The sequence below is a fragment of the Bartonella tribocorum genome, assembly GCF_002778015.1.
In the GTDB taxonomy this organism is placed as follows: domain Bacteria; phylum Pseudomonadota; class Alphaproteobacteria; order Rhizobiales; family Rhizobiaceae; genus Bartonella; species Bartonella tribocorum_B.
The window spans coordinates 1-57,671 of record NZ_NJPP01000001.1 but is presented as its reverse complement, the minus strand read 5'-3'; the positions used below and the strand labels follow the sequence as shown (position 1 = coordinate 57,671).

The following is a 57,671-nucleotide window of genomic DNA, read 5'->3' as shown; positions in this document are numbered from 1 at the left end:
ATATTTATAGACAAGTCATTGAAAAAATTGCACGTTTTTCTCCTCTTAGCGAGATAGAAATTGCACATAAAGTTATAGAAATAGCCAATTCCACTTTTGAAGATACGCCGCATCATTTTTCTGTTGGGTGGTATCTTGTTGATGATGGTCGTGATACCTTTGAAAAGGCTTGTGGATATATTCCGCCTCCTCTCATAAAATGGGCACGCGCTTTTTATTGCTTAAAACTGAGAGTCATCGCTATTCCTGTCTCTTTTCTAACACTTGCTCTTTTGCTTGCAGTTTACACCTTTTTACAAATATCTGGCACAACACCATGGATGTCTCTTGGCTTTACTGTCTTGGCTCTTTTTCCTGCTATGGATGCTACTTATTCATTCTTTAATACTGTTGTTTCGTGGTTTGTTCCATCAAAACAGCTTATTGGTTATGAATACAAAGAAGGTATTCCAAAACATGCACGTACAATGGTTGTTGTGCCTACTTTAATCACTTCACGCGATAATATTGATGAACAAGTACACAATCTTGAAGTGCACTATCTTTCCAATTCTAAAGGTGCCGTTCATTTTGCGCTCATCACAGATTGGGTTGATTCCTCCTTCGAGCAGACACAAGATGATCTTGATCTCTTAACGTATGCACAAAGAAGTATTGATGAACTCAATTCCCGTTATCATCGTGATGAACTTCCTCTTTTTTTCCTTTTACATCGCCGTCGCCTTTATAATAGTGGCGAAAAATGTTGGATGGGATGGGAACGAAAGCGGGGAAAACTTCATGAACTCAATCGGCTATTAAGAGGCGATAAAAATACGAGCTTTTATCCCATCAATCCACATCTTCCTATGGATTGCCGTTTTGTTATGACGCTGGATGCCGATACACGTCTTACCCCTGAGAGCGTCACAAGACTTGTTGGAAAGCTTAACCATCCACTTAATCATCCTATTTTTGATCCGCAAAGTGGAAAAGTGGTAAAAGGCTATAGCATTTTGCAACCACGTATTATTCCTTCTCTGACAACAGGAAAAGAAACATCAATTTTCCAACGGGTTTTTTCTACCAACTGTGGGATTGATCCTTATGTTTTTGCTGTTTCTGATACTTATCAAGATCTTTTAGGAGAAGGTAGCTTTATCGGTAAAGGTCTTTATAATATTGATGCATTTGAACAAGCACTTGATGGCAAAGTTAAAGAAAATACTGTTCTCAGTCATGATCTCTTAGAAGGAGGATATGCTCGTACTGCTCTTGTCAGTAGCATAGCAGTCATTGAAGATTATCCAACATCTTATAATATTGATGTTATGCGTTATCATCGCTGGATTCGCGGTGATTGGCAACTTTTGCCTTATCTTTTTTTGCCTCGTCAAATAAGCTTGGTGACGCGTTGGAAAATGCAGGATAATTTGCGGCGTTCTCTCACGCCACTGACGTGGTTAATTGCAGCATTTGCAGGATGGGCTCTTTTGCCATTAAAGAGTGCAATCGTCTGGCAAATATTCTTGTTGCTTAGCGCTTTCATTGCACCCATTTTATGTGTATTAAAGATGTTTGTTGCATCGAATATAGATTATTCTTTGCGCGGACATTTTCAATTAATTTGGAATAAAACGGCTTCTACAGGCGCTGATATATTTCTTAAAGTGACGTTTCTTGCTCATTCGGCATATTTTATGACTGATGCGATTATTCGTACACTCTATCGTGTGATGGTTTCAAAACAGCATCTTCTTGAATGGAAAACTTTTGTCGCAACAAAATCAATGCCCAATAGTTTGCCTTTCTACGTGCTTACAATGGCACCAGCATCACTTATTGGTGCTCTTGCTCTAACATTCCCTCTTTTTTTTGCTCGTTCTACAAGCTTTATTGCTTTGCCTTTTGGAATAGTATGGTTTCTTTCACCTTTTATTGCTTGGGTTGTGAGTCGCCCTTCAACATTTCAAGATGGCCTTGATCTTTCTTCAAAAGATGAAAAAATCCTCCGCTCTATTGCACGGCGGACGTGGCTTTATTATGCAACCTTTGTTAATGCGCAAAACAACTATTTGCCTCCCGATAATTTTCAAGAAGATCCTAAACCTATTGTTGCTCAACGTACATCTCCTACGAATATTGGGGTCTATCTCCTTTCTGTTATTGCTGCACGTGATTTTGGCTGGATTGGTTTTGAAGAGACCATCACCCGTATTGAATGTACATTACGCTCTCTTGCAAAAATGGAAAAGTTCCGTGGTCATCTCTATAATTGGTATGAAACCGATACACTCAGACCTCTTTTACCCACTTATGTATCAACTGTTGATTCAGGAAATCTTGCCGGTCATTTGGTAACACTCTCTTCTGCCTTAAGGGGATGGGCTGAAAAACCGCATCTTCTTTTTCAAAGTGATCGAGACGGCTTATCAGATGTTCTTACTATTCTCGAAGAAACGGTTAAAGAAATTCCAGATCCACAACCTCGTTTGCGTTCTTTACGCCAAAGAATCGAAAAAAATATTGCTCGTTTTCATCACTTGGTTCGTACTTTTTTAGAACAAGAAAATACGATTCCTTCTCACATTAAGGATCTTTCACGTGCAGCCCACGATATTCTACATTTAGTCGATGAACTCGACCAAAAAATTCAAACGATAGAATCTGCTCGTGCGCTTTCTTGGGTTAAATGCCTTATCGAAACCTGCGACGCTCATTATCATGATGCAACGGTTCATTGTGATACTGAAAAATTATGCAAAAAACTAAATAGGTTGGCTATAGCAGCACGGAAAATAGCCTTTGATATGAAATTTGATTTTTTAGAACAGCCTAAACGGCATCTCTTATCCATTGGATATCGTGTTCAAGAAAACAAACTCGATGAAAATTGTTATGATCTACTCGCTTCAGAGGCACGTCTTGCAAGCTTTTTTGCTATCGCAAAAGGAGATATAAAACTTAAACATTGGTTTCATCTTGGTCGACTCCTCGTCCCCATAGGTTGGAAGGGTGCACTTTTATCATGGTCTGGTTCCATGTTTGAGTATCTTATGCCATCTCTTGTGATGCATGAACCTTTAGGATCTCTTTTGGATCAAACAAATCGATTGATTATTCGTTGTCAAATACAATATGCTCATATACGGGAATTGCCATGGGGTATTTCAGAGGCCGCATTTAACGCTCGTGATCATTTAATGAATTACCAATATGCTCATTTTGGTGTTCCAAGCCTCGGATTCCAACGGGGTCTTTCACGCAATGCTGTCGTTGCTCCTTATGCCAGTTTTCTCGCGGCACAATATGCTCCTGCTTGCGCTGTTGCCAATTTAAAACGACTTCGTGATCTTGGAGCTTTAGGAACATACGGTTATTATGATTCTGTTGATTTTACCCCTTCACGCGTAAAAACAGGAGAAAAATACGCAATTGTACGCAATTATTATGCGCACCATCATGGTATGTCTATCCTTGCTCTTAACAATGTTATTTTTCAAGGGAGAATGCGTGATCGTTTTCATCGTGATCCCATTATTGAAGCAATGCAATTTCTTTTACAAGAGCGTGCTCCCCATCTTATTCCTATTATTCACACCAAAGCTATTAATCGTATGCGCGATAAATCTCAAGCATTGGATGCGGCTCCTTTGCGCATTATTACAAATCCGCTGCTTAAACCAAGGGAAACTTTGCTTTTATCGAATGGCTTTTATTCTATCATGTTAACAGCGAATGGTTCTGGCTATAGCCGTTGGCATGATTATGCGATTACGCGCTTTATTCCTGATGCAACAGAAGATCAACAAGGGACTTTATTCTTCTTACGCGATACATATAGTGGGCGCTGGTGGTCTGTGACCAGTGAACCAACACGCGTTATTGAAGAAGAAGCTGTCAGCATTTTTACGGATGAAAAAGCTGAATATACAAAAATGGTTGATGGGATCAAATCAACACTTGAATGTCTGATTACATCTGAAGGATGTGGCGAAGGTAGACGTATTCAACTGATGAATACAACAAACAAAGACTGTCTTATTGAAGTTACCTCATATGGTGAATTAGCGCTTGCAACAATGGATATGGACCAAGCTCATCCTGTTTTTTCACGGATGTTTATAGAGACGGAAATTGCTGAGGAAGGCAAAACAATTTTTGCCAAAAGGCGCAAACGCTCACCTAACGACCCTGAAATTTATATTGCTCATTTTATTTCCAGTACAACAAATACTCTCCAAGAAACAGAAGCTGAAACGGATCGCTCGTTGTTTATTGGTCGGGGGCGAACCATTCATCGTCCCGCTGCATTTGATCAAAATGCTCGTTTTAGTAACAGTCAAGGTTGTGTTCTTGATCCTATTATGTCATTGCGATGCCGTATAAAAATTCCAGTTCATGGAAAAGCAGAACTTATCTTTTGGACTTTTGCTGCTCATACAAAAGAAGCGCTGCATAATCATATGAAACATTATCGACAACCTGAAATGTTTCAAAAGGAACTTTCAATGGCATGGACACGCTCACAAGTTGCACTATATCAGAGTGGAACCCAGCTTAAAGAAGCTATTGTCTACCAAAAATATGCAATGCCGCTTATCTATCTTGATCGAACATGGCGTCTTCCCTCTAAAATATTGGCAAAAACGCTTGGAAAACAGTCTGATCTTTGGCCCATGTCCATTTCAGGAGACAATCCACTCTGTCTTCTTAGATTAAATAACGAGGGAAATATAACTGTACTGCGTGAACTCCTTAAAGCACATGAATATTGGCGTACGCGCGGACTCATTGTTGATTTGGTCATTCTCAATGAACAAGCATTTTCCTATATACAAAATACACAACGCGCTCTTGAATGGGTATGCGAATCTTATCAACATCACATGCAAAAAACAGATGAACGCCAACATATTTTTACACTTCGGCGTGATCAAATAAATGAACAAAGTTTTAAAACGCTTCTTGCATCAGCACGCATTATTCTTGATGCCCAAAATGGCTCTTTATCTGAACAGCTTAAACGATTTGATAAGAATGATTTTGATTTCTCAATTCATGAAAATTATCAAGGATCTCATTATCAATTAGAATCCCCCAAATATAACGAAGGAAGGCAAGTTACAACACAAACTGAACAAAATCTTTTTGCTTCCATTGGCCTTGCTGGTCAACGAAAACCTTCTTCTTCTCCCACTGATGGAGAAGGTCTAAAATATTGGAATGGTTATGGAGGTTTTAATCAGAATAACCATTATGTAATACGTCTTCATGGGCGCACCACAACACCGCATCCATGGATTAATGTTATTGCTAATCATGGATTTGGTTTTCATGTTTCTGCTGAAGGTGCAATTTTTACTTGGGCTAATAATAGTCGCGATTATCAATTAACCCCTTGGGCGAATGATACAACGTCTAATCGGCCAGGCGAAGCACTTTATTTGGTTGATCGCCAGTCTTTCAAACGTTTTTCACCCGTTTCTGCTGTAGAATGTGATGAAAATGTTGTTTATGAGGCTTGTCATGGTTTTGGATTCTCAACTTTTAAATCGACACATTCAGAAATCGCCTTAGAACTGACCCATACACTCGACCCAGAGAAACCTGTTCGCTTTTCACGTCTTATCCTCACGAATGAAGGAGACAAACCACGCAGTTTACGCCTTTATAATTATGTCGAGTGGGTTTTAGGAAATGTTCGTACAAAATATGCTCCCTTCATTGTTTCCTCTTATGAGGCTAAAAGAGGGGTACATTTCATTGAAAATCCTTATCATATTGAAAAATCTCAACAAATCACATTTTTATCAGCATCGGAAATGCCAACTAGCACTACAACAAATCGCAGCGAATTTATCGGTGCAACGGGAAGCATCTCACATCCAAATGCGATCCGTAAAGCCAGCGCACTTTCGAACACCATTGAAGCAGGGTGTGATCCTTGTTCGGCATTTGCTTATGATATTGACCTTCTTCCAGGACAAAAAAAAGAAATCATTTTCTATCTTGGCAGCGCTGAAAATAGAAAAGAAGCTGAAAAATTACTCAATAAAGTACGTGCAAGCGATTTTGAAACTTTGCTTACACAACAAAAACAATATTGGAGTGATTTTGTTTCTCCATTTCAAGTAAAAACACCGGATCCCTCCTTTGATATTATGGTCAACCATTGGCTTCCCTATCAAATCTATGCATGTCGCATCATGGCGCGCGCTGCCTTTTATCAAGCAAGCGGAGCATTTGGCTTCCGTGACCAGTTACAAGATAGTTTGTCTTTGTTATTGCTGAAACCACAATTGGCCTATGAACAATTGTTAAATGCGGCAGCGCACCAATTTCTTGAAGGGGATGTACAACATTGGTGGTTGCCTGACACAAATGCTGGTGTTCGCACATATATTTCTGATGATATCGTTTGGCTTGCATATGCAACAGCTCTTTATGTCAATACTACTGGTGATGATGCTTTTCTTGATACGCTCATTCCTTTTATTGAAGGCGATGTTCTCAAAAGTGGCCAACAGGATGCTTATTTTCAACCCACAAAATCCTCAAAGGTTGCAACAATTTATGAACATTGTGCTTTAGCTTTAGACCTTGCCATTAAACGCCGTGGACCCCATGGAATTCCTCTTATTTTAGGTGGCGATTGGAATGATGGCATGAATTTGGTAGGTAGCGAAGGAAAAGGCGAAAGCACTTGGTTAGGATGGTTTTTGGGGAGCACCTTAAAAGCATTTATTCTGTTGGCTAAAAAACGTGGTGACAACAGCCATGTGCAAATATGGAGTACATACCTTGAACGCTTAACAAAATCCCTGGAGGAGAGTGGTTGGGATGGTGCTTGGTATCGACGTGGTTATTTTGATGATGGAACGCCTCTTGGCTCTAAAATCAATGATGAATGCCAAATTGATACCATTGCTCAATCTTGGGCTGTTATTTCTCAAATGGCATCGTTTGAGCGTCAAAAGCAAGCAATGGAATCAATGTTGGAGTATCTGTGTGATAAAAAAAGTGGGCTCATTCGCTTGTTTTGGCCGCCTTTTGATAAAAGTACACTCGAGCCTGGTTATATAAAAGGTTATCCTCCAGGCATTCGAGAAAATGGTGGTCAATATACGCATGGTGCCATTTGGAGTATTTTAGCATTGGCTGAAATGGGACAAAACGATGAAGCTTATGCTTTATTTTCTATGATTAATCCAATTATCCATGGACAAAATCCGGAAACTTATCGCGTTGAACCTTATGTGATGGCGGCAGATATTTATGCTGTTGAACCACGATGTGGTCAAGGTGGTTGGACATGGTATACAGGCTCAGCCGGTTGGTTTTATCGTGCCGCAACACAAGCTATTCTTGGAATAAAGCGTCAGGGAGACTTGTTATTTTTACAGCCACATTTACCTTCTATTTGGCCAAAATATGAAGCAAAAATGAAATTTTATGATGCCGTTTATACCATTAAAGTCAAATGGGGATCTGAAAATACACTTCACCTTAATGGCAGAAAATATACCGAAATTCATACAGGGATAAAGTTACAAAAAACAGGCCAGCATGAAATTATACGTATTGTTAAATCTTAAAGGCGAAAAAAGAGAGCAAGTCTTTTATTCTTGTCCAAGATCTTAGAGTTGTTATAATTCTCGCGTCGTCTATATTGACTGTGTTGGTGCATAATAATTTTAGACTTTATAATATTGAAAGAAAAAGATTATGAATAATCCAGATATTGCTAAACGTGTTTACGATCATACTTGGAAACTTGATCCCATTATTCGTTCACTTCTTGATACGGATTTTTATAAGCTTCTTATGGTACAGATGATTTGGGGGCTTTATCCCACTGTCAATGTTACTTTTTCCCTCATAAATCGCTTTAAAACAATACGTCTTGCCGATGATATTGATGAGGGTGAATTGCGTGCCCAACTTGATCACGCTCTTAGTTTGCGCTTTACAAAAAAAGAAATGATCTGGCTTGCTGGTAATACATTTTATGGACGCAAACAAATTTTTGAACGGGATTTTCTTCAGTGGCTTGAGAATTTTCAACTCCCAGAATATGAATTAATCCGCAAAGATGGCCAATATATTCTTCATTTTTATGGCTCATGGGCTCATAGTTCCATGTGGGAAATTCCAGCTCTTGCTATTGTTAGTGAATTACGTTCACGTGCAGCTATGAAAAAACTGGATCGTTTTGCTCTTGATGTACTTTATGCGCGTGCTAAAGCAAAAATGTGGCGTAAAGTTGAACGCCTTAAAAAATTGCCTGATATTAAAATATCCGACTTTGGTACAAGGCGCCGCCATTCTTTTTTATGGCAGCGCTGGTGTGTTGAAGCATTAAAAGAAGGCATTGGGAGCTCTTTTACGGGAACTTCTAATGTCCTTCTCGCCATGGATACAGATTTAGAAGCTCTTGGAACCAATGCACACGAGTTACCTATGGTCATTGCTGCTCTCAGCAACAACGATGATGAATTACGCAGGGCTCCATATCAAGTTTTGCAAGATTGGAATCGTTATTATGGTGGAAATCTTCTCATTGTTTTACCTGATACTTTTGGTACAGAAGCATTTTTACGTGATGCCCCAGATTGGGTAGCAGATTGGACTGGTTTTAGGCCGGACAGTGCGCCTCCTATTGAAGGTGGCGAACGGATTATTCAGTGGTGGAAAGAAAAAGGAAAAGATCCACGCGAAAAGCTTTTAATTTTTTCTGATGCTCTTGATGTTAATACAATTGAAAAAACCTATCATCACTTTCATGGGAAAGTACGCATGATTTTTGGATGGGGCACTGATCTTACCAATGACTTTACAGATTGTGCACCTCAAGAAATTGCAAATCTTGATGCTCTTTCCCTTGTTTGTAAGGTGACCCATGCCAATGAGCGACCAGCCGTAAAACTTTCAGATAATCCCGAGAAGACGATTGGTGATTCAAAAGAAGTACAACGTTATCTCAATTTTTTTGGTAATAAAAAGCGCGTTGCTAGACCTATAAGGACGTAATTTTCGGCCCTCTAAACGGACTATTGACGCATCATATTGTTGATAGGGTTAATTTTTTCCTACTCTCAGGATGAGGATTCTTGGCTCGTGCAGATCTGTAAATAGTTCGGGTTTTGTTAAGCGGATTCTACTTAGCTTCCCACACATGCGGTTTACTTACATAAGGCTCGATAAAAAACTTAAAAAATATACAAATGCACTTCAAAAACTTAACGTGCCAAGGAAGTTTAGCTAAGGAGGTTTACATGCTTTCTCTCATTTATAGATAAAGATGTTTTACGGCATAACAGGATACTATCATTTTGCATGTTGAGTGAGAGCTCGCGGACATTGTAAGCTTTTTTCATTTCAAACATGTTTTCGAATTAAGCACAATCATTTCCTTGCATGCTACAACTGATGGTTCGTATGGATAAAAACTATAATAAAATAGCTCTTATAAATGCTCTAAAAGGCTATTGTAACCTTTGGAATTGGTGAGACAACATTGGAGGATGATAAAGAGTATAATGACCAATCGGTTCACATCTTACAAAGGAAGGATAGTGATGTCAAAATAGATTTCATTTTACAGGATATTTACCATTATACGTTGTATAAGTCCCTCATGACATGAGTATAAAGCCCATGACATGAGTATAAAGATTGAGAAATATTTCATTAAAATAAACGTGGAAATAACACGATAAGCATGGGGGATTTTTTTATTTTACGTGATTATGTGAAAGACAGGATCTCATAAAAAACAGAGAATACAATAATATTTTTATTTCGAATAAGTTGATGTAAAGTCAGAAAATTTATTTACGTGCATATCATCACAAGAATACGTAGATGGATAAAGTCATTTAAAAAAACTGTTGTTCCTTATGGCTTATCCTGAAGCTAAAAATAGAGGACTGGCTTCTTAACGGTATAAGTATAAAATGATAGGGTTTAATAAGCTTTGTATGATATTTTCATCAAGAGATATGAAAAAAACAAAATGACTTATTAGAAAAAAGACATAATACTAAGGGTTTTTTTAAGAGCGATGTATATAAAAATTTGTACGAGTATGCTTTACAAAAATAAAGCCTCTTTACGAATGTAATTTATTATTATTTACAAAGCAATTTTTTATGATTCTCAAGGGGTTTTTATATAGTTTTCTTTGCTCATAAAAATTATTTCACAAACATATCATTAATCAATTGTTTTTAAGAAGTTCTTTATTTCATATGTATTTTGAACACGGAGAGGTTGTCTTTAAAACATGAAGCAAAAGTCTCTCTCATCGCTCTAACAAATAAGTCAAAGTTAAAAAGAGCATCTCATAAAGTCTTTTTTGTCATTATGAAGATGGACGCGTTACAATATAAATAGCAATCAACAATAATATAACAGCCACAAGTAAAGAAATCCATAAAGGAGGGTGTACCATTACGAAAAAGGATAATCCTCCCCCTGTCATACTCATCACTGCAAAAATTTTAACAAATGGAGAGATAGCTCTTCTTTCTTCCCATCGTTTAAGAGGGGGACCAAAAATACGATGATTATTCAACCACTGATGAAAACGTGGAGAAGAACGCGTAAAACACCATGAGGCACCCAACAAAAAAGGCATAGTCGGCATAATAGGTAATATCACACCGATAATACCTAATATAACCATTGCCCAACCTGCTATATAATAGCAGAGGCGCAAAGGGTGTGATATCTTGAAATATTTTTTCATTCTCTCGTATTATTTTCCTCTACGTAAAGCTTTACGCAAAAAATTAGATCTGTTTCACTGTTCATATATTTGAGTGAACAATTCTTCTCCATCATTTCTTCTCTCTACCATTTCTATGCGCCATACATTTCTATGCGTAAGCGTCTTTGACTTTCATAAGTTCCTTCAAGAGACTCAATAGCTTTGCAATATGATAATGATTTTAAACGGTTTCAAGAAATAAGAAGAAATTTTAGAAAAATGAAAAAATAAGAAGGCTGCAGAATAAATCAATGCAGCCTCTTAATTAAGAATGCAGCGCTAAGGGGGGGAGAATACACACTGCACTCACCTGCTAGACATTAGGAGGAAAAATAACCTAGCAATCCAATCTGTAATTAAAATAAGCATGAGAGACAATATATAAAAATGCATGGCTGGTATGCATGAATTTTATCTTCATTAAGTTTCTTGAACTGTGTTTTGACGAAAGAAAATCATCATGAAAATGGCAATAAAAATCAATGTCAAGATCAATACAATTGTGGAAGCAGAATCTGAGCCGATAAATAAGCTGAGATAAACCCCTACAAAACCAGAAAAAGCTGCGACACAGATAGCAATTATTAACATAACAGAAAACCGTTTTGTAACAAAATAGGCAATTGCTCCTGGCGCTATCAGTAAAGAAATAACAAGAACAATTCCAACAGCTTTCAAAGCCGCAACAATTGTAAGAGAAATCATCGTGAGAAGGGTATAGTGGAGCAGTGATATTCGTAGTCCCATTGCACGACCTTGCACTGAATCAAAAATATACAGCATAAAATCGCGCCATTTTGCTCCTAAAGTAAAAGTAACAATGGCAGAAATGATCGCTGTCTGCGTAATATCAAGCCAATTCACACCTAAAAGATTACCAAATAGAATATGATTTAAATCTAAGCTACTATAGATAGATGTTGCCAAAACAAGCCCTAAACCAAACATCGATGAAAAAACAACACCCATCACTGTATCTTGTTTGATACGACTGTTACTTTCCAAAAAACCTGTTGTCAGTGCACAAACCATACCCGCAACAAAAGCACCGCAAGTAATCAAAGTCATTGTAATATTCTCTGGACGCAAATGCTGGAACCAAGCAAATGGTAAAGAAGTTAAAAGTGCTATCACCCACGGTGTTGTCATATAACCAACAACAACACCTGGAAAAACTGCATGGGAAATGGCATCACCTAACAGTGCCCATCCTTTCAAAATAAGAAAGCAGGAAAGCATCGCCATTGGAATAGAAAGGATCATAACAATAAGCATGCCTTTCAGCATAAAAGAAAACTGAAAAGGAAGTAGTAATTGATCAATCATGATAACATCACACCTTTTTTTGCTGCATTTATACGTAAACGGGCAGCAATATATCCGTGTTTAGGAGCAAAAATAAAAGCTAACATAAATAAGAATGCTTGAAAAAGCACGACAACGCCACCCGTTTGTGCATTCAGAAAATAACTCACATAAACACCTAATACGCTTGTGAATGTCCCAATTATCACTGAAATAATCAAAACATTTACAAAACGGTCACTTAAAAGATAAGCTGTTGCCCCGGGTGTTACAACCAAACAAATAACCAAAAATGCTCCAACCGTTTGCATTGCTGCAACAGTACAAGCAGCAAGCAGTGTGAAAAAGAGAATCTTTAAAAAACTTACGTTCAATCCAATGGCACGTGCGTGTGTTTCATCAAATAAAGAAACAAGGAGATCTTTCCATTTTAAAAGCAATATAAATAAAGAAAAAAAACCAATAAAAGCCAATTGTATAATATCTGATGAACTAACGGCTAAAATATTGCCTAAAACAATTGTATCAATATTAACAGCCATTGGTTTTAACGATTTGAGAAATAATCCAAAAGCAAAAAAGGAAGAAAAAATGAGACCAATAATGGTATCTTCTTTCAGTTTTGTTCGTTGATTAAAAAACAGCATTGCTGCTGCAGCAAGACCACCAGAAAAAAAAGCACCAAGTGAAAAAGGCAACCCTAAAAGGTAAGCTCCTGCTACACCAGGAACAATCGAATGGGATAGCGCATCACCAATCAATGACCAACCTTTTAACATCAAAAAAGCTGAAAGAAAGGCACAAACACACCCAACTAACCCAGAAATCCACATTGCATTCACCATATATTGATAGCTCAGTGGTTCAAGCAACCAAGAAATCATGCAACGTGCTCCACTCTTTGAATATTCTCACAAACTGTAGACTGTTTTCCTCCCATGAAAACATCATTTTTTTTCGTGCCTTGAAGATCAAAAATATGGTGGTGCAAAGAGCCTCCAAAAGTTTTCTCCAGATTTTTCTTTGTAAAGATTTTTTCTGTTAATCCAGAAGCCAAAACGGTTCCTTTTATTAAAACCGTATGATCACAAAATTCACGAACAGAACCTAAATTATGGGTAGAGACCAAGATTACTGCTCCTTCTTTACGAAGATCTTGTAACAAAGCAATGATTTTATCTTCTGTTGTAACATCCACCCCTGTAAACGGCTCATCTAATAAAATAGCTTTTGCTTGCTGTGCGAGAGCACGCGCCAGAAAAACACGCTTTTTCTGTCCACCAGAAAGTTCTCCGATCTGGCGCTTGGCAAAAGGCAACATATCAACGCGTTCCAAGGCAACACGAACGGCTTCATAATCTCGTGCGCGGGCATAGCGAAAGAAATTCATGTGACCGTACCGCCCCATCAAGACAACATCTTCAACCAGAACAGGAAAGTTCCAATCCACATCTTCGCTTTGAGGAACATAAGCTATAAGGTTTTTTTTCAAAGCTATATCAACGGGCAAATCAAACATGCGAATTTTTCCCTTTGAGGGGCGCACAAACCCCATAATTGCTTTAAATAACGTTGATTTACCGGATCCGTTAACGCCAACCAATGCCGTAATAGAGCCCTTTGGGCTTTCAAAATTGACTTCACGTAAAGCGGTATTTCCATTACGATAAGTGACCGTTACTCCTTGGGCAAATATTCCAGATTCTGTCATTGGTTTTTTACTCCCTCTAATAAAGCTTTGCTAATACGGCCACTCGTGACACGTAATAAGTCAATATAAGTGGGGACTTCCCCATTTTTCTCGCTGAGAGAATCAACATAAAGAACACCACCGTATTTAGCCCCTGTTTCTCTTGCCACTTGTTTAGCAGGTGCAGGAGAAATCGTGCTTTCAGAAAAAACTGCATGAATATTGTATTTGCGAACCATATCAATAACATGCTTAACTTGCTGCGGAGTTCCTTGCTGATCAGCATTAATGGGCCATAAATAAAGTTCTTTTAGATCAAAATCACGTGCCAAATAGCTAAATGCACCTTCACTCGTTACAAGCCAACGCTTATCTTGCGGCACTGCTTCTAATTCAGCTCTAATGGGATCAATTGTTGCGCGAATCTTCTGTTTATAAATTTCGGCATTTTCTTTATAAGTTGTTGCATGTTCAGGATCATATTTTACAAAAGCATCGCGAATATTATCAACATAAATCAAAGCAGCGGTTGGTGACATCCAAGCATGAGGATTGGGTTTACCGCTGAAGGGACCCTCACCAATTTTAATTGGTACCACCCCTTTTGAAACAACAACACTTGGAACATCATTAATATTTTGAAAAAACTTTTCAAACCAAAGTTCTAACTCTAATCCGTTCCATAAGATAAGATTTGCGCCTTGCGCACGCATAAGATCACGCGGGGTGGGTTGATATTCGTGAATTTCAGCACCTGGCTTTGTAATTGATTCAACATCAGCAACATCACCCGCTACATTTCGCGCCATATCAGCAATGATGGTGAATGTCGTAACAGCTTTAAATTTGCCAGCACATACCGCTAAATTGGGAGTAAAAAAAATAAAGCTTCCCAGAATTAGAGTAAAAAATTTCTTTATATTCATTAATCGTCTCTTTTTATTGCGAATAATTTGCATTTTCATTTAGAAATAACAGTTATTTTTTGCATTTGCAATGAAGGACTTTTACAAAAGTTAACTTTTCAAACCCTTTAAAGACAATACTTTTTCGCTTTGAAAATTCATCTTGAAAAAAACGGATGATTTTATAGAAAAATTTCTTTGTTGTTTTGCAAAGCATTTTATAAAATGCTGAAATATCTTTCTCGTTCGTTGCGGGTAAGCTTATGTTTTATGGTGCTTTTTATCTCATAAAGCCTGTTTTTGTGTTGCTAATTAATCAACATCTAATCCCAACGATAACATGTTAGTTTATAAGGAAACGTCTCATTTTATTAAGTTAACAAACTGAATATCAAAGATTTTTTTCATTTTAAATCTTTTTATTATGAATCACTGACTATCTTTTATTTGTCCATTCTAGGCAGAGTAAGCTTGTGAACAAAAACGATAAAAAGGAATAAAAAACCTTCTTATGGCCTTTCGTAAAATATAAGAACTTGTCGGCTACGTGAAAGCTAAAAATAGAGTATGATGGAGCCAATTTACCCTTTATTAAGCATAAAGAAAATGATGTGCAATAAACCTTCCATTAACTGATACTGTCGTGAAATAAACTTAGAAGCACTGAAATATGTTTCTTAAAAAGATAACATATTGATTTATAATGATAAATTAATTCATCTTCAACTGTAATCAGAATATAGTAAGATTTTCTTATTTCAAATTTTCTCATATTGAATCAATTAAAATCATTTGCTTACACGTCATAAGTAGGGCTGGCGTGTGGGTAAAAACTGTACAAGAAAGGACTAAAAATGGCTCTTATGAACGCTCTCGAGTGCCAAGGGCTGTGTCAGCAACACCTGCGGGCTGGCAAAGTGTGCGATGGTGCCGGCTTGCTTCTCCACAAGCAAGCACACATTTGAAAAAATATTACGTTTAAAAGCTTTATAAGCAATTCTTGCTTTTATCCGCTAAAATGGCGCAAAAATATTACAGTCTTTTGGGTTTATCTTTTGAAACACAAATGCAGCTTCTTTAGAAAAAAATATGAAGATGCAAAGTAAAAACCATCTTCTGATTATCTTCCCTTTTCAATTTATCTTTACGTAAAATGAATTTTGAAAACCCAAACAAGTTTTAGTATGATACGGGTGGTTATAATAGATTAGGTTAGTCAAGTTATTTACAGCCATTATACAATTTGTGTACTTTTCAAAAGCATTTCAAGAAATGTCTTTTAATTCATGGAATACGTATTGCCCCACATTTTTATTCTCATTTTCCGATGAAATTACGCACCCCTCACAAAAGACAGAACGCGCAAAGCAAAGACTTATCATGTTATTCATGCACTTGTTTTAACAAAACATCTTATATTCATCTCATAACTATACCTGTAAGGCATATACCCAAAAGGAGATGAGATCCATGGGGCACCATCATTGATTTTATAAAATGCGGTACATTATATTTGATTTTTTCAATCCCAATTGCATGATCAATTTTTAAATATTACGATAGGCTTTGGCATCTGAGAACCTTTATAAGGAGAATTTTGATTCATTCAAAGGGAATTTGAAAAAATAAGTCTTATAATATTTGGAATTCTTATTTAAGATAAAAAATTATCGTTCTAAATGAATGCCTTGTGGTAAATTTTATTTCAAAAAAACGCCATAGACTTTGAGCTCTTAAAAAATAAAGAAGCACTCAAAAGTGCTCCTATCTTTAAAAAGTGCTCCGAAAATACTCAACGACGAAGATAAGCACCTGTCATTTTTGTGACATTTTCTATTACTTTTGCAGCAATTTCTTCTAGGTCTTTATCTGTCAAAGTGCGTTCAATCGGTTGGATAACAATCTCAATGGCAACAGATTTTTTATCTTCACCAAGGCTTTGATCTTCAAAAAGATCAAAAACTTGTATGGAATGAATAAGTTTTTTATCGGCTCCATAAGCAGCACGAACAATAAGAGAAGAAGCAATCATTTTATCAACGATAAATGCAAAATCACGCCGCACCATTTGAAAAGGCGAGAGTTTCAAAGCAGGACGACTTTTCGTTGTTTTTTTCTTTGGTTCTGGAATATGATCAAGAAAAATTTCAAAGCCGCATAAAGGACCACTGATATCTAATTTTTCTAAAGTCGCTGGATGAAGAACACCAAAAAAACCAAGAATAATCTTTAAACCAAGTTTTATGATTCCTGAACGACCTGGATGGTACCAATCTGGCGCTCCAACTTCAATCTGTACTTTCCCAACATCTATATCGCATGCTTCTAAAACGGCTAAAGCATCTGCTTTGGCATCAAAAACATCAACTGCGGTTGCATTTCCATTCCAAAAACGCCCAGCGCCTTCAAATTGCTCTGTGCCACGACGAATCCCACTCACAACACGTCGTTGTTTATCAGGGGTATCGCCTTCATAAATGTTAGAAACTTCAAACAAAGCAAGATCAGAAAAACCACGATCAGCATTTCTCTGCGCTGCCATAAGCAAACCCGGTAAAAGAGAAGGACGCATCACTGACATATCAGCGGCAATAGGATTGACCAATTTAAGCTCTTCTTGACCTCCCCCAAAAGCAAGAGCTTGATTTTCAGAGATAAAAGACCACGTTACCGCTTCTTTCATACCGCGATGTGCTAGAGCCAAACGGCTAGCGCGTGAACGAACTTGCACGCATGTTAAAACTTGGTCTTTTTCTTCTGTGAAGTTTTTCAAAGGAATAGGCTGAATTTTATCTAATCCATAAATCCTCATGACTTCTTCCACCAAATCAGCTTTACCCATAATATCAGGACGCCATGATGGTACTTTTACTGTAACGATATCTCCTTTTCCCTCAACACAAAATCCAAGTTTCGTTAAAATAGTGATAACTTTTGCAGGCTCTATTTCCAAATGTGTTAAACGTTTAATTTCAGAAAAAGGAAAAGCGATCTGTTTGGTTTCTTGTTGCTGATAGCCAACAACTTTTACCTTGGATACTTCACCGCCACAAAGACGTAAGACTATCTCTGTTGCAATCTCAAGCCCTGTCTCCATAAAAGCCGGATCAACACCCCTTTCAAACCGATAACGTGCATCACTGATAAGACCTAATGTTCGCCCTGTTTGTGCGATGTTTTGCGCTTCCCAAAGCGCCGATTCAATAATAACGCGCTGTGTTGTTTCATCACAACTCGTTCTTTCACCCCCCATGATACCGGCAATGGAAACAACACCTTCTTCATCTGCAATGACACAATCTTGAACGCCCAAATAATAGGTTTTTCCATTAAGTGCTTGAAGTTGTTCCCTTTCACGAGCACAACGTACATACAAATTTCCTTTGATCTTATCAGCATCAAAAACATGGAGCGGACGACCAAGGTCAAAACAAATGTAATTGGTCATATCAACAAGCGCATTAATCGGTCTTAAACCAATTGCATTCAAACGTTGTTGCATCCACTGTGGTGATGCGCCATTTTGAACATTGCGTACTTCACGCCAAGCAAAACCTAAGCATAACGATGAATCTTGCGAAAAATCGAATGCAACATTGAGAGGGGGATCAAAGGAAGTTTCAAATTTTGGTAAAGATAATTCCTTTAGTTTTCCGATTCCAGCGGCAGCAAGATCACGTGCAATACCACGAACACCTGTGCAATCAGAGCGATTGGGGGTTAAACCAATATCAATGATCGGATCATCTAGACCAGCATAAGCAGCAAATGAACCCCCAATAGGACTATCTTCTGGAAGTTCGATAATGCCATCGTGCTCATTTGATAATTCAAGCTCTGCTTGCGAACACATCATCCCAAAACTTTCAACGCCGCGGATTTTTCCTACAGATAACGTCACATCGAGTCCTGGAACATAAGTGCCTGGTCGCGCAAGAACACCAACAAGTCCAGCGCGCGCATTTGGTGCTCCACAGACAATTTGAACAGGTGTAGCAGTTCCTGTATCCACTGAGAGAATCTGAAGTTTATCTGCATCAGGATGTTTTTCTGCCGTTAAAACTTTTGCAATCACAAAATTTTTTAACGAAGAGCGATCATCAACGTGATCAACCTCAAGACCGATAGCTGTTAGTTTCTCGCAAATTTCAGCCAAAGATGCATCTGTCTCTAAGTGATCTTTTAACCACGACAAAGTAAATTTCATTTTAAAACCTCACATGAAAGCGATGATAAGATCACACATTTCTATTAGGAAAAAAAGCAGGCATATCAAAGCAACGAAAGCCATAATGGTCTAACCAACGCAGGTCAGAATCAAAAAAAGCCCGTAAATCAGGCATACCGTATTTCAACATGGCAATACGATCAATGCCCATTCCCCATGCAAAGCCTTGATATTCATCGGGATCTAAACCAACATTTTTCAACACATGAGGATGCACCATTCCGCATCCTAAAATTTCCAACCAATCCTGTCCTTCGCCAAATTTTACTTCTGAACCAGAACGATCACATTGAATATCCACTTCCATAGATGGTTCAGTAAAAGGGAAAAAAGAGGGACGAAAACGCATTTTTACTGAAGCAACTTCAAAAAATTCTTTACAAAAGGTTTCATGTAGCCACATCATATGGGCAATGGTGGAGGTTTTATCAATAACAAGACCCTCAACCTGATGAAACATGGGCGAATGCGTTGCATCTGAATCCATACGGTAAGTTTTTCCAGGAATAATGATCCGTATCGGTGCTTTTTGTTTTTCCAGTGTGCGGATTTGTACAGGTGATGTATGGGTCCGCAATAATTTCCGCTTTCCTGTATCATCAACATCAAAAAAGAAGGTATCGTGCATTTCACGCGCTGGATGCCCTTCAGGAAAATTCAAAGCCGTAAAATTATAATAGTCTGTTTCAATATCTGGACCTTCTGCAAGAGAAAAACCCATTTTTGTATAAATAGCTATAATTTCCTCAATGACCTGTGAAATAGGATGAATACGCCCTCGTTCTATAGGTGAAGAACGAACAGGCAAGGTAATATCGACCGTTTCACGAGAAAGACGGGTATCCATTGCTTGTTTTTTCAGAAGGTCACGCTTTTGTGCCCATAATTCTAAAATACGATTTTTTAATTCATTAAGAACTGGTCCAACTTTTTGGCGCTCACTAGCCTCCATCTTTCCTAATGTTTTTAATTTTTCAGAGATGCTCCCTTTTTTACCCAATGCTGCAATACGCACTTCTTCAAGTGCCTGTTCATCCCCCGCAGCCTCTAAGGCTAAACAAATTTCTTGTTCCAGACGCTCAATATCGTTCATATTTTTGCCTATTTTTTTAATAAAAAAAACCCGCACTCGCCATAGCCAGCACGGGACCTCGAATAAATAAACGCTTTAAGAGAACACGACTGGCTTACTTAACAGCGCCTTCAAAAGCATTAGGTGTTGTGTCTTTTAAATATTCTAAAGCTTTTTTTGCCGAAGCGACTAAAGCAGAAAATGCTTCTGCCTCATAGATTGCTATATCTGAAAGAACTTTACGATCAACTTCAATACCGGCTTTTGATAAACCATCAATAAAACGTCCATAAGTTAAACCTTCTGCACGAACAGCCGCATTAATTCTCTGAATCCATAAAGCACGGAAAGTACGCTTTCTATTTTTGCGATCACGATAAGCATACTGCTTTGAACGATCAACTGCTGCTTTAGCAGCACGAATGGTATTTTTACGACGACCGTAAAATCCTTCAGCTTGTTTAAGAACTTTTTTGTGCTTAGCGCGCGCTGTCACACCTCTTTTCACACGTGCCATGTTATAATCTCCTCAAAATCAAAAGCGTAAGGTTTAAATACCATTCGGCAAATAATACTGAATGACTTTTTTCGCATCTTGTTCACACAAAACCATTGTTCCACGTGCATCGCGAATAAATTTATTCGAACGCTTAATCATGCCGTGGCGCTTACCTGCAGCTGCTACTTTAATTTTGCCTGACGCAGTGATTTTAAACCGCTTTTTAGCGGATGATTTGGTCTTCATCTTGGGCATTTTGCTACTCCATAATATTAATTGATTCAATCAAACATTTTATTCATTCAAGCGGACCAACGCTTGAATAAGCATTCAAACAGCCACGGCATGCCCTGCCGGGCAGCTCTTTAAAGGACTTTTCATAAGCTAGTATACACAAAATAGCAAGAGTGTATTACAAAAAAATCGGCGCTCCATTGCCTTGAATTTCAACCAAAGGTGCCGGAATAGCATTTGTTTTGCTTGCGGCTTTACATAAATCGGCAATAATGCATTGCGTACATTGTGGTTTACGGGCTTGACAAATATAGCGACCATGTAAAATCAGCCAATGATGCGCATGACAAAGATAATGAACCGGTATAATTTTTAATAATTTTTTCTCAACAATCTCTGGTGTTTTTCCAGGCGCCAAACCAAGACGGTTGCTTAAGCGAAAAATATGTGTGTCGACCGCCAATGTAGGCTGACCAAAAGCAACATTCAAAACAACATTAGCTGTTTTGCGTCCCACGCCTGGAAGGGCCATAAGTGCTTCACGCGTATTAGGGACTTGACCGCCATATTGATCAATTAAATAGTTAGAAAGTGTATAAACATTGCGTGCTTTTGCACGCCAAAGACCAATTGAACGGATATGACGTGCTATTTCTTCTTCCCCTAATGCAACCATTTTTTCCGGTTGATCAGCAAGGCGAAAGAGTTCTTTTGTCACTTTATTAACACCTACATCGGTTGCTTGAGCTGAAAGAACAACGGCAACCAAAAGCGTAAACGTATTTATATAGTTAAGATCACTCTTAGGTGTCGGGCGTTGCACAGAAAAACGGCGAAATATTTCTGCAATTTCATCTTCATGATATAAGATACCAGATAAATTTCGCACTTTTGATAATTTTGTGGTATTTCGAGATGTTTTTATGTTACTTTGAGGCATTAAACTCTCTTAATCGTCTCTCTTGAAGTTATCATTCACGCTCGCCATATGAGAGGAATGCAGCGAATACTTTAATATAGAGTTTGGTCAAGTAAAGCAGCTTTAAAGAGGATACTCATGAATGACACATGTGACACCTTTCTCCAATCCTTTTCTTTTAGGATTTGAAACCGTAGAAAAAATATTACAACGTATTGGTAAAGCTGATGAGGCTTACCCAGCCTATAATATTGAACGTTTACATAAAAACGATAATGCAAATCATATCCGGATAACTTTGGCTGTTGCTGGATTTAAGATTAATCATCTTAATATTTTGCTTGATGATAATCAATTGGTTATTCATGGTAAACAAACAGACAACCAAAATCCTCAATATTTATATCGCGGTATAGCCGCACGACAATTCCAGCGGACCTTTGTCCTTGCTGAAGGGATGCACGTCACAAATGCTGAGTTGAAAAATGGTCTTTTATCGATTAATCTACATCAACCGAAATTAAAAAAAGAAATAAAACAGATTCCAATTGAAGTCAGTAGTAGTGAGTCATAAAGGTTAAGGCGTAAAGGAATAGTGAAATGGGAGAGCATAAACAAAACTTGTCGTTTCAGAATACGTCCTACTCTGAGGCGGGACAGATTGCCTATTTAAAAAAGGTTTGTACAGATGATCTGGCTAAAAACTTTCCAGATCTTCCCCCCATGACTCCAGGCATTACCATATGGGCGCTTTTTGGTGAAACAGGTTATCCTATCATTTTGTCTGATGAGCGCTCTATCGCTCTTGCTGGAGCCAATGAGCATGAACTCCAAATTGTAACGCTGCACTAGATTGCGTTTTACGAGAAAAGCTGGTCCCTTTATAAATTCTATCCGGTTTTTCTCAATTAGGGGGGTCTTGGGCTGTGGAGCAGTATTGTTAGGCTTTGTGCTTCTTTTGTTGGTGAGGGCGTGTGGTGCCTTGGTATTGTGTGTGGGAGCTTAAACAAGGATTAGCGATCTGCTGCAATGTGCGTTATCATATCAATAAGATATTGGTAAGTATTCATACTTATTTTTTTGCAACCGGAATGAGGGACCCGTAAAACAAAACGCCATTGGTTTGCACATTCGCGGGCTTATTTTAAAGAAACATCTTTCAAAGCGCACCTAAGCCCATCTCAAAACGGCGTTCGTGAAAGGTATGATGGTAAATCCATTGAGCGCCTCCATCTTTACGCTTAAGGAAAAGCAAGCCGGTACTATCACACACTTCTCCAGCTACCAATGTTGCGACAGTCCTTGGCACTTGAGAGCGTTCATAAGAGACATTTTTATTTCTTGTCTATACAAATTTGATCCATACGCTCATCCCGCTTGTGATGTGCAAGCGAATGGTTTTGATTGATTCAAGATAAACAGATTTGGAATGAGAGAATCTTACGATATTCGGGATTCTCATTCAACATACAAAACAGTTAATTATCATTATAAATCAAAATATTGTACAAAAATCATAAGATTTTCTCATATAAGGTTCTCTTATATTGGTCAACTAGAATTATTTGTTTGCCCATTATAAACAGAGTTGGCGCGTAGGTAAAAATACTTGAAGAAAGAACTAAAAATGCCTCTTATGAACCATCTTAATTGCCAAGAACTTTTGCAACATTGGGGATGAGTAAAATGTATGATTTTGCTAAATTTTTCTTTACATGAGTGTAAAGGGGGATGATGCTCTATAAGTTTTATTTATGGGGCCGTTATACGGCTTACGGGTTTGGTGATGAAATAGGCTAGAGCGATATTGAGAAATATTTCTTAAAAACGATAGTAGGACGAGTGTATTTTGTTGGGTATTCTGTTCTTCGTGAAGGGTGTGACTTCATGAAAGAATGCGAAAAACAAAAGCATAAAACAATGCGTAGCCATTATTTAAAATGATATTGCTATGTCAGCTTTTGAAAGGTGTAAAGCTAAACTGTAAGGAGATGATAGTTTTTTACAATTGGGTTGTCTTTTTGTTCCATAAATTACGCCAAAAGATCGATGCAATATACTTAATACTTACCAAATTTGGCATGTAAAAATCTGGAATAGTTCGTGTTGCACTGAATTGTTTTGATATTTGTCTCAAACGTACAGTTGCGCAGGGATTATATGTTGATTAACAGGTAATAAAAAAATAAAATTTTATGAGAAAATCTATGTATAACTTTTAATTTTGTGCTCCATATGCCTCAGTACAAAGTATTTTTCTCTTTTGAAAATTAAAGCTCTTGTTTTTATAGTGAAGTTACAGCACAACAAGCCAAGTGGAATTATTTGAGGGGAAAAAAAATAATGCCTTCTTACCGTTCAAGAATATCGACTCACGGGCGTAATATGGCAGGAGCCCGCGGGCTTTGGCGTGCAACAGGGATGAAAGATGCGGATTTTGGTAAACCCATTATTGCGATTGCGAATTCTTTCACACAATTTGTACCAGGGCATGTTCATTTAAAAGATCTTGGGCAATTGGTTGCACAACAGATAGAAATTTCCGGAGGTGTTGCAAAAGAGTTTAACACCATTGCTGTCGATGATGGAATTGCGATGGGGCATGATGGAATGCTTTATTCTTTGCCCTCACGTGAAATTATTGCTGATTCTGTAGAGTATATGGTCAACGCTCATTGTGCGGATGCTCTTGTCTGTATTTCTAATTGTGACAAAATTACCCCTGGAATGTTAATGGCTGCTTTACGGTTGAATATTCCAACAATCTTTGTTTCAGGCGGTCCTATGGAGGCCGGTAAGATTAAATGGAAAAATCAAGATTTAAGGGTTGATTTGGTTGATGCTATGGTTGCGGCCGCTTCAGAACAGAATTCAGAAGAAGAAGTTGTTGAAATGGAGCGTGCTGCTTGTCCTACATGTGGTTCTTGTTCAGGAATGTTTACGGCCAACTCCATGAATTGCTTAACGGAAGCTTTGGGGCTTTCGCTTCCTGGAAATGGATCAGTGCTCGCAACACATGCAGATCGACGGATGCTTTTTGAAGAAGCTGGCAGGCAGATTGTTGCATTGGTCAAGCGTTATTATGAAAAAGATGATGAAACAGTTTTGCCACGCTCTATTGCTTCACGCAAGGCTTTTGAAAATGCCATGACCGTTGATATAGCCATGGGAGGGTCAACCAATACCGTCCTGCATCTTTTAGCTGCGGCGCAGGAAGGTGAGGTGGATTTTACCATGACAGATATTGATCATCTTTCACGTCGTGTTCCAGTTTTATGCAAGGTTGCTCCTGCTGTTGCGAATGTCCATATGGAAGATGTTCATCGCGCGGGGGGTATTATGGGGCTTTTAGGTGAACTGGATGCGGCGGGACTCATTGATACATCAACTTATACGGTTCACGCAAAAACGATGAAAGAAGCTCTTGATCATTGGGATATAAAACAAACCGATGAATTAACAGTTCATGCATTTTATCGTTCTGCTCCAGGGGGTATTCCAACGCAGACAGCTTTTAGCCAATCTTGTCGCTATGAGACTCTTGATCTTGATCGTGAAAAAGGTGTGATTCGCGATAAAGAACATGCCTATTCACAAGATGGAGGATTAGCAGTTCTTTATGGAAATCTAGCCAAAGATGGCTGTGTTGTAAAAACAACGGGCGTTGATCAATCAATTTTGACCTTTAAAGGTCCGGCAAGAATTTTTGAAAGCCAAGATTCAGCTGTTTCAGCTATATTAACGGATAAGATTAAAACAGGTGAAATTGTTTTAATCCGTTATGAAGGTCCACGTGGTGGACCTGGAATGCAAGAAATGCTTTATCCAACGAGTTATCTCAAATCTAAAGGATTGGGCAAGGTTTGTGCACTTGTTACGGATGGGCGTTTTTCAGGGGGAAGCTCAGGGCTTTCGATAGGACATATTTCACCAGAGGCTGCTGAAGGAGGAGAAATTGCGTTGGTGGAAGAGGGAGATATCATAGAAATTGATATTCCAAACCGTAGCATTCATATATTGGTTGATGACGTTGAGATGAAGCAGCGTCGTGCTAGGATGGAAGCAAAAGGAAAAGGCGCTTGGCAACCGGTTGAGAAGCGTCAGCGTAAAGTTTCAAAGGCTCTCAAAGCGTATGCTGCGATGACCACATCTGCTGCAAAGGGTGCAGTTCGCAATATTTGATAAGGTGATATCATAGAAATTGATATTTCAAATCGTAGTATTTATATGTTTGTTGATGTTGTTGAGATGAAGTGGTGTTGTGTAAAGAGGATAGTACTCTAGAGATTTTGCTGCATCTTTTGCACGATATTCTAAGCGAATTATTTTATGAATTCGACGCTTATCAGAATATTTCGAGTCGTCGTGAGGACAAGAAAAAAAGCAACTGAGGATTTTTTAGCAACTATATAAAATCGATAAGGCTGGACATAGCATTTCACTTTTCACGTCATATTCTTGTTTTATACGCGATGACAATTTCCTAATTTATCTTATGAAAGATATTTATTGTACTGGTGATATTATCTTATTGTGCTCTAAAACACTGTCATTGAGAAGTATGATATAAGACAGCCTTCAACATTAAGTGTTTTTAACGCGTTTGGTGAATATTCTAGATTGTCTTGTCAACTCTTGTGTCATTGAATCACATGACTGGTAAGCGAAGAGAAAACCGTTAGATCTGGACTGTCTACAGACCAGATTTGAATGAAAATTTTCATCCTTTGAAGAGTTAGAAGGAATTCAACAGTTTTTGAGGAAAATCAAATGCTGCTGGATTTATTAATATATTTCATTATCTGTTTCATATGAAAATAGCAATAGAGCTCTTTATCGTAGAAAATGGATGACTCATTATCTATGAATTTATCATGCAAAATTAGGGGCATTCCAACACAGACAGCTTTAAATCAAAACTGTCTGCGATGATAACAATAATATTGATCGTGAAAAAGCATAATTTATTAGATGTTGTATATTTGCAAGATGGAGGGGACTTACAGTCTTTGCAAAAATGATTGTTTTTTTTAAAAAGTCGATGTTGATCAATTTTTTTGTATAAGAGTTAGCCTTGATCTAAGGAAATATGAAAATACGTAGGATTTTTTCTCTCTATGCTTAAAATATATTATGCAAATAAAGTGATAAGGAGACGGTCAATAACACTTTTATACTGAAACATATCCCAAAAGGGTACTGAATTTCCTATTAAGAAAGCTTTTTAATAAAAAAACATTTATTTTTTATAGGGGGTTATTCTTTTCAAGCTGTTTGAGGTAGTAAATTGCTTCTAAAGCTTGCTTAGGCGAGAGCTCATCGGGGCGAATATTTTTTAAAGCTTCGTGAAGTACATCATGTTTGTTTTTCTCTTCGTTGAGGGGCGAGGTTGCTTTAAGAGAAAAGAGAGGTAAATCATCAATGAGTTTATGTCCTTTTCCAGACATTTCACCTTGTTCTAATTGATGAAGAACATCTGTTGCTCGTGTAATAACGGCTGGAGGAAGCCCAGCAAGCTTTGCAACCTGTACACCATAGGATCGGTCAGCGGCTCCTGGTGTGACCTCATGAAGAAAAACCACATCACCATTCCAATTTTTGACTTTCATGGTTACATTATGCAGTCTGTCAAGTTTTTCGGTCAGTGCTGTCATTTCATGAAAATGGGTAGCGAGAATAGCACGACAATGGTTAACTTCATGGAGATATTCAACGGCAGCCCAAGCAATAGAAAGTCCATCAAAGGTTGATGTTCCACGTCCTATTTCATCAAGAATAACAAGAGAATGGTGACTCGCATGATTGAGAATTGTTGCTGTTTCAACCATTTCCATCATAAAGGTTGAGCGCCCCCGTGCAAGATCATCGGAAGCACCAACACGACTAAAAAGGCGATCAACAACACCAATATGCGCTGAGGTTGCCGGAACAAAGGAACCCATTTGCGCCATAATAGCAATGAGAGCGTTTTGTCGCAAAAAAGTTGATTTTCCTCCCATATTAGGTCCAGTCAAAAGCCAGATTACTGCATATTGTTGATTTTTTGGCACAGAAAGATCACAATCATTGGCAATAAAGGGTTCGGCTGCTTGTTTGCGGAGTGCTTGCTCAACGACAGGATGGCGCCCCCCGCTGATATGAAAGGTTAGTGAATGATCAATTTTAGGGCGACAATATCCTTGTTCTTCAGCAAGATGTGCTAAAGCGACAGAGACATCTAAAATAGCAAGTGCTTCAGCGGCTTTACGAATAAAATCAACGTGTTCGGTAATTTCCTGAACGAGAATATCAAAGATCTCTAGTTCAAGTGTTAATGCGTGATTGGCAGCATGGGCAATACGGCTTTCAAGGTCAGCAAGCTCTGTTGTTGTAAAACGCATGGCGTTTGCCATTGTTTGTCGATGAATAAAACGGGTTTTAGCTTGTGGATTATTTGTAAGGGTAGATGCTTGTGTACTGGTGGCTTCAATGAAATAGCCTAGAATATTATTATGCTTGATTTTAAGCGTCTTAATGTTTGTTTCTTGGGCATATTGCGCTTGAAGTTCAGCAATGACACGGCGCGATTCATCTCGTAAAGCACGCATTTCATCGAGTTCTTTATGATAATTGGAGCGAATAAAACCACCATCACGTTTAAGCAGAGGAAGATCATCAGCCAATGCTTGATCTAAATGACAATGTAAAGAAACGGGTAAGTTTGAGAATATCTGTTGTACATCACTGATTTCTTGAGGCAGAAGCTCATTATTAAGAAGTTGATACAGTTCACGAATGATTTCAAAGCCGCGCTGGATTGTTGCCATATCACGGGGGCCTCCTCGTCCAAGAGCCAAACGTGAAACGGCGCGGGGCATATCTGGTCCCCCTTTTAAAACGAGCTTTATCGCTTCTGCAAGAGAAGAATTGCGGAGAAAAAAATCAATAGAATCCAAACGTGTATCAATCGCTGAAGGGGTGGTAAGGGGAGCAATAAGACGATCGATAAGAAGGCGTGAACCTCCTCCTGTTACAGTTCGGTCAATCGCTTTTAATAAGCTTCCATCTCGTTGACCTGATGTTGTTCGAATAAGTTCAAGACTTAGTCTGGTTGCAGCATCAATAAAAAGGGTAGCACTTTCATTTTGGCGCTCAGGTTGCATGAGGGGAGGACGATGTGTGATTTGTGTTTTTTCGATGTAACGAATAGCAGCGACAATGGCAGACAGTTCACAGCGTGAATAATCAGCAACACCTTCAAGAGTTGAAAGTTTAAAATAAGTGCAAATATCGCGTTCAGCGGTGAGGGTCTCAAAGAGACAAGCCGGTTGAGGTGAAACAATACGATCAAGAACATTAAAAAGTGATTTGTGCGATTTATCATGAAAAAAAGAATCAGCAACAATAATTTCTTGCGGATCCACACGCATAATATCTGCCAAAAGTTTTTCTTGGCGGCTTTTTGTCACACGAAATATGCCTGTTGAGATATCAATCCAAGAAAGGGCAAATTCTTCTCCATCGCTGGTTTTTGTACGGGAGAGTGTCATCAAATAGTTTGCGCGTGTTGGATCAAGGAGTTTTTCTTCTGTTATTGTTCCAGGTGTTACAAGGCGAACAACATCACGTCGAACAACAGATTTTGAGCCCCGTTTTTTTGCCTCAGCAGGATCTTCAGTTTGTTCACAAACAGCAACGCGATAACCACAAGCAATCAATTTTTGCAAATAATCGTCTGCCGCATGAACGGGAACACCACACATAGGAATATCTTGCCCTAAATGTTTTCCACGTGCTGTGAGTGTGATTCCTAAAGCCTGAGCAGCTTCAATTGCATCATTAAAAAATAATTCATAAAAATCCCCCATTCGGTAAAAAAGAAGGGAATCATGATGGACGGCTTTGATTTCTATGTATTGCTCCATCATAGGTGTAAGGCGTTCTTGAGAGGAAGCAGATGAGAAGGCAGGCTGTGGAATTAAATTATTTTTATGGTCGTTTTTTTTATCCATTTTTACGTGGCCTGTTTCCTTTAAGTGAAGTTTTTACTCTTTGTTTTTTACTTCGATATTTATTTATCTCTAAATTGAAACACATCATCAGATTTGCTAAAGAGAGAATAGCGACTTCTAATATATGAATCAAATTTAAAAAATTGAACGACTATACGCATTATCAAGCAAAATTTACACTGTTTTTGGAGAAAATAAAGTGAGATGAAAAAGAGCGAGCAGGATCAAAAAATGTCTCAAACGGTTTACAGTGCGAGCGAAAGAGAAGCTCTTGATTTTCATAGTCGAGGTCGACCAGGAAAGCTTGAGATTATTGCAACAAAGTCTATGGCAACACAATATGATTTAGCCCTTGCTTATTCACCAGGTGTTGCGGTTCCGGTGAAGGCAATTGCTCAAAATCCGGCGCTCGCTTACGATTATACAGCGAAAGGCAATCTTGTTGCTGTTATTTCAAATGGTACAGCCATCTTAGGGTTAGGCAATTTAGGTGCCCTTGCCTCTAAGCCGGTCATGGAAGGTAAAGCAGTGCTGTTTAAGCGTTTTGCGGATATTGATTCCATTGATTTAGAAATTGATATAAATGATACGGAAAGTTTTATCAATTTGGTGCGTCATTTAGAATCTTCTTTTGGTGGAATCAATCTTGAAGACATTAAGGCGCCTGAGTGCTTTATGATTGAAAGTCGTCTACGTGAGGTGATGAACATTCCTGTTTTTCACGATGATCAACACGGCACAGCAATTATTGCGGCTGCTGGTGTTCTCAATGCTTTGGCTTTAACAGGGCGCGATATGCAAAATACGCGGTTAGTTTGTAATGGTGCTGGTTCTGCTGGGATTGCTTGTGTTGAACTGATTAAAGAGATGGGCTTTCGTTCTGAAAATATCATATTATGTGATACAAAGGGTGTGGTTTATGAAGGTCGTAAAGAGGGAATGAATCCGTGGAAATCGGCGCATGCAGTTCGAACGGATAAACGTACGCTTATGGAAGCAATAGAAGGAGCAGATATATTTTTCGGGGTTTCTGTTAAAGGTGCATTGACCCCTGAAATGGTAAAATCTATGGCGCCACAGCCAATTATTTTTGCTATGGCCAATCCGGACCCAGAAATTACGCCAGAAGAGGTTTTGCAAGTGCGTCAGGATGCCATTATCGCAACAGGGCGTTCTGATTATCCAAATCAGATTAATAATGTTCTCTGTTTTCCTTATATTTTTCGTGGTGCCCTTGATGTGCGTGCAACGGTTATTAATGAAGAGATGAAAATTGCTGCGGCAAAGGCTCTTGCCGATTTAGCGCATGAGGAAGTTCCTGACAGCGTTGCAGAAGCCTATCGTGGAAAGCGATTAAAATTTGGCCCCGATTATATCATCCCTGTTCCTTTTGATCCGCGTTTATTCACGGTTGTTTCAAGTGCGGTAGCAAAAGCAGCAATGGAAAGCGGTGTTGCGCAAAAGAACATAGATGATTTAGAAGCTTATGAGCGCGATTTGAAAGCAAGACGTGATCCTACTTCTTCGGTGATGCGTGGGGTTTATAACCATGTTCGTCAAGCACCAAAACAAATTGTCTTTGCAGAAGGTGAAGAAGAGCAAGTCATGCGGGCTGCTGTTTCCTATGTTCATCAAAAGTTAGGACAAGCGATTTTGGTTGGTCATGAAGGGCAAGTCAGAGAAAGGGCTATTATCGCTGGAATTGATCTGGATCGTGAAGGTATATCAATTATGAATGCTAAGCTTTCCTGTCGTACAGATGCTTATGCAAATTATCTTTATAAAAAGATGCAACGTCAAGGTTGGCTATTGCGCGATTGTCATCGCCGTATCAATAATGATCGAAATTATTTTGCTGCGTGTATGGTGGCACTAGGAGATGCGGATGCAATGGTTACAGGGGTGACACGCAATTATGAAACAGCGCTGGTTGATATACGTCGGGCCATTGATGAAAAACCAAAAGAACGATTAATTGGTATTTCAATGGCGATTTGCCGTGGTCGAACTGTATTTATTGCGGATACTGCTATTTATGAAAATCCTAATGCCGAAGAGCTTGCGGATATAGCAGAACAAACCGCTTTGTTTGTGCGTGGATTTGGGCATCAACCAAGAGTTGCATTTTTGGCATTTTCTACGTTTGGTTATATGAAAGGGCCGACGACGCAGCAAATTCAGGATGCGATTAATATTTTGCATGAACGCAAAGTTGATTTTGAGTTTGATGGAGAAATGAGTGCTGATGTAGCGCTTAATTCTAAATTGATGCAGCAATATCCATTTATGGGATTAACAGAGTCTGCGAACATTTTGGTTATGCCTGGATATCACGCCTCTTCCATTGCAAGCAAAATGTTACAAGAACTTGGTGAAGCGACCATCATTGGTCCTATTTTAATTGGATTGGAAAAATCTGTCCAAATTGTACCGTTTAGTGGAAACGATACAGATGTTGTCAATATTGCAATGCTTGCAGCGTATCATGCGGAAAAAGTCTCCTAAAGGAAAAAAGCCCCACATACTAATAATATATAAAGGGGCTTTATGATAGCAAAGGAATAAATTTTTAAGAGGGCTGTATTTGATTGTCTTTTTGTTCTTCAGCAAGACGCTTTTGGAAGAGGGCTGCAAAATCAATAGGGTCAATCCACAAAGGCGGAAAACCACCATTTTGAGTAGCATCAGATATAATTTGGCGAGCAAATGGAAATAAAAGGCGGGGACATTCAATAAAGACCAATGGCATAACATGTTCTTGTGGAATGTTTTTAAGGTGAAAAACACCACCGTAAATCAGTTCTACATGAAATAAGGTTTCAGTGTTATCATTGGCTTTAACAGAAAGAGACAAAACGACATCATAATTGTCATCACCAATTGGGTTAGCATTGACATTAATATTGATATCAATTTGTGGTGATTTTTCACGCGCACGCAATGAATGAGGGGCGCCTGGGTTCTCGAATGATAAATCTTTTAAATATTGCGTTAATACAGCAAAAACCGGCTCTCCGCCACTGTTGTTCATTTCACCTTCGGCCATAAGACGAACCTCTCTCATTATAATATGTAATATTTATTTTAAAATCTAAAGATTGGACTGGTTATCATGCCTTGCAAAAGGTTGCAAGGAATGCGCTCTTCATCTTAATTATTTTTTTGTTTGTTACAAATTTTTTAGGCATTTCAATGGTTATCATCATTTTTGCGCCATGGAGATTCTGTCGTATCATGAATTTTGTAATCTTCAGCGTTAAGATCAATTATTTTTTCAGAGTCATTTTTTCTTTTCGTATTGGGATTCATTTTGGTTTTTAATGATGAAAAGAAATGCCAAGCACCAGAGCGAATTGGTTTAATAAGCAGTAATATTCCCAAGAGATCACTTACAAAACCAGGCAGAATAAGCAAAATTGCACTCAACATGATACAAGCATCGTTAAGAATATTTTTTTCTAATGTGCGCCCTTGGATAAGTTCGCTTTGTATATTTTTTAAAAGGCTAACCCCTTGAATTCGCAATAAAACAACCCCAACTATGGCGGTAAGAATAACCAAACTCAAAGTTGCCAAAATACCAATTTCTTGACCAACAAAGATAAAACAAGCGATCTCGATTAAAAGAAAGCAGAGTAAGATAACGACAGAAAAACGAGGATTTATAGAATAAAGTTTTATCACATGAAAATTTCCTTCTGGATAAGTTAAGAGGAGAAATTCTTGAGAATACTCCTTATATAAAATCTATAAAAATATTTAAATGGTAGGATTCCCTATTTTACATATTTATTGATAAATGGTATTGACTGCAATGTTTATTACAGACTTAGGTTTTGGAGATTGACAGCGCCCATGGAATTTGACGTTATACTTGTTATCGCTCTTGTTGTTATGGTTGTTGTTTTTGTGCAACTCCGTAGTGTATTAGGGAAGCGAGTTGGATTTGAAAAGCCTCCCTTTGATCCTTATTCACGTCGCTCTAAAAAACAAGCTGAGGCAGAAACGGCTGATAATATGGTTTCGTTCCCTCATCAAAAAAATTCACAAAAAAGCGATTTTAGTGAAATTGATAAGATTGCACCAGAGGGAAGTATTTTGAATGAAAATTTGCGCGCACTGCGTAGAATTGATCCTCATTTTTCTCCTCAATTGTTTATAAAAGGTGCGCAAATTGCTTATGAAATGATTGTAACAGCTTTTGCCAAAGGTGATCGCAATCAACTTAAGAGCTTGCTTTGTCATGATGTTTTTGAGAGCTTTTGTGCTGCTATTGAGCAACGAGAAAAAAACAAAGAAAGAATAGAGTTTACTTTTGTTGGAATTAATAAGATCGAATTTGTTGCAGCGGCAATACAAGAAAAGGATGAATTTTTAACGATACGTATTGTCAGTGAGATGATTTCTGTTACTTATAATGAACAGGATGAGCGTATAGACGGCGATCCCGATGCTATTATAGAAATTAAGGATATTTGGACTTTTGTTCGCAATAGCCTATCATCGGATCCAAACTGGAAGCTTTTTGCCACAGAAGATGAAAATTAAAGTACTTTATTTCTTCCATAAGCACTCAATGATTTATGAGAAATTAAAATGTCCTCAACGGAATGGAGACAAAAAAAAGATTTATTGGTTTCCCAAGATCACCTTTTATGGGAGAGGATTTGTCGCACGATAACACCGCTTCATGGTAAGAAACCCTCTTCTATTTCAGATATTTCAGAAACGATTGCAAATATTAATGATCAAAAACAGGGCATAACTCAAATTCTCTCAGCTTTTCAGGAAAACAAACAACACGCGAAAATTATTAAAAAAGAAAAGAGAGCGGTTACACAAGCGCATAAGATTCATTTTTTTGATCATGTTGCACATCGTAAAATTTCCCAAGGTCGTTATCCTCTTGAGGCGCGTCTTGATCTTCATGGTTATATGCAGGAAGAAGCTTATTTTTTCTTAAAAAAATTTCTACAATCTTCTCAGCAGAATGGATTGCGTTACGTCCTTGTGATTACAGGAAAAGGACGATCCGTTGGGAGTGATGGGGCTTTGTATAGATTTGTTCCCTATTGGTTATCAACACCAGCTTTTCGATATTATGTTCATGCGTTTGAGCAAGCAGCGCGTCAGCATGGCGGTGAAGGTGCGCTTTATGTTTGGTTACGTCGTTTTGTATCGGAAAAAGGAATATGATGCTGTTTCAGTCGTTTCAGTATTGATTTCAAAAGATCTCATCTATTATAGGTCATAGAAGAGATGTAATAACACATTGATTTATAAATATAGTTTATTATTTTCGTCTATTGCGTAAGAATCTTGATGCAGTATTTCCTTATTTTGAATTTTTATATAAAGAGTTATAAAGTCTGTTTGTTTTACACTCTACGCATTGCATCATGCTTTTGTTTTTTACGGTTTAAAGACATTGCACCACTCACGAAAAACAGAACATTTCAAGCAGAATATTTTTAGAAAGAAAATGGATGTGTTCAGTGACTTTCCTTGCTTTTTATGATAAAGGCATATGAAGCTTTTTTTACAGTATCACGACGTTCTTTCATATTCTCGAGCTTGGGATTATTCGTATATTCCCATCAATCTGATCTTTATAAATATGATGACGTGTAGGGCTTTGTACAAACGTCGGTAAGAATAAGTAAACATAAAGTCGGATGTGTCATGGTTGTTATGTTGCAAAGTTTTTTATAAAAATCCGGCATTTTTTTTGCAATTTATCGTTGGTATATTTTACGTTTTATGACGTCATTTCTCTAAGTAGGCTTTTGCTTTTGTCGTTGCTTATCAATCAACATTCAAACCTAATGCAGCCGCATGTTTGAGATAAATATTAAGGTGATTCATTGCTCTGTAAACTGTATCAACTTTTGTATATCAAATAAGGGTAAGCGTCTCTTTGTTGGTGTATTCTCTGAAACTGGAAAACAGCCTAATTTGAGAAGGGTATGAGGTTTTAAAGGCCCCTCCAGTTTTGCTATCTCTCTTAAATTTGGTTTTACGGTTTTCAAAAGTATCTCAAGCAATCTCTTTTAAATAAAAAAGATTACGCATTGCTTCACGCTGTTTTTGATCGCCTTTTGAGGGAACGCCCCTCACGCAAGACAGAGTATTTCAAGTATAATACACTTATGTTGCATATTCACGTGCTTATTTTAAAGCAATATCTCTTAATACTTATCAGGCTTATTGCATGGCAGGGCACGTGAAATAGTAATCTCCATGGTGCATATAACCCCTATCTTTATGCCTAATAAAAGTGCAAGCTGGGGCACTATGAAACACTTTGCCAAGGCATCTAATATTGTAAAACCCTTGACACTTAAGAGGGGTTATCAGAAGCATATTTTTCTTTAAGTATTTTTACTCTGCATGGCTTCTTTTGCTTGTGACGGACAAACGAAAGACTTTGATTAATTCAATATAAGAAAGCCAAAAATGAGAGAGATATTTGTGGACTTCACTCAGGTTGCCAAACAATACATTATTTTTATAAAGCACGACATTATTCAATTAAGTAACACGAAGAATAAAAACATGATAAATGGCATTATTCAAAACATATTTCTATGAATAGTTTTAAAAGCAGCATAACCAAATTAAAGATAAATTAAAGAGAATCGCTAAAATAAATAAGACGTGGCCTTATAACACATAGCTGCGCAATAGCACTAAAAGATATAATTTCGTTGAATATTTTACGGAAGAAACGTTCTCATTCAAGCCTCATTAAATTTCTATCTCATAATAATTCGATCATTGAAATTTAATAATGGTGCGCAGAAAACGCAGAGAGAATATAGAAATTATATTGCAGATCTTATATTCTTATTCGCCGTCTTTCAGATATTGGCTGAAATGCTAGCTTAGCATGAAAAGCACAATAGGGGCTGTTTTCATCAGAATCGGCACCACAAAAATGAAAATCGGCTGATAATGGATCGCCAACAGGCCATCTACATGTATTTTCACTCAATTGTAGCAGATTAAGTTGACGTGATATAGGCACCACTACATTAGATTTTGTGGACACATCAACTTCTTTTACATCTTCTGCTACAAACTCTGTTTTTAAAGCTGTTTCTTCAACATTGATAGATGATGTGTTTATTGGCGATACTGTGGATGTGTTGCGACGTGCACGTGGAGATGATGGACTGCTTCCTGCAGGAGTTTTTTGCGCACGCGCGCTTCCTTGTGCTGTCTTGCCACGTCCGGGCAATTTTAATCGATGCACTTTTCCAATGACTGCATTTCTGCTGACCCCACCTAATTGAGTAGCAATTTGACTCGCACTTAATCCTTCACTCCAAAGCTTCTTAAGAAGCTCAACGCGTTCATATGTCCAACCCATATCAGCACTCCATTCCGATTACGTCACTGAGATGCTTCCCCTTTGCACCTTAAAATGTTTCAATAATGTTTTCAATGTCCTGAATGAAATAATTTTACACTCTAAGTGAGCATAAGAAAATCATCCAATCTGTGGAACTTACAAATCAAAACACATCATTTTGCTTAACTTAATGTAATTTACAATACACACTTACTCCATGACAAGAGTCCTTACCTCTTGAGGAGTTTATTGAGAATGTTTTCCCCAACTTGCAAATCAATTATAGGTTAAACGCTCCCTTTTGTTTAAAGTTTTTCCTCAAAATGTTTATTTGTAGAACCTTCATTGACTTTTTTTTAATTGGTGTAATGATCTATTTCATAGATTTAGTCATTAATCCAGCAAAATGTTGAAAACATCATAACGAAATGTATCATGTTATTTTATTTGTCGTGCTGCTTTGTATATATATATTGAAAAGATTAAAGTATAAAGGGAATAATGATGGATGCCATCTCTATACAACCACTTTATGAATGCTTTGTGCGACGAAATTTGCATTTTGAACAGGGGCATGGTGTATGGCTTATTTCCGATAAAGGAGAACGCTACCTTGATTTCACATCTGGCATTGCTGTTAATGCATTAGGGTACGCCCATCCTAAATTGGTTGATACACTCAAAAGACAAACTGAAAAACTTTGGCATGTTTCTAATCTTTTTCAATCTCCTGAACAAGCAGCTCTTGCCACGCGGCTTTGTGCAAATAGTTTTGCGGATAAGGTTTTTTTCTGCAATTCAGGTACTGAAGCATTGGAATGCGCCTTCAAAACGGCACGTCATTACTATTATGCTGCAGGTCATTCAACACGCATTGAAATAATTAGTTTTGAAGGGGCATTTCATGGGCGTACACTTGCAGCACTTGCTGCGACTGGGCATGAAAAATATCTTGAAGGCTTTGGACCTAAAGCTGGTGGATTTATTCAAGTCCCTTTTTGTGATGAAATCGCTTTGCGTAACGCTGTTAATAAAAATACTGCTGCTATTCTTATTGAACCTATTCAAGGGGAAGGAGGAATACGAACGGTTTCTCTTAAATATTTAAGATTTTTGCGCAAAATATGCGATGATAATGGTCTGTTGTTGATTTTTGATGAAGTCCAAACAGGCATGGGACGAACAGGAAAGCTTTTTGCTTATGAATGGAGTGATATCACGCCTGATATTCTTACTCTCGCAAAAGGATTGGGAGGTGGATTTCCATTAGGTGCTTGCCTTGCAACAGATCAAGTTGCAAGAAGTATGACGTCTGGGACTCATGGTTCAACCTTTGGAGGAAATCTTCTTGGAATGGCTGTAGGAAATAGTGTTCTTGATATTTTATTAGAGCCAAGTTTTCTCAACCATGTTCAGCGCATGGGGGATAGGCTGAAAAGTGGACTTTTGCGTATTCTCAATATCTATCCTGATATTATCTGCGCAGTTCAGGGGATGGGCCTTATGGTGGGCATTCAGTGTGTTGTTCCTTCAAATCTTGTCGTTAATGCTTTGGAAAATGAATATCTCTTAAGTGTTGCAGCCAACAACAACGTTGTGCGTTTATTGCCTCCCCTTATTATCAGCGAAGAAGAAATAGATGAAAGTTTGCACCGTATTGAAAAAGCAATTTCTTATCTTTCGCAAATCAATAAAGAAAAACAAATATCACACACATGACAAATGCTCTTCGTCATTTCACGGATTTATTCATTTTACACGAGCAAGAGCACACGCTTTGATCGATTATGCAAAAATTCTTAAAGCATCTTTTAAAACAGAGAAAGGTTCAAAACTTTTTATGGGTAAAACACGCGCGATGATTTTTGAAAAACCATCCACAAGAATCCGTATTTCATTCTATACCAGTATATGCTAGCTTGGGGGAGAGAGGCCATCAGGTTTATGGGGTTGAAGATGCAGCTTGGTGATAGTGAAATCATAGCTGATACGGTACACTTTTTATCTCGTTTTGTGGATATCGTGATATTGCGAACAACAAAACATCAACGTATGCTTGAATGAGCATAATATGCATGAATTCCTGCCATTAATGCCTTTATAGATGATACACATCCTTGCCAAATTCTAGCAGATATCTTAACCTATGAGGAACATAGAGGGCCAATGACTGGCAAAATATTTGCATGGCTGGGGGATGGTAATAATGTGCTCCATTCCTTAATTGAAACTGTGACTCTTTTTGGTTTTCATTTGTGTATTACTATTTCAAAGGACAGTGAATCATAAGAACAATTTATTCATTGGGCACATGAGCAGGAAGGGCATCTTACGCTAACTCATAATCCTTAAAAAGCAGCTTAAGATGCTGATTGTATGATGAGCGATACACGGGGGGTCATGGGATGAAAGTTTTTTGCGCGCAGTCACTCTATTTTCAGCCTTATCAAGTCAATGAAGCTTTCATGAAATGAGCAAAACTTGATGCTTTATTTATGCCTTTTTTCCTGCTCATCGTGGTGAAGAAATTGTCGATACTGTGATTGATGGATTGCATTCAGTCGTTTTCGATGAAGCTGAAAACCGCATTTATTCTCAAAAAGCAATTCTTTCTTGGTGTTTACAAGATGCATTTTTCTCTCCACAATAGCCTCCATACAACAAATTATGTAAAAGGCAAATCCATGAATGAACAAGCAAAAGATGAAGCATGTCTAAACAATAATTTTTTGCATGAAGATGACACTGTTATTCCCTTTCAAGTTGAAGAACTTGATATCCGTGGACGTGTCGTACAACTTGGAGAAACTTTAAATTCTATTCTCACAAGACATCAATACCCTGAACCGGTTTCTTATCTTCTGGCAGAAGCTTTACTTTTAACGGTTCTGCTTGGGACTTCTCTCAAGCTTACGGGAAAATTTATTTTACAAACCCATTCTGATGGACCAGTTAATATGTTGGTGTGCGATTTTTCTCCTCCTTCCAGTTTACGGGGATACGCTCGTTTTGATAAAGAACAGCTTCAACAAGCCATAGACAATGAACAAACCTCTTCAGAAATACTTTTAGGAAAAGGCACTTTAGCTTTCACGATTGATCAAGGACCTCACATGCAACCCTATCAAGGGATTGTTGCATTAGATGGATCAAATTTACAAGAAGCTGCTCGTACCTATTTTGATCAATCAGAACAAATTCCTACCGACATCCGCTTGGCTGTTGCTATATTAATCAATCGTGACAACCAAGGAAAACCGCAGAAAAGCTGGCGAGCCGGAGGTATTTTGACACAACTTTTGCCCCAAGCATCGTCCCACCATAAAATGGAATATTCTCATCAAAAGCGAGAAGAAACGAAAACAAAAACCCAATTAGATAATCAATGGCAAGAAGCTAAAATACTCATGAAAACGATTGAAAGTTCAGAATTAACAGATCCTCAAGTTGGGAGTAAAAAGCTCTTGTTCCGTCTTTTTCATGAACAAGGTGTGAGAATTTTTAATCCTTTTTCTCTTGTCGATCAATGTTCTTGTTCACGTGAAAAAATTAAAGGAATCCTAGAAGGTTTTCCGATTGATGAGCGCAATAAAATGGTTGAAAATAACTATATTTCAGTCACATGTGAATTTTGCTCAGAAACGTATCGTTTTACTGCCCAAGAATTTTTGGAAGAAAAAACATAGTCAAATTATTTATAAAAATAATAAGTGCAACAAAAGCCTATTTTATTCATGTTATAAAAGCTTAAGCACAGCGAATATGAACTTTTAGAATATTTCTGTCAATAAATCCTTTTATAATATTCATTAATAGGTTGATTTTTATTCATAATTTTTTGTTCAATGAGACTTTTTGAACATAGTTATATTTTCATACTCGAATTTATCTGAATTAAGAGTCAAAAAATCATTCGTTGTGATCATAAGAGAAATTATCGAGAAAATTAAGAACGTATAAAAAAGACTCTATATGGAGTTTATGAAGATTCTTTCAAACAAGATAGTGCGCTGAAAATAAAGATAAAAATGACACTGTGAAGGAATGGATTTGTTATTTTATAGAGACGAGAATAGTGATAAAGCCGCTTCATAACAATGTGTAAAAGTAAAGACAAAACACTCTATGAATTTGAAAATGACAGTTGGCCACCTTTACTGATTCAACAATGTTTCCATGGCAATACTGTTTTCGTCAAAATGATTAAAAATAAAGTTACAAAACAGATAGTTAATTGCTTAAGAAACATAAAAATCACTCAAAATTTCCTAAGCAGAATAAGAATTCGTATAAATAAAATAGCTTGCATAGCATGGATAAAACTTTATGTTTTTACAAGCCCTACATGATTATATTTTTTAACTTAAAATACGGCCAATTATTTTTACGTTTAGACGATTCATAAAAGGTATTTTTAGCCTTTTCTTAAACGTTTTTTTAATTCAACATACAGAAATTTGAAAAAATACTTATAGTATTGGATATTTTTATTTAAGAGACAAAAAGAGTAAATTACATTTACGAATCAATATGTTGGTATTTTATTTTTCTTCTGTCATAAGCGCTTGTTCAATTTTTGGTAGAATTTTTTTTTGATAAATTTGCCATGTTAAAGGCCCAACATGTTTGGCAATAATGATGCTCTCTCTATTTAAGAGAAAGGTTTCTGGGGGGCCATATACCCCCCAATCAATGGCTGTATATCCTGAAACATCAAAGCCAATCAATTTAAAAGGATTACCAAAACTATTTAAAAAGCGCAGGGCGTTTGCTTTATTATCCTTATAATTAACACCAATCAGATCAAAACGTTTATCTTGTGCAATTTTCATAAGAAGAGGATGCTCTTCGCGGCAAGGCAAACACCAAGATCCCCAAAAATTGACCAATGTGACACGTCCTTTAAACTGTTTTGAATTAAGATAACTTTCCTTATCAAGAAGGGGAATGTACGTATTGGGCGCAGGTTTTCCAGCCAATGCAGTTGGGAGAAGAGAAGGATCTTGAGGGTATTTTTTATCTATAAAGTTGAAAAAAAATACCATGAGAAGAAGAAAAAGCACAAATGGTCCAAAAAGAACAAATAAAACAGGTAAAGATATATTTTTTTTAAGTTTTGGAGGGATATTCTTCATCGTATTTTTCTTTTTGCGACAACTCTTTTTTGTTTAGCTGTTGGAGAATTTTTTTTTGGTATAAGGCTTTGCAAAGAATATAGCCAATAAGACAGAGGAGGGATATTGCAGAAAGCGTATAACTTAAAATAACAATTTGCTCGTGTTTAAGGGTACCAAGGAAAAAATCAATTTTCAAAGACAAGTTTCCTAAAAGTCCACTGTGGATGCCATTTAGGTCGAGCATGATGAAGAGTCCTGCTGTTGTACACGACGAGATTTTTTAATCTGAAGTATTTGAATATAACGACGGTTGATTTCATTTCGCATAGCCATCAAATAGAGCACAACAAACATAAAGATGAAGCAAAATAGCATTGTTATAAGGGGCCATAACATAGCTTTGTCGATTGTTGATCCACCAGCACGTAACAGGGATGCTGGTTGATGCAATGTGTTCCACCAATTAACTGAAAATTTAATAATAGGGATATTAACAAATCCAACAAGGGTAAGAATTGAAGTAGCACGAGCAGCTTTTACTTGGTTGTCAAAAGCACGCCTAAGCAGGATAATGGCAAGATAGATAAAAAGCAAAATTAAAACGGATGTTAATCGTGCATCCCATACCCACCATGTTCCCCATGTAGGGCGCCCCCAAAGGGCTCCTGTCATGAGAGCCAAGGCGGTAAAAATTGCCCCAATGGGCGCACCACATTTGAGTGCCACATCAGCAAGATGATATTTCCAAATAAGATTTGCTAATGCTGCTGCACTCATCGTTATATAACAGAATATAGACACCCACGCGAAAGGTACATGAATGTACATAATCTTAACAGTGATACCTTGTTGATAGTCATCAGGGGAATGTATCACAAGAATAAGCCCTAAGATAAGAAGACATAACGTTATGCTGGCTAACCAAGGTATAATGATTTTGCTTATTTTCACGAAACGGGTAAAACTTTCAGGGAGTGACCTCATTTTATGTGTGTGAGATAGTTTATTCATGAAATTCATCATAGGCATAGTTTTGTTATGCGGCAATCATCTTTTATTATTCTGATAAAAGCTTAAGCGTTAGAGCGGCAACAAAAGAGCTAAAAAGACTCAAAAAAAGTGAAAAAGCACTAAGAAGAGCCAAAGAACTGAGAAAAGATGCATTTGGATTTGTCGGAGCTGTAGCGGCTGAAACGCCAAAAATCATAATTGGAATGATCCATGGTAAGATAATGATGAAAATAAGAAGAGTACTGTGCAACAATGAGGTTGCAAGTGCTGCTCCTATAGCACCAATAAAAATAATGGCTGGTGTTCCGCATAAAAGGGTAAGTATTGTTGTAAAAGTTATCGTTACATCTAAATGGAGCATAAGGGCCAAAATAGGCGTAGCAAAAATGAGAGGAAGCATTGTTCCTACCCAATGGGCAATGCATTTGGTAAGGACAATCAGTGTGAAACTTTGTCTTTGTTCTGAAAGGATAAATTGGTCGAGATTGCCATCATCACGATCGATTTGGAATAGTGTGTTCAGATTGAGGAGTCCTGCAAGAAGGGCCCCAAACCACAATATTCCTGGCCCTATTTGTGCAAGAATTTTGGGATCTGGTCCAATAGCAAAGGGGGTTATGACAACAACAGCGATGAAAAATAATAGTCCTGTTAGTGAAGAGGCTTGTGGCGCTAATAATAGTTTAAGATCACGCCAGAACAGTGCTTGCATTTTATTCTCTCCTAGAGAGGTAAAAATTTTTCCAGAGCGATTTTATGGTTTTCTGGAATACCTAAAGAATGATGGGTTGCGGCGATAATCATACCACCTTGATTGAGATGACGCTGGAAAATACAAGTAAGGCGTTTTTGAGCATGGCTATCAAGCCCCGATATTGGTTCATCTAAAATCCAAATAGGACGATAAGAGAGCAAAAGGCGAGCAAGAGCGACACGTCTTTGTTGCCCAGTTGACAGAGTGTTAAAGGGTAAATGTTCAAGATCAGAAAGGCCGATATCGGCAAGGGCTTCATAGGGGGAGTATAGAGGTTGTCCATAAAACTCTGCCCAAAATTGCAAATTATCAATGACAGATAAAAGAGGTTTCATGGCATTTTGAGGACCAAGATAATGACACGCAGTTGTAACAGGATAGCTTTGTTCATAGTCTTTAAGTATGATATGACCTTCAGCAGCTTCAAGAAGACCAACAATGATTCGGAGTAATGTAGATTTTCCGATGCCATTTGGTCCAGTGATTGTCATAAGTTGCTGTGGAAATAAACAAAAAGAAAGATTTTTGAACAGAATTTCCTCATTTCTGTAAGCTGCTAAATCTTTGCCTGATAACACCATGTGATTGCCCATTTTTTTATTTTCCTATTCTTTATTGCATTATAGGATAAAAAACACGTTTTTTTATGCAATTGTCCCTAGAATAGTTCTAGAAATAGTTCTATAAGGAGTGCGTTACATCAATATCTGGTGTAGAATAGTTTTTAGCGCTGATTTCCGCATTTACCTATGAAAGGTGGAGGGGGAAATGGATAGCGGAGGTAGTTGCATCTGCGCTCAAGCTGCGACCTTGACTCGTAGTTTGTGTTGTTCATTCCTGGGAATTGGGTGGTTTGTAGTATGAGGGTGGACAGTTATGATTCACATTGATAGCTTTAATTGTCGCAGAACGTTAAATGTTGCTGGCAAAGAATATACTTATTATAGCTTGATCGAAGCGGAAAAAAATGGACTTGAAGACATTTCTCGTTTGCCGTTTTCGATGAAAGTTATTCTCGAAAATTTATTACGCTTTGAAGATGGTCGCACAGTTAAAAAAGAGGATATCCTCAATGTTGCTAAGTGGTTAAGCGACAAAGGGGGTGCAGGGGCAGAAATCGCCTACCGTCCTGCGCGTGTTCTTATGCAAGACTTTACTGGTGTTCCTGCGGTTGTTGATCTTTCGGCTATGCGGGATGCTATGGTTAAACTTGGTGGTAACGCTGAAAAAATTAATCCTCTCATTCCTGTTGATCTCGTCATTGATCATTCAGTTATTGTTGATGATTTTGGCACTCCCATGGCTTTTAAGGAAAACGTTGAACATGAATATGAACGCAATGGTGAGCGTTATCGTTTCTTGAAATGGGGGCAACAAGCCTTTAAAAATTTTCGCGTTGTTCCTCCAGGAACAGGGATTTGTCATCAGGTTAACCTTGAATATTTAGCACAATGCGTGTGGATGAAGAATGAAGAGGGGGGTGAGACGGTTTATCCTGATACCTGTGTGGGGACTGATTCGCACACAACGATGGTCAATGGTTTGGGTGTTCTAGGTTGGGGTGTTGGTGGCATTGAAGCAGAAGCGGCAATGTTAGGTCAACCTGTTTCTATGTTGTTACCTGAAGTGATTGGTTTTCGCCTAACAGGAAAACTTAAAGAAGGTGTAACAGCGACCGATCTCGTGTTAACGGTAACCCAAATGCTCCGCCAAAAGGGCGTTGTTGGTAAATTTGTTGAATTTTTTGGCCCTGGTTTGGAGCATATGACGCTTGCTGACCGAGCGACGATTGGGAATATGGCACCTGAATATGGAGCAACCTGTGGCTTTTTTCCAGTTGATAAAGAGACAGTGCGTTATCTCAATATGACAGGGCGTGATGAAAATCGGATTGCCTTAGTGGAGGCTTACTCCAAAGCACAAGGGATGTGGCATGATGAAATGGTGGCTAATCCCATTTTTAGTGATACAATTGAATTAGATATGGGAACCGTTGTTCCTTCTATGGCTGGTCCTAAACGTCCGGAAGGACGTATTGCACTGGAAAATGTTGGGCAAGGTTTTGAGAAAGCTTTGGTCGAAGACTATAAGAAAACTTCAGGACAAGGTGAGCATTATCCGGTTGAAGGTGAAGAATATACGCTTAGTCACGGTGATGTGGTGATCGCTGCGATTACTTCCTGTACAAATACATCAAATCCAAGTGTTCTTATTGCCGCAGGTCTTTTGGCACGAAATGCGGTGGCAAAGGGTCTGAAAAGCAAACCATGGGTAAAAACTTCTCTTGCACCTGGTTCACAAGTTGTTGAAGCTTACCTTAAAAATTCGGGTCTGCAAAAAGATTTAGATGCATTAGGATTTAACTTAGTAGGGTTTGGGTGTACAACATGTATTGGAAATTCTGGTCCTTTGCATCCCGCTATTTCCAAAACGATTAATGACAATGGTGTTATTGCATCTGCTGTTCTTTCAGGAAATCGTAATTTTGAAGGGCGTGTTTCTCCGGATGTGCAAGCAAATTATTTAGCTTCACCCCCATTAGTTGTTGCACATGCGCTTGTCGGGACGGTGTGTAAAGATTTAACCAAGGAACCCCTTGGTGAAGATTTAGAGGGTCAACCGGTTTATTTGAGAGATATTTGGCCAACTTCTCAAGAAATACAAGCATTTATCGAAGAAAATGTTACGCGTAAGGTTTTTGCCGAAAAGTATGCTGATGTCTTTAAGGGAGATGAAAATTGGCAAAAAGTTCAAATCCCTACAGGGTCTACCTATTCTTGGGATGAGCAATCCACCTATGTCCGTAATCCACCTTATTTCGATGATATGCAGAAAACACCTGATGTGTTACCAGATATCAAAGATGCACGAATTTTAGGTTTGTTTGGTGATAAAATCACGACAGATCATATTTCTCCTGCTGGTTCTATTAAGGCAGATTCTCCTGCTGGAAAGTATTTAATGAATCATGGTGTTCACGTGGCTGATTTTAATCAATATGGAACGCGTCGTGGGAATCATGAAGTTATGGTTCGGGGGACCTTTGCCAATATCCGCATTCGTAATTTCATGTTAGGAGAAAATGGTCGAGAGGGAGGTTATACGGTTCATTATCCCTCAGCTGTAGAACAAACTATTTACGATGCAGCAATGGCATATAAACAAGAAGGTATTCCGCTCGTTGTTTTTGCGGGTATTGAATATGGCAATGGATCATCACGCGATTGGGCCGCCAAGGGAACCAATCTTCTTGGTATTAAAGCGGTGATCGTGCAATCTTTTGAAAGGATTCATCGTTCTAATCTTGTTGGTATGGGCATTGTTCCTTTTGTCTTTGAGGAGGGGCTAAGTTGGAAATCTTTAGGCTTAAAGGGAGATGAAAAGGTAACAATTGAAGGGATTCATAATTTGAAACCTCGTCAAAAAACCGTGGCGACCATTACTTTTTCTGATGATACGGTAAAAACCATTCCATTATTATGCCGTATTGATACTGAAGATGAGTTAGATTATTTGCATCATGGTGGAATTTTGCAATATGTCTTGCGTAAGCTAGCTGTTTAAATTCCTTTGTTTGTTAAGGAATATCTTTAAACTATTAAGTGATAAAGTTGTGGATCAAAGAGTTTGGTATCGTTTTTTATGTCTGTCTTTGAAAATTTAATTGACGCTGGCTTTGACATTGCGCTATAAGCCACGTGGGTTATAAGCAGCTTTATAGTTTTGCTTGGATTAGGTTTGTTTATATTGGTAGAGTTGTTATTGAGGCTCGTTTTACCAAGGTATTGAAAGAGAGATTATATTTATGGCGAATACACCTTCTGCTCGAAAAGCGGTGCGCAAGGTTGCAGCACGCACACAGGTTAATAGAGCCCGCCGTTCGCGTGTTCGTACTTTTATGCGTAAGTTTGATGATGCTTTAGCAGGGGGTGATAAGGCGTCTGCGGAAATCGCATTTAAGAATTTTGAGCCTGAGATTATGCGTGCGGTTTCTAAAGGGGTTTTTCATAAAAATACTGCTGCGAGGAAAGTATCCCGTTTAGCAAGACGTTTGAAAGCTCTCAGCGTTTAAGCTTTTTATATTTTATTAAGAAGCAAGCCAGTATCTGTAGGGATGCTGGCTTTTTATTTATTTGTTGTTTCAAAAAGTTTCTATTGAAAGCAAGAATCGACAGCGATTCTCTTCTTGAAAAAGGAGAGAAAGTTTATAGGGGGCATATGGTTATCCACAAGCTTTGTGGATTTTTATAGAGTCTTTTTTGTCAAGCATTTTATTTTTTTTTTTTAATCTGAAGAGATTTTTTAATGATTGGTAAATTTAGAGAAAAAAAATGAGTTGAATCAATAATTTTTCTCATTCTGCATTGAAATAAACATTTTGGGGGGAGCTTTTGATTTTATTTTGACCTCTTGCATTTTACCTCTGCTGTTTTGTATGGTTCTTAGTGAAGATTAGAAAGCATGAAGGGGCCACATCAGCGCATTATCCCGTATTTTATTGAATATGAAATGCTTTGGTTTAGCCTTTTTGAGGTTTTTTAGTTTTCTTGATTGGTATGTTTACCATTTTAGAAGTGTGGATCATATCATGAATGCAAGTAAATCTTATTGGTCATCTTTGTTAGTGGGGTTGTGATGAGGCTATCCTAGGGGATGAAAAGTAATCTTATTTGGGGTAGGGCGTTTTGCTTTCGCTGGATTTAATTTTAGCTGTTTGGCAGGACAGAATTTTATTTTTATCAGGATGGAAGATGGTGGATAAATTGAACTCTAAAGCTAGTTCCTTTAAAAGGGTTTCGGTGAATATCCTGTCGGCAGAGAACATAATAAAGAATAGGAGAACGCAGAGTGATGGGGTTGTTGATAAAAATGCTTCTATAAGGCATGCTATCATTTCAGAGGAGGAGGGTGCGGCAGCTTTTACACGTGTTATGGCACAATTAAAAGCACAGGTTGGTGTTGAAGCTTATACCAGTTGGTTTGGTCGTGTAAAACTTGCTGAGTATAGTCATACTCTTGTAAAGCTTTCCGTTCCTACCGCTTTTTTACGTTCATGGATTAATAATCACTATGGTTCTCTTTTGACTCATTTATGGAAGCAAGAGAATTCAGCAGTTCTTCGTGTTGAGGTTATTGTTCGTGGTATGGAACGCGTTTCCAGAGATGTTGTTTGTAAAACAAGTGTGCCTTCTGTTGTGCTGGAGGAGCGGGCGACTTCACTTTTTGTTGAGAGTTGTGTAGAGCATTCAGTTAAGAGTTCTCAAGCGGGAGTTTTTGGATCTCCACTTGATTCTCGTTATACTTTTGAAAATTTTGTTGAAGGAGCTTCTAATCGCGTTGCTTTAGCGGCAGCGCGTTCAATTGCGGAGGGGCATAAGAGTGCTCTGCGTTTTAATCCTCTTTTTATTCATGCGTCTGTTGGTTTGGGGAAAACACATTTGCTTCAAGCGATTGCAGGTTCTGCATTGAAGCGTTTAACGTCTGCACGTGTTATTTATTTAACTGCTGAATATTTTATGTGGCGTTTTGCAACAGCTATTCGTGATAATGATGCTCTTTCTTTTAAAGAACAGCTTCGTGATATCGACCTTTTAATTATTGATGATATGCAGTTTTTGCAGGGTAAGTCGATACAGCATGAATTTTGCCATTTGCTTAATATGTTGCTTGATAGCGCAAAACAGGTTGTTGTTGCTGCAGATCGTCCACCAGCGGAATTAGAATCGCTTGATCTTCGCGTTCGCTCTCGTCTTCAGGGAGGGGTTGCCCTTGAAATTGAGGCGCCAGATTATGAAATGCGTTTGCAAATGTTGCGTCAGCGGTTGAAGGTTGCACAGCAAGATGATAGCATGATATCAATTTCTGATGATGTCTTGGAGTATATTGCAAAAACAGTTTTAGGATCGGGGCGCGATATTGAAGGCGCATTTAACCAGCTCTTATTTCGTCAATCTTTTGAGTCTGATTTATCTTTAGAACGGATTGATGAGTTATTAGGTCACTTGACACGTCCAGGTGAACCTAAGCGCATTCGGATTGAAGAAATTCAGCGTACGGTAGCGCGCCATTATAATGTTTCTAAACAGGACTTGTTATCTAATCGTCGAACGCGTACGATTGTAAAGCCACGGCAAGTTGCAATGTATTTAGCAAAAGTATTAACGCCTCGCTCATTGCCAGAAATAGGACGCCGTTTTGGTGGGCGTGATCATACAACGGTTTTACACGCTGTGCGTAAAATTGAAGATTTGGTTTGCGGTGATCAGACCTTGGCCAAGGAGCTTGAATTGCTAAAGCGGTTGATTGGAGAACAAGCTGTGTAGTGTTCTTTTTTTTGAAGAAACTTTAGAGAATTTAATAAAAGGATTTGTTTTTTCTTATGGAGTAGTGACTTGCTATTTGAATAGTAGGGGTTTAATAAATTCTAACAGATGATTCTTTAAAAAGGACCTATTATTTAGTTCTAAGGAATTCTTATAGTTTTTGGTAAATCATACGGGGCTTTTATGCGTATTACAGTTGATCGCAGTCAGTTTCTCAAGTCTCTTGGTCGTGTTCACCGTGTGGTAGAGCGCCGTAATACTATTCCTATTTTATCGAATGTGCTCATTGATGCAGAAAATGGTCATGTGCAGTTAAAGACAACAGATCTCGATCTAGAGGTTACAGAATCTTTTACAGTTAATGTTGAGCACGCTGGAGCAACAACTGTTCCGGCACATTTGCTCTATGATATCATTCGGAAACTTCCTGATGGCAATGAAGTTGTATTATCCGTCGATGAGAATCAAGCGAATACACTGTCTGTTGTTTCCGGTTGTGCACATTTTCAGCTTCAATGTCTTCCCAAGGCAGATTTTCCAGAGTCACTTCCTGGGCAGTTTGGTTATCGCTTTTCTCTATCGACATCAGGGCTGAAACATTTACTTGATTGTACGCAATTTGCCATTTCTACTGAAGAAACCCGCTATTATCTTAATGGTATTTACTTCCATATCATTAATGATGATGTTTTGAAACTACGTTTGGTTGCTACTGATGGTCATCGTTTGGCACAAGTTGAGATGGAAGCGCCTTCAGGAGTTGAGGGAATGCCTGGTGTTATTGTTCCTCGTAAAGCTGTAGGAGAGTTGCAAAAGCTTCTTTCAGAAGAAAATGATGGTGATGTATGTATAGAGCTTTCAGAGACAAAGATTCGTTTTTCTGTAGGTTCTGTGGTTTTTACATCAAAGTTAATTGATGGGACATTTCCAGATTATCAACGTGTTATTCCTCTTGGAAATGATAAAGAATTGGTTGTTAATAGGCAGGATTTTTCTTCTGCAGTTGATCGTGTTTCAACGATTTCAAGTGATCGGGGGCGTGCAGTTAAGTTAACGATTGGGCAGGGACAATTAAAACTTGTTGTTAATAGTCCTGATTCGGGCAGTGCGGAAGATCAATTATCTGTAACTTACACATCGCAACCCCTTGAGATAGGGTTCAATTCACGTTATCTTTTGGATATTGCTGGACAGCTTTCAAGCAATGAAATGGTTTTTATGTTGGCTGAAGCTGGAGCACCAGCTCTGATTCGCGATAATGATGATGCGGATGTGCTCTATGTACTGATGCCTATTCGCGTTTAGGGGCAATTATTTTGCAATGCATGGCAAGTCATGTACACAAAGTAGCTGTGAGGCAGCTGAAGCTTTTACGTTATCGCAATTATTCTTTTTTTAATATTCATTTTGCGGGTCGGCATGTAGTTTTCACTGGGCACAACGGTGCTGGTAAGACAAATCTTTTAGAGGCATTATCTTTTCTTTCTCCGGGACGTGGTTTGCGACGGGCAGCATATTCTGACGTTAGCTTTATAGATGGAGGCGGTGAAGGATTTGTTGTATTTGCCTGTCTTGAATGTGCTCTTTATGGTGAAGTAAAGATTGGTACTGCTTTGGAGGTTAGCGATAACAGTCGAAAGGTCCATATTAATGGTGTGCATGAACCAAGTGATTGCTTAACAGATTATTGTCATATTAGTATCCTAACACCGTCTATGGATGGTCTTTTTACGGGTCCTTCGCTTGAGCGCCGTCGTTTTTTGGATCGTATGGTTTTAGCGATTGATCCTTTGCATAGTCGCCGCATAGCCGATTATGATAAAGCGATGCGTGCACGGAATCGTTTGTTTTTGGATGGCAATGAAGACAATGCTTGGTTTGATGCTTTAGAAAAGCAGATGGCAGAATTAGCGACAGCTATTTCTGCAGCGCGTATTGATGTTATTCGGCTTTTAAATGACATGTTTACACAAATGCCATCTCAGATACCTTTTCCGCGGGCTTTTTTGCAAATTGATGGTTTTTTAGAAACAGCTCTTGGTGAAATATCAGCCACTGAAGTTGAAGAGCAATTTTGTGATTTGTTGCGGCGTAATCGCGCAATAGATCGTGCTGCTGGACGGACATTAGAAGGACCACATCGCACAGATTTACAAGTTTTTTATGCGGATAAAAATAGAGCAGCAGCATCTTGTTCAACAGGTGAACAAAAAGCGCTACTAACAGGTTTGGTTTTGTGTCATGCACGTCTAACAGGTATGGTATCACAAAGGGCTCCCATTCTTCTTCTTGATGAAATGGCAGCTCATCTTGATTCGCATCGACGTGCTGCTTTATTTGATATTCTTGATGATTTAGCTGTACAAACATTTATGACAGGAACAGATCATCTTTTATTTGATGATTTAAAAGGGCGCGCAGAATTTTTTGAAATTAAGGATGGTGCTTTATTGCTGTAAAAAACATGCTAAATATTTTTTAAATTAAGTGATGATCGATAAGAAAAGGCTTGCTATGTCTGTTGTGATAACGATTTTAAATGGTCCTAATTTAAATTTTCTGGGGCAACGTGAGCCAGAAATTTATGGAACAGAAACTCTGGAAGATATTGAAAAAAATTGCAGAGAATGGGCAAAAAGAGCTGATATTGTAATAAATTTTTATCAAAGTAACCATGAGGGGCAGCTAGTAGAATGGATACAAGAAGCCATAGGGACAAGTTTTGGATTGATTATCAATCCAGCGGCTTACAGTCATACATCTGTTGCCCTTCTTGATGCCCTAAGAATGTTTTCGGGGCTGAAGGTAGAAGTTCATTTATCCCACATTTATCAGCGTGAATCTTTCCGCCACCATTCTTATACATCTGCAGGTGTAGATGCTATTATAAGTGGGTGTGGAAGTGATGGATATCGATTTGCACTTGAGTATATTGCAAAACAATTAATCAATTATGAAGGTAAAGAGTAAGCGTTGGATAAGAGTGATGCAGGGATTGAATTCACTTGATAATTATTTTTAAATTTGTACAATAAAAGGTATTATATTTATGACAATTTTTAGTGCGTATGACGGGGGTAATAAAGATGAAGAACTTTGTTAGACAATTAGAAGTGCTTATGATTTTAGGGGGAGCAGCGCTTCTTTTGTCTGGTTGTAAGGTTGATGTTCTACAGCCATCAGGTTATGTTGCGCGCCAACAGCTCGTTTTGATCGTTATTTGTGTGCTTGTTATGCTTTGCGTTGTCATTCCGGTGATGGTGAGTGTGGTATTTTTAGCTATAAAATACCGTGCATCGAATGTGAAAGCGAATTATTCTCCTGATTGGGCGCATTCAAATAAAATTGAAGCATTGATGTGGGGTATTCCAATTGGAATCGTAACGGTTTTAGGTGCATTAACAGCTTATTATACCTATAAGCTTGAACCTACAAATCCTCTTCCAGTAGAGGTTGTAGGTGAAGAGAAGCCATTGCAAGTTGATGTTGTAGCTCTTGATTGGAAGTGGCTTTTTATTTATCCTGAATATGGCGTTGCATCGATTAATGAAATTTACGCGCCTAAAGGACGTCAAATTTTATTGCAATTGACATCAGAAAATTCTGTCAATGCTTTTTGGGTCCCTAAATTGGGGACAGTTCTTTATGCTATGCCGCAGATGAATGCTAAGTTGCATTTAGTTGCTGAAGAACCAGGAGTATTCAAAGGAACTTCGGCAAATTACAGTGGTGATGGTTTTTCAGGAATGCGGTTTAAGTGGCATTCTGTATCTTTGCAGGATTTTGAGGATTGGATTGTAAAAGCTCGGGCTAATGGTCGAGTGCTTGATCGTACATCTTATCGTAAACTTTCTATTGCGCCTCGTATGGGTGATATTGCTGCGAAGGAAAAAGATGCTGAAGTTCGTTATTTTGCACCTGTTGAGAAGCGGCTTTACTATCGTGTTGTTAATCGATGTGTCGATGAAAATACGGTGTGTAATGAAGATTTAATGAAACGTTCTGCTGCTCAGACGCTATGGGGTGCACTGTGTTCAGTATTTGATCCTGATGTCATTTAAAGGATCAGTAGAGAGAGAGCCCTTTTAAAAGAAGGTTTCTTTTGAATTTAAATTTCATTTGAAATGGATTGAGAAATGTTTGGAAGACTTACAGATCCTGCAGCGGGTGCTTTTCATGCGCTTGCACATGAACCGATCGTTTTGTATACATGTATTGCGATTGTTTTGGTTGGTTTAATTGCTGTTGTTGCTTTAACAGTGCTTGGATGGTGGGGGGTTTTATGGCGAAATTGGATTACAACAGTTGACCATAAGCGCATTGGCATTATGTACATCGTGCTTGGTATTATTATGCTCGTTCGCGGTTTCGCGGATGCGATTATGATGCGAACGCATCAAGCTTTAGCTCTTGGGAGTGAAGCAGCAGGTTATTTGCCTCCTGAACATTTCGATCAGATTTTTTCGGCCCATGGTACGATCATGATTTTCTTTATGGCTACGCCGATTTTATTTGGTCTTTTCAATTATCTTATACCACTGCAAATTGGTGCGCGTGATGTTGCTTTTCCCTTTGCAAATAATCTGGGTTTTTGGATTACAGCAGCTGGGGCGATTTTGATTAATATATCGCTAGGTGTTGGTAATTTTGGTCGTGGTGGCTGGTTGATGTATCCACCTTTTTCAGAGTTGCAAACGAGCCCAGATACAGGGGTAGATTATTATTTATGGTCGCTTCAGCTTTCTGGTATTGCAACAACAATGGGGTCAGTGAATTTTGTTGCAACGATGATTAAAATGCGTGCTCCTGGAATGACAATGATGAGAATGCCTGTTTTTTGTTGGAGTGCTTTTGTCAGCAATATTCTTATTTTAGTTATTTATCCTGTTTTGGCTGTAGCATTTGCACTTTTGGCGTGTGATCGTTATTTGGGCATGAATTTCTTTACCAATGTTGGTGGTGGAAATCCAATGGTATGGATTAATTATGTTTGGATTTTTGGTCATCCTGAAGTGTATGTTTTGGTTGTTCCAGCTTTTGGTATTGTTTCTGAAGTTGTCTCCACTTTTTCTTCAAAACGCCTCTTTGGTTATACTTCGATGGTATGGGCAATGTTGGTTATTTTAATTTTATCGCTTCTTGTTTGGGGACATCATTTCTTTACAATGGGCGGCGGTGAAGCTGTCAATACCTTCTTTGGTATTGCTACGATGATCATTGCAGTTCCAACCGGTGTAAAAGTCTTTAATTGGCTGCTAACGATGTATAAAGGTCGGCTTCGCTTTGAGCCTCCTATGCTTTGGTGTATGGGGATGATCTTTACTTTTGTTGGTGGTGGGTTAACAGGTGTTTTATTATCTATTGTCCCTGCTGATTGGCAGTTTCATAATTCACTCTTTTTAGTAGCGCATTTCCATCATACAATTATTGGAGGTGTGGTTTTTGCTTATTTAGCAGGGATTGCTTTTTGGTTTCCTAAAGTTTTTGGTTATAAACCAAATCGCATACTAGGTATTGCATCTTTCTGGTGTTGGTTTGTTGGTTTTTATCTTGCCTTTTTCCCTGTTTATGCCCTTGGTTTAATGGGGGCAACGCGTCGTCTTCAGCATTACATGGAACCTAGTTGGCAGCCGATGTTTATTATTGCTGCTCTGGGTGCTTTTATTATCTTACTTGGTATCCTTTGTTTTGTGTTACAGGTTGTTTTGGCAATTTGGTACGGTATTAAGCATAAAGGGCATTTGCCGGTAACGTTAAATGATTCTTGGGGTGATGCACGTACACTTGAATGGTTTACTTCTTCACCACCTCCTTCTTATAATTTCGCTCTACTTCCGAAGATACAGTCTGATGATGCTTATTGGAATATGAAGAAAAGTGGTTATCAGCGTCCGACAAGTGGATTTACGAAAATTCATATGCCCTCGAATACGTCGGCTGGAGTTATTGCAGGATTCTTCTCATTAATTGTTGGTTTTGCGCTTGTTTGGCATATTTGGTGGCTTGTTGCGGTTGGAATGATTGGCTTTGTTGCGACACTTGTGTGTCATTCATTAACAGGTGATCACCATGGTTATTATATTCCAGCTGAAGAAGTGCAAAAAACTGAAGATGCCTTTACAGCTGTTCTTAAAGAACAAGGAGTGACAGTATGAGTGCAGTAACAATGAATAATGCGAGTACAGTGGATGAACTTCACCACGATAATAGCTCGGTAATGACGTTTGGTTTTTGGGTCTATATTCTTTCAGATTTGATCCTATTTTCGACACTTTTTTCGAGTTTTGCTGTTTTTTCTGCTTCTTATGGCGGCGGTAAAGCGGGTAATGAATTTATTGATTTAAAATTTGTTTTGGTTGAGACTGCTTTTTTATTGTTTTCATCCGTCACTTATGGCTTTGCGATGGTACAAGCGCATAAAAATAACATCAGTGGTGTACGTTTATGGATGGCTATAACCTTTGTATTGGGGTGTTGCTTCATTGCTATGGAACTTTACGAGTTCCATGAACTTTTGAGTGAGGTATTTTATTACGATCCAAATGCTTATGCTGGTATTGATCCTGCAACAGGTTTACAGCTTTTTGGACGGGAGATACTCTCTGCTTATTGGTCAGCATTTTTTGCTTTGGTTGGTACCCATGGTCTTCACGTAAGTGTTGGCCTTCTTTGGATGGTCGTGATGTTTTTTCATCTTCGTCGTAATGGCTTGGATCAGAATAATAAAACACGTTTAGCATGCCTTTCCATTTTTTGGCATTTACTTGATATTGTATGGGTTGGTGTTTTCACTATGGTTTATCTATTAGGAGCGTTATGATGAGCATGCAAAATGAAACACATGGTCCCAGTATTGGTTCCTATTTGGTTGGTTTTATTCTGGCTGTATTTTTCACTTTAGGTTCTTTTATTCCTGTGATGTATGGAATGATGGAAAGTTGGGCAATTAGTACAAAGGTTGCATATCTTATTGGGATGGCACTTATTCAGATTATAGTACAAATTGTTTTCTTTTTACACTTGAACTCTGGTCCAGATGCTAAGTGGAATTTAAGCGCTTTGTGGTTTGCTGCTATTTGCGTTTTTGTGATTATTGGGGGAACTTGGTGGGCTATTTCCCATTTGAATTATAATATGATGGGTGGTTCAGGACGGGTTATTGAACCAGGAATATCAAGTATAAATGATTCTTCAGAATCTGAGCAATTATCGAACAAAGATATATCCTTAAGAAAACAGCCAGAAAAGATGCCTGRTTCAGAAGTTCCCATGGAGCAAGTTCCAAGTCAGCAAACTCCTGTAGATCAAGTRCCTGGTTCAGAAGTKCCYATGGAGCAAGTTCCAAGTCAGCAAACTCCTGTAGATCAAGTGCCTGGTTCAGAAGTTCCCATGGAGCAAGTTCCAAGTCAGCAAACTCCTGTAGATCAAGTGCCTGGTTCAGAAGTTCCCATGGAGCAAGTTCCAAGTCAGCAAACTCCTGTAGATCAAGTRCCTGGTTCAGAAGTGCCTATGGAGC

At 38.3% G+C, this 57,671-nt stretch carries 40 protein-coding genes and 1 pseudogene (1 of these 41 running past the window's edge); 21 read left to right on the top strand and 20 right to left on the bottom strand.

Going from position 1 to position 57,671, the window contains the following annotated elements:
• Together CEV08_RS00215 and pncB are read left to right on the top strand one after the other, a co-directional pair.
• Positions 1–7,577 carry the 3' portion of a GH36-type glycosyl hydrolase domain-containing protein gene (locus CEV08_RS00215; RefSeq protein WP_100129785.1) on the top strand. It extends 994 nt beyond the left edge of the window, so 7,577 of the gene's 8,571 nt are visible here — the last part of the coding sequence; its start codon lies off the left edge, out of view; it ends in the stop codon at positions 7,575–7,577.
• A 130-nt stretch (positions 7,578–7,707) separates the two neighbouring features.
• On the top strand, positions 7,708–9,012 hold the full coding sequence (gene pncB / locus CEV08_RS00210; RefSeq protein WP_100129784.1) for a nicotinate phosphoribosyltransferase: 1,305 nt from the start codon (positions 7,708–7,710) through the stop codon (positions 9,010–9,012).
• 1,333 nt (positions 9,013–10,345) lie between these two features.
• On the opposite strand, the gene CEV08_RS00205 is transcribed toward pncB, so the two are convergent.
• The 10 genes from CEV08_RS00205 to nth form a co-directional block, all read right to left on the bottom strand.
• Positions 10,346–10,732 carry a YbaN family protein gene (locus CEV08_RS00205; RefSeq protein WP_100129783.1) on the bottom strand — a complete coding sequence of 129 codons (387 nt, stop codon included), beginning with the start codon at positions 10,730–10,732 and terminating at the stop codon, positions 10,346–10,348.
• 441 nt (positions 10,733–11,173) lie between these two features.
• Entirely contained in the window at positions 11,174–12,079 is a 906-nt protein-coding gene (locus tag CEV08_RS00200; protein ID WP_100129782.1) for a metal ABC transporter permease, read from the bottom strand.
• Positions 12,076–12,942 (bottom strand): metal ABC transporter permease, encoded by an 867-nt coding sequence (locus tag CEV08_RS00195; protein ID WP_100129781.1) that lies wholly within the window; start codon positions 12,940–12,942, stop codon positions 12,076–12,078. The genes CEV08_RS00200 and CEV08_RS00195 overlap by 4 nt, the downstream gene beginning before the upstream one ends.
• Entirely contained in the window at positions 12,939–13,769 is an 831-nt protein-coding gene (locus CEV08_RS00190) for a manganese/iron ABC transporter ATP-binding protein (protein WP_100129780.1), read from the bottom strand. Before CEV08_RS00190 ends, CEV08_RS00195 begins: the two co-directional genes overlap by 4 nt.
• The gene (locus CEV08_RS00185) at positions 13,766–14,674 is read right to left on the bottom strand and encodes a metal ABC transporter substrate-binding protein (protein ID WP_100129779.1); all 909 of its coding nucleotides are present in this window, start codon (positions 14,672–14,674) and stop codon (positions 13,766–13,768) included. The genes CEV08_RS00190 and CEV08_RS00185 overlap by 4 nt, the downstream gene beginning before the upstream one ends.
• 1,771 nt (positions 14,675–16,445) lie before the next feature.
• On the bottom strand, positions 16,446–18,860 hold the full coding sequence (gene pheT / locus CEV08_RS00175) for a phenylalanine--tRNA ligase subunit beta (RefSeq protein WP_100129778.1): 2,415 nt from the start codon (positions 18,858–18,860) through the stop codon (positions 16,446–16,448).
• A 31-nt stretch (positions 18,861–18,891) separates the two neighbouring features.
• The gene (pheS, locus tag CEV08_RS00170; RefSeq protein ID WP_100129932.1) at positions 18,892–19,974 is read right to left on the bottom strand and encodes a phenylalanine--tRNA ligase subunit alpha; all 1,083 of its coding nucleotides are present in this window, start codon (positions 19,972–19,974) and stop codon (positions 18,892–18,894) included.
• Between the two features lie 94 nt (positions 19,975–20,068).
• Positions 20,069–20,470 (bottom strand): 50S ribosomal protein L20, encoded by a 402-nt coding sequence (rplT, locus tag CEV08_RS00165; RefSeq protein ID WP_100129777.1) that lies wholly within the window; start codon positions 20,468–20,470, stop codon positions 20,069–20,071.
• Positions 20,471–20,503: 33 nt separating this feature from the next.
• Complete coding sequence (gene rpmI / locus CEV08_RS00160) at positions 20,504–20,707, bottom strand: 50S ribosomal protein L35 (RefSeq protein ID WP_100129776.1); 204 nt, start codon at positions 20,705–20,707, stop codon at positions 20,504–20,506.
• Positions 20,708–20,864: 157 nt separating this feature from the next.
• Positions 20,865–21,626 carry an endonuclease III gene (gene nth / locus CEV08_RS00155; RefSeq protein ID WP_100129775.1) on the bottom strand — a complete coding sequence of 254 codons (762 nt, stop codon included), beginning with the start codon at positions 21,624–21,626 and terminating at the stop codon, positions 20,865–20,867.
• 121 nt (positions 21,627–21,747) lie between these two features.
• On the opposite strand from nth, the gene CEV08_RS00150 reads away from it, so the two are divergent.
• Positions 21,748–22,179, top strand: a complete 432-nt coding sequence (locus tag CEV08_RS00150) for an Hsp20 family protein (RefSeq protein ID WP_100129774.1) — start codon at positions 21,748–21,750, stop codon at positions 22,177–22,179.
• A 26-nt stretch (positions 22,180–22,205) separates the two neighbouring features.
• Complete coding sequence (locus CEV08_RS00145) at positions 22,206–22,457, top strand: DUF1150 family protein (RefSeq protein WP_100129773.1); 252 nt, start codon at positions 22,206–22,208, stop codon at positions 22,455–22,457.
• Positions 22,458–22,764: 307 nt separating this feature from the next.
• Here CEV08_RS00145 and CEV08_RS09370 read toward each other — a convergent pair whose 3' ends face one another.
• Positions 22,765–22,914, bottom strand: a complete 150-nt coding sequence (locus tag CEV08_RS09370; protein ID WP_180753529.1) for a DUF4102 domain-containing protein — start codon at positions 22,912–22,914, stop codon at positions 22,765–22,767.
• A gap of 1,034 nt (positions 22,915–23,948) precedes the next feature.
• Between CEV08_RS09370 and ilvD the strand changes: the two genes are divergently transcribed.
• Entirely contained in the window at positions 23,949–25,787 is a 1,839-nt protein-coding gene (ilvD, locus tag CEV08_RS00140; protein WP_100129772.1) for a dihydroxy-acid dehydratase, read from the top strand.
• A gap of 1,064 nt (positions 25,788–26,851) precedes the next feature.
• Here ilvD and mutS read toward each other — a convergent pair.
• Positions 26,852–29,596, bottom strand: coding sequence for a DNA mismatch repair protein MutS (gene mutS, locus CEV08_RS00135; RefSeq protein WP_100129771.1), 2,745 nt, complete (start codon positions 29,594–29,596; stop codon positions 26,852–26,854).
• Positions 29,597–29,800: 204 nt separating this feature from the next.
• Between mutS and CEV08_RS00130 the strand changes: the two genes are divergently transcribed.
• A complete protein-coding gene (locus CEV08_RS00130) occupies positions 29,801–32,101 on the top strand; it encodes an NADP-dependent malic enzyme (RefSeq protein ID WP_100129770.1) in 2,301 nt (766 codons plus the stop codon).
• A 64-nt stretch (positions 32,102–32,165) separates the two neighbouring features.
• Here CEV08_RS00130 and secB read toward each other — a convergent pair whose 3' ends face one another.
• Both secB and CEV08_RS00120 read right to left on the bottom strand, forming a co-directional pair.
• The gene (secB, locus tag CEV08_RS00125) at positions 32,166–32,642 is read right to left on the bottom strand and encodes a protein-export chaperone SecB (RefSeq protein WP_100129769.1); all 477 of its coding nucleotides are present in this window, start codon (positions 32,640–32,642) and stop codon (positions 32,166–32,168) included.
• Positions 32,643–32,785: 143 nt separating this feature from the next.
• Positions 32,786–33,280 (bottom strand): FxsA family protein, encoded by a 495-nt coding sequence (locus CEV08_RS00120; RefSeq protein WP_100129768.1) that lies wholly within the window; start codon positions 33,278–33,280, stop codon positions 32,786–32,788.
• 171 nt (positions 33,281–33,451) lie between these two features.
• Between CEV08_RS00120 and CEV08_RS00115 the strand changes: the two genes are divergently transcribed.
• Entirely contained in the window at positions 33,452–34,144 is a 693-nt protein-coding gene (locus CEV08_RS00115) for a Tim44/TimA family putative adaptor protein (RefSeq protein ID WP_100129767.1), read from the top strand.
• Positions 34,145–34,192: 48 nt separating this feature from the next.
• On the top strand, positions 34,193–34,792 hold the full coding sequence (locus tag CEV08_RS00110) for a Smr/MutS family protein (protein ID WP_100129766.1): 600 nt from the start codon (positions 34,193–34,195) through the stop codon (positions 34,790–34,792).
• 1,642 nt (positions 34,793–36,434) lie between these two features.
• On the opposite strand, the gene CEV08_RS00100 is transcribed toward CEV08_RS00110, so the two are convergent.
• Positions 36,435–36,968 carry a GcrA family cell cycle regulator gene (locus CEV08_RS00100; protein ID WP_100129765.1) on the bottom strand — a complete coding sequence of 178 codons (534 nt, stop codon included), beginning with the start codon at positions 36,966–36,968 and terminating at the stop codon, positions 36,435–36,437.
• Positions 36,969–37,454: 486 nt separating this feature from the next.
• Between CEV08_RS00100 and CEV08_RS00095 the strand changes: the two genes are divergently transcribed.
• The 3 genes and pseudogenes from CEV08_RS00095 (at position 37,455) to CEV08_RS00085 (ending at position 40,636) form a co-directional block, all read left to right on the top strand.
• Entirely contained in the window at positions 37,455–38,669 is a 1,215-nt protein-coding gene (locus tag CEV08_RS00095) for an aspartate aminotransferase family protein (protein ID WP_100129764.1), read from the top strand.
• Positions 38,666–39,600 (top strand): annotated as a pseudogene (locus tag CEV08_RS00090) (ornithine carbamoyltransferase). The gene CEV08_RS00095 and the pseudogene CEV08_RS00090 overlap by 4 nt, the downstream one beginning before the upstream one ends.
• Before the next feature lie 34 nt (positions 39,601–39,634).
• Positions 39,635–40,636: an Hsp33 family molecular chaperone gene (locus CEV08_RS00085; protein ID WP_100129931.1), complete on the top strand. Its 1,002-nt coding sequence runs from the start codon at positions 39,635–39,637 to the stop codon at positions 40,634–40,636.
• Positions 40,637–41,491: 855 nt separating this feature from the next.
• On the opposite strand, the gene CEV08_RS00075 is transcribed toward CEV08_RS00085, so the two are convergent.
• Genes CEV08_RS00075 through ccmA form a run of 5 tightly spaced genes read right to left on the bottom strand, consistent with a single transcriptional unit; the run spans position 41,492 to position 44,413 of the window.
• A complete protein-coding gene (locus tag CEV08_RS00075) occupies positions 41,492–42,085 on the bottom strand; it encodes a DsbE family thiol:disulfide interchange protein (RefSeq protein ID WP_100129762.1) in 594 nt (197 codons plus the stop codon).
• Complete coding sequence (locus CEV08_RS09745) at positions 42,060–42,311, bottom strand: heme exporter protein CcmD (RefSeq protein ID WP_100129761.1); 252 nt, start codon at positions 42,309–42,311, stop codon at positions 42,060–42,062. The genes CEV08_RS00075 and CEV08_RS09745 overlap by 26 nt, the downstream gene beginning before the upstream one ends.
• Positions 42,299–43,078, bottom strand: coding sequence for a heme ABC transporter permease (locus tag CEV08_RS00065; RefSeq protein WP_100129760.1), 780 nt, complete (start codon positions 43,076–43,078; stop codon positions 42,299–42,301). The genes CEV08_RS09745 and CEV08_RS00065 overlap by 13 nt, the downstream gene beginning before the upstream one ends.
• Positions 43,079–43,124: 46 nt before the next feature.
• Positions 43,125–43,790 carry a heme exporter protein CcmB gene (ccmB, locus tag CEV08_RS00060; protein WP_100129759.1) on the bottom strand — a complete coding sequence of 222 codons (666 nt, stop codon included), beginning with the start codon at positions 43,788–43,790 and terminating at the stop codon, positions 43,125–43,127.
• Positions 43,791–43,801: 11 nt separating this feature from the next.
• The gene (gene ccmA / locus CEV08_RS00055) at positions 43,802–44,413 is read right to left on the bottom strand and encodes a heme ABC exporter ATP-binding protein CcmA (protein ID WP_100129930.1); all 612 of its coding nucleotides are present in this window, start codon (positions 44,411–44,413) and stop codon (positions 43,802–43,804) included.
• A gap of 295 nt (positions 44,414–44,708) precedes the next feature.
• Here ccmA and acnA point away from each other — a divergent pair, with 295 nt between their 5' ends.
• The 10 genes from acnA to cyoD form a co-directional block, all read left to right on the top strand.
• Positions 44,709–47,396 carry an aconitate hydratase AcnA gene (acnA, locus tag CEV08_RS00050; RefSeq protein WP_100129758.1) on the top strand — a complete coding sequence of 896 codons (2,688 nt, stop codon included), beginning with the start codon at positions 44,709–44,711 and terminating at the stop codon, positions 47,394–47,396.
• 241 nt (positions 47,397–47,637) lie between these two features.
• The gene (gene rpsT / locus CEV08_RS00045; protein ID WP_100128210.1) at positions 47,638–47,904 is read left to right on the top strand and encodes a 30S ribosomal protein S20; all 267 of its coding nucleotides are present in this window, start codon (positions 47,638–47,640) and stop codon (positions 47,902–47,904) included.
• Positions 47,905–48,583: 679 nt separating this feature from the next.
• The gene (gene dnaA / locus CEV08_RS00040; protein ID WP_100129929.1) at positions 48,584–50,155 is read left to right on the top strand and encodes a chromosomal replication initiator protein DnaA; all 1,572 of its coding nucleotides are present in this window, start codon (positions 48,584–48,586) and stop codon (positions 50,153–50,155) included.
• Positions 50,156–50,338: 183 nt separating this feature from the next.
• A complete protein-coding gene (gene dnaN, locus CEV08_RS00035; protein WP_100129757.1) occupies positions 50,339–51,460 on the top strand; it encodes a DNA polymerase III subunit beta in 1,122 nt (373 codons plus the stop codon).
• Between the two features lie 20 nt (positions 51,461–51,480).
• Positions 51,481–52,614 (top strand): DNA replication/repair protein RecF, encoded by a 1,134-nt coding sequence (recF, locus tag CEV08_RS00030; RefSeq protein ID WP_180753528.1) that lies wholly within the window; start codon positions 51,481–51,483, stop codon positions 52,612–52,614.
• A gap of 55 nt (positions 52,615–52,669) precedes the next feature.
• Entirely contained in the window at positions 52,670–53,125 is a 456-nt protein-coding gene (gene aroQ / locus CEV08_RS00025; protein ID WP_100129755.1) for a type II 3-dehydroquinate dehydratase, read from the top strand.
• A 116-nt stretch (positions 53,126–53,241) separates the two neighbouring features.
• The gene (gene cyoA / locus CEV08_RS00020) at positions 53,242–54,216 is read left to right on the top strand and encodes a ubiquinol oxidase subunit II (RefSeq protein ID WP_100129754.1); all 975 of its coding nucleotides are present in this window, start codon (positions 53,242–53,244) and stop codon (positions 54,214–54,216) included.
• A 75-nt stretch (positions 54,217–54,291) separates the two neighbouring features.
• Positions 54,292–56,310, top strand: a complete 2,019-nt coding sequence (cyoB, locus tag CEV08_RS00015) for a cytochrome o ubiquinol oxidase subunit I (RefSeq protein ID WP_100129753.1) — start codon at positions 54,292–54,294, stop codon at positions 56,308–56,310.
• A complete protein-coding gene (locus CEV08_RS00010; protein WP_100129752.1) occupies positions 56,307–56,975 on the top strand; it encodes a cytochrome (ubi)quinol oxidase subunit III in 669 nt (222 codons plus the stop codon). The genes cyoB and CEV08_RS00010 overlap by 4 nt, the downstream gene beginning before the upstream one ends.
• Positions 56,975–57,671 (top strand): cytochrome o ubiquinol oxidase subunit IV (gene cyoD, locus CEV08_RS00005; RefSeq protein ID WP_180753527.1); only part of this gene is annotated, 697 nt, incomplete at its 3' end. The genes CEV08_RS00010 and cyoD, both read left to right, overlap by 1 nt.

Coding starts and splice junctions, on each gene's coding strand:
- pncB (WP_100129784.1), top strand. CDS start 7,708: ATGAATAATCCAGATATTGCTAAACGTGTTTACGATCATACTTGGAAA.
- CEV08_RS00205 (WP_100129783.1), bottom strand. CDS start 10,732: ATGAAAAAATATTTCAAGATATCACACCCTTTGCGCCTCTGCTATTAT.
- CEV08_RS00200 (WP_100129782.1), bottom strand. CDS start 12,079: ATGATTGATCAATTACTACTTCCTTTTCAGTTTTCTTTTATGCTGAAA.
- CEV08_RS00195 (WP_100129781.1), bottom strand. CDS start 12,942: ATGATTTCTTGGTTGCTTGAACCACTGAGCTATCAATATATGGTGAAT.
- CEV08_RS00190 (WP_100129780.1), bottom strand. CDS start 13,769: ATGACAGAATCTGGAATATTTGCCCAAGGAGTAACGGTCACTTATCGT.
- CEV08_RS00185 (WP_100129779.1), bottom strand. CDS start 14,674: ATGAATATAAAGAAATTTTTTACTCTAATTCTGGGAAGCTTTATTTTT.
- pheT (WP_100129778.1), bottom strand. CDS start 18,860: ATGAAATTTACTTTGTCGTGGTTAAAAGATCACTTAGAGACAGATGCA.
- pheS (WP_100129932.1), bottom strand. CDS start 19,974: ATGAACGATATTGAGCGTCTGGAACAAGAAATTTGTTTAGCCTTAGAG.
- rplT (WP_100129777.1), bottom strand. CDS start 20,470: ATGGCACGTGTGAAAAGAGGTGTGACAGCGCGCGCTAAGCACAAAAAA.
- rpmI (WP_100129776.1), bottom strand. CDS start 20,707: ATGCCCAAGATGAAGACCAAATCATCCGCTAAAAAGCGGTTTAAAATC.
- nth (WP_100129775.1), bottom strand. CDS start 21,626: ATGCCTCAAAGTAACATAAAAACATCTCGAAATACCACAAAATTATCA.
- CEV08_RS00150 (WP_100129774.1), top strand. CDS start 21,748: ATGACACATGTGACACCTTTCTCCAATCCTTTTCTTTTAGGATTTGAA.
- CEV08_RS00145 (WP_100129773.1), top strand. CDS start 22,206: ATGGGAGAGCATAAACAAAACTTGTCGTTTCAGAATACGTCCTACTCT.
- ilvD (WP_100129772.1), top strand. CDS start 23,949: ATGCCTTCTTACCGTTCAAGAATATCGACTCACGGGCGTAATATGGCA.
- mutS (WP_100129771.1), bottom strand. CDS start 29,596: ATGGATAAAAAAAACGACCATAAAAATAATTTAATTCCACAGCCTGCC.
- CEV08_RS00130 (WP_100129770.1), top strand. CDS start 29,801: ATGAAAAAGAGCGAGCAGGATCAAAAAATGTCTCAAACGGTTTACAGT.
- secB (WP_100129769.1), bottom strand. CDS start 32,642: ATGGCCGAAGGTGAAATGAACAACAGTGGCGGAGAGCCGGTTTTTGCT.
- CEV08_RS00115 (WP_100129767.1), top strand. CDS start 33,452: ATGGAATTTGACGTTATACTTGTTATCGCTCTTGTTGTTATGGTTGTT.
- CEV08_RS00110 (WP_100129766.1), top strand. CDS start 34,193: ATGTCCTCAACGGAATGGAGACAAAAAAAAGATTTATTGGTTTCCCAA.
- CEV08_RS00100 (WP_100129765.1), bottom strand. CDS start 36,968: ATGGGTTGGACATATGAACGCGTTGAGCTTCTTAAGAAGCTTTGGAGT.
- CEV08_RS00095 (WP_100129764.1), top strand. CDS start 37,455: ATGGATGCCATCTCTATACAACCACTTTATGAATGCTTTGTGCGACGA.
- CEV08_RS00085 (WP_100129931.1), top strand. CDS start 39,635: ATGAATGAACAAGCAAAAGATGAAGCATGTCTAAACAATAATTTTTTG.
- CEV08_RS00075 (WP_100129762.1), bottom strand. CDS start 42,085: ATGAAGAATATCCCTCCAAAACTTAAAAAAAATATATCTTTACCTGTT.
- CEV08_RS09745 (WP_100129761.1), bottom strand. CDS start 42,311: ATGCTCGACCTAAATGGCATCCACAGTGGACTTTTAGGAAACTTGTCT.
- CEV08_RS00065 (WP_100129760.1), bottom strand. CDS start 43,078: ATGAATAAACTATCTCACACACATAAAATGAGGTCACTCCCTGAAAGT.
- ccmB (WP_100129759.1), bottom strand. CDS start 43,790: ATGCAAGCACTGTTCTGGCGTGATCTTAAACTATTATTAGCGCCACAA.
- ccmA (WP_100129930.1), bottom strand. CDS start 44,413: ATGGTGTTATCAGGCAAAGATTTAGCAGCTTACAGAAATGAGGAAATT.
- acnA (WP_100129758.1), top strand. CDS start 44,709: ATGATTCACATTGATAGCTTTAATTGTCGCAGAACGTTAAATGTTGCT.
- rpsT (WP_100128210.1), top strand. CDS start 47,638: ATGGCGAATACACCTTCTGCTCGAAAAGCGGTGCGCAAGGTTGCAGCA.
- dnaA (WP_100129929.1), top strand. CDS start 48,584: ATGGTGGATAAATTGAACTCTAAAGCTAGTTCCTTTAAAAGGGTTTCG.
- dnaN (WP_100129757.1), top strand. CDS start 50,339: ATGCGTATTACAGTTGATCGCAGTCAGTTTCTCAAGTCTCTTGGTCGT.
- recF (WP_180753528.1), top strand. CDS start 51,481: ATGGCAAGTCATGTACACAAAGTAGCTGTGAGGCAGCTGAAGCTTTTA.
- aroQ (WP_100129755.1), top strand. CDS start 52,670: ATGTCTGTTGTGATAACGATTTTAAATGGTCCTAATTTAAATTTTCTG.
- cyoA (WP_100129754.1), top strand. CDS start 53,242: ATGAAGAACTTTGTTAGACAATTAGAAGTGCTTATGATTTTAGGGGGA.
- cyoB (WP_100129753.1), top strand. CDS start 54,292: ATGTTTGGAAGACTTACAGATCCTGCAGCGGGTGCTTTTCATGCGCTT.
- CEV08_RS00010 (WP_100129752.1), top strand. CDS start 56,307: ATGAGTGCAGTAACAATGAATAATGCGAGTACAGTGGATGAACTTCAC.